At 60.4% G+C, this 54,842-nt stretch carries 61 protein-coding genes and 1 pseudogene (1 of these 62 running past the window's edge); 37 read left to right on the plus strand and 25 right to left on the minus strand.

The window, feature by feature from the left end:
• The 7 genes and pseudogenes from PIB16_RS23685 to PIB16_RS23715 all read left to right on the plus strand — a co-directional run.
• Positions 1–369 (plus strand): annotated as a pseudogene (locus tag PIB16_RS23685) (type VI secretion system tip protein VgrG); the annotation flags it as partial.
• A gap of 8 nt (positions 370–377) precedes the next feature.
• A complete protein-coding gene (locus PIB16_RS23690) occupies positions 378–974 on the plus strand; it encodes a DUF4123 domain-containing protein (RefSeq protein ID WP_078053317.1) in 597 nt (198 codons plus the stop codon).
• Complete coding sequence (locus PIB16_RS23695) at positions 971–1,450, plus strand: hypothetical protein (protein ID WP_078053316.1); 480 nt, start codon at positions 971–973, stop codon at positions 1,448–1,450. The genes PIB16_RS23690 and PIB16_RS23695 overlap by 4 nt, the downstream gene beginning before the upstream one ends.
• On the plus strand, positions 1,447–2,373 hold the full coding sequence (locus PIB16_RS23700; protein WP_078053315.1) for an HNH endonuclease: 927 nt from the start codon (positions 1,447–1,449) through the stop codon (positions 2,371–2,373). The genes PIB16_RS23695 and PIB16_RS23700 overlap by 4 nt, the downstream gene beginning before the upstream one ends.
• A 15-nt stretch (positions 2,374–2,388) precedes the next feature.
• Positions 2,389–2,907: an SMI1/KNR4 family protein gene (locus PIB16_RS23705; RefSeq protein ID WP_142845958.1), complete on the plus strand. Its 519-nt coding sequence runs from the start codon at positions 2,389–2,391 to the stop codon at positions 2,905–2,907.
• Between the two features lie 12 nt (positions 2,908–2,919).
• Positions 2,920–3,708, plus strand: a complete 789-nt coding sequence (locus PIB16_RS23710) for a hypothetical protein (RefSeq protein WP_142845959.1) — start codon at positions 2,920–2,922, stop codon at positions 3,706–3,708.
• Between the two features lie 22 nt (positions 3,709–3,730).
• Positions 3,731–4,033, plus strand: coding sequence for a PAAR domain-containing protein (locus PIB16_RS23715; RefSeq protein WP_078053313.1), 303 nt, complete (start codon positions 3,731–3,733; stop codon positions 4,031–4,033).
• A gap of 49 nt (positions 4,034–4,082) precedes the next feature.
• Here PIB16_RS23715 and PIB16_RS23720 read toward each other — a convergent pair whose 3' ends face one another.
• Positions 4,083–6,056 (minus strand): putative bifunctional diguanylate cyclase/phosphodiesterase, encoded by a 1,974-nt coding sequence (locus PIB16_RS23720; RefSeq protein WP_271046442.1) that lies wholly within the window; start codon positions 6,054–6,056, stop codon positions 4,083–4,085.
• Positions 6,057–6,398: 342 nt separating this feature from the next.
• On the opposite strand from PIB16_RS23720, the gene PIB16_RS23725 reads away from it, so the two are divergent.
• From PIB16_RS23725 to PIB16_RS23735, 3 genes are read left to right on the plus strand one after another with little or no spacing between them, the layout of a single operon-like run.
• A complete protein-coding gene (locus tag PIB16_RS23725; protein WP_271046443.1) occupies positions 6,399–7,238 on the plus strand; it encodes an inositol monophosphatase family protein in 840 nt (279 codons plus the stop codon).
• 60 nt (positions 7,239–7,298) lie between these two features.
• Positions 7,299–7,907: a dual specificity protein phosphatase family protein gene (locus PIB16_RS23730; RefSeq protein ID WP_271046444.1), complete on the plus strand. Its 609-nt coding sequence runs from the start codon at positions 7,299–7,301 to the stop codon at positions 7,905–7,907.
• Positions 7,901–9,586, plus strand: coding sequence for a metallophosphoesterase family protein (locus PIB16_RS23735; RefSeq protein ID WP_271046445.1), 1,686 nt, complete (start codon positions 7,901–7,903; stop codon positions 9,584–9,586). Before PIB16_RS23730 ends, PIB16_RS23735 begins: the two co-directional genes overlap by 7 nt.
• A gap of 32 nt (positions 9,587–9,618) precedes the next feature.
• Here the strand turns inward: PIB16_RS23735 and PIB16_RS23740 are convergent, their stop codons facing one another.
• The 8 genes from PIB16_RS23740 to PIB16_RS23775 form a co-directional block, all read right to left on the minus strand.
• On the minus strand, positions 9,619–10,605 hold the full coding sequence (locus PIB16_RS23740) for a LacI family DNA-binding transcriptional regulator (RefSeq protein ID WP_142845962.1): 987 nt from the start codon (positions 10,603–10,605) through the stop codon (positions 9,619–9,621).
• Positions 10,606–10,697: 92 nt separating this feature from the next.
• Positions 10,698–10,913, minus strand: a complete 216-nt coding sequence (locus tag PIB16_RS23745; protein ID WP_271046446.1) for a hypothetical protein — start codon at positions 10,911–10,913, stop codon at positions 10,698–10,700.
• 60 nt (positions 10,914–10,973) lie between these two features.
• A complete protein-coding gene (locus PIB16_RS23750) occupies positions 10,974–12,059 on the minus strand; it encodes an ABC transporter ATP-binding protein (protein WP_142845964.1) in 1,086 nt (361 codons plus the stop codon).
• Positions 12,056–12,883 carry a carbohydrate ABC transporter permease gene (locus PIB16_RS23755; RefSeq protein ID WP_271046447.1) on the minus strand — a complete coding sequence of 276 codons (828 nt, stop codon included), beginning with the start codon at positions 12,881–12,883 and terminating at the stop codon, positions 12,056–12,058. Before PIB16_RS23755 ends, PIB16_RS23750 begins: the two co-directional genes overlap by 4 nt.
• Entirely contained in the window at positions 12,880–13,782 is a 903-nt protein-coding gene (locus PIB16_RS23760; RefSeq protein WP_078053306.1) for a carbohydrate ABC transporter permease, read from the minus strand. The genes PIB16_RS23755 and PIB16_RS23760 overlap by 4 nt, the downstream gene beginning before the upstream one ends.
• 110 nt (positions 13,783–13,892) lie before the next feature.
• Positions 13,893–15,125, minus strand: a complete 1,233-nt coding sequence (locus PIB16_RS23765; RefSeq protein ID WP_271046448.1) for an ABC transporter substrate-binding protein — start codon at positions 15,123–15,125, stop codon at positions 13,893–13,895.
• Positions 15,126–15,187: 62 nt separating this feature from the next.
• Entirely contained in the window at positions 15,188–16,090 is a 903-nt protein-coding gene (locus tag PIB16_RS23770; protein ID WP_078053304.1) for a sugar phosphate isomerase/epimerase family protein, read from the minus strand.
• A 12-nt stretch (positions 16,091–16,102) separates the two neighbouring features.
• Positions 16,103–17,137: a Gfo/Idh/MocA family protein gene (locus PIB16_RS23775; RefSeq protein ID WP_065655231.1), complete on the minus strand. Its 1,035-nt coding sequence runs from the start codon at positions 17,135–17,137 to the stop codon at positions 16,103–16,105.
• A gap of 139 nt (positions 17,138–17,276) precedes the next feature.
• Between PIB16_RS23775 and PIB16_RS23780 the strand changes: the two genes are divergently transcribed.
• Entirely contained in the window at positions 17,277–18,305 is a 1,029-nt protein-coding gene (locus tag PIB16_RS23780) for a LacI family DNA-binding transcriptional regulator (RefSeq protein ID WP_031234048.1), read from the plus strand.
• A 15-nt stretch (positions 18,306–18,320) separates the two neighbouring features.
• Here PIB16_RS23780 and PIB16_RS23785 read toward each other — a convergent pair whose 3' ends face one another.
• Positions 18,321–19,199 (minus strand): hypothetical protein, encoded by an 879-nt coding sequence (locus PIB16_RS23785; RefSeq protein ID WP_065655232.1) that lies wholly within the window; start codon positions 19,197–19,199, stop codon positions 18,321–18,323.
• A 187-nt stretch (positions 19,200–19,386) separates the two neighbouring features.
• Entirely contained in the window at positions 19,387–19,782 is a 396-nt protein-coding gene (locus tag PIB16_RS23790; RefSeq protein ID WP_065655233.1) for a (R)-mandelonitrile lyase, read from the minus strand.
• A gap of 304 nt (positions 19,783–20,086) precedes the next feature.
• Here PIB16_RS23790 and PIB16_RS23795 point away from each other — a divergent pair, with 304 nt between their 5' ends.
• The 11 genes from PIB16_RS23795 to PIB16_RS23845 all read left to right on the plus strand — a co-directional run bounded on the left by PIB16_RS23795 (position 20,087) and on the right by PIB16_RS23845 (position 31,752).
• Positions 20,087–21,109: a substrate-binding domain-containing protein gene (locus PIB16_RS23795; RefSeq protein ID WP_065655234.1), complete on the plus strand. Its 1,023-nt coding sequence runs from the start codon at positions 20,087–20,089 to the stop codon at positions 21,107–21,109.
• A gap of 103 nt (positions 21,110–21,212) precedes the next feature.
• Positions 21,213–22,706, plus strand: coding sequence for a sugar ABC transporter ATP-binding protein (locus tag PIB16_RS23800; protein ID WP_065655235.1), 1,494 nt, complete (start codon positions 21,213–21,215; stop codon positions 22,704–22,706).
• Entirely contained in the window at positions 22,703–23,647 is a 945-nt protein-coding gene (locus tag PIB16_RS23805) for an ABC transporter permease (protein ID WP_065655236.1), read from the plus strand. The genes PIB16_RS23800 and PIB16_RS23805 overlap by 4 nt, the downstream gene beginning before the upstream one ends.
• A 1-nt stretch (position 23,648) precedes the next feature.
• On the plus strand, positions 23,649–24,617 hold the full coding sequence (locus PIB16_RS23810; RefSeq protein WP_065117786.1) for an ABC transporter permease: 969 nt from the start codon (positions 23,649–23,651) through the stop codon (positions 24,615–24,617).
• Positions 24,618–24,620: 3 nt separating this feature from the next.
• Complete coding sequence (locus tag PIB16_RS23815; RefSeq protein WP_065655237.1) at positions 24,621–25,643, plus strand: LacI family DNA-binding transcriptional regulator; 1,023 nt, start codon at positions 24,621–24,623, stop codon at positions 25,641–25,643.
• Between the two features lie 33 nt (positions 25,644–25,676).
• Entirely contained in the window at positions 25,677–26,726 is a 1,050-nt protein-coding gene (locus PIB16_RS23820) for a sugar phosphate isomerase/epimerase family protein (protein ID WP_065655238.1), read from the plus strand.
• Between the two features lie 11 nt (positions 26,727–26,737).
• On the plus strand, positions 26,738–27,907 hold the full coding sequence (locus PIB16_RS23825) for a Gfo/Idh/MocA family protein (RefSeq protein WP_065655239.1): 1,170 nt from the start codon (positions 26,738–26,740) through the stop codon (positions 27,905–27,907).
• Between the two features lie 129 nt (positions 27,908–28,036).
• Complete coding sequence (locus tag PIB16_RS23830; RefSeq protein WP_065655240.1) at positions 28,037–28,891, plus strand: sugar phosphate isomerase/epimerase family protein; 855 nt, start codon at positions 28,037–28,039, stop codon at positions 28,889–28,891.
• 150 nt (positions 28,892–29,041) lie between these two features.
• The gene (locus PIB16_RS23835) at positions 29,042–30,727 is read left to right on the plus strand and encodes a GMC oxidoreductase (protein ID WP_065655241.1); all 1,686 of its coding nucleotides are present in this window, start codon (positions 29,042–29,044) and stop codon (positions 30,725–30,727) included.
• Complete coding sequence (locus PIB16_RS23840) at positions 30,727–31,287, plus strand: gluconate 2-dehydrogenase subunit 3 family protein (RefSeq protein ID WP_065655242.1); 561 nt, start codon at positions 30,727–30,729, stop codon at positions 31,285–31,287. Before PIB16_RS23835 ends, PIB16_RS23840 begins: the two co-directional genes overlap by 1 nt.
• Positions 31,288–31,356: 69 nt before the next feature.
• The gene (locus tag PIB16_RS23845) at positions 31,357–31,752 is read left to right on the plus strand and encodes a c-type cytochrome (RefSeq protein WP_065655243.1); all 396 of its coding nucleotides are present in this window, start codon (positions 31,357–31,359) and stop codon (positions 31,750–31,752) included.
• 58 nt (positions 31,753–31,810) lie between these two features.
• On the opposite strand, the gene PIB16_RS23850 is transcribed toward PIB16_RS23845, so the two are convergent.
• The 3 genes from PIB16_RS23850 to nirK form a co-directional block, all read right to left on the minus strand.
• Positions 31,811–32,512: a Crp/Fnr family transcriptional regulator gene (locus tag PIB16_RS23850; protein ID WP_065655244.1), complete on the minus strand. Its 702-nt coding sequence runs from the start codon at positions 32,510–32,512 to the stop codon at positions 31,811–31,813.
• Positions 32,513–32,662: 150 nt separating this feature from the next.
• Positions 32,663–33,580, minus strand: coding sequence for an SUMF1/EgtB/PvdO family nonheme iron enzyme (locus tag PIB16_RS23855; protein WP_065655245.1), 918 nt, complete (start codon positions 33,578–33,580; stop codon positions 32,663–32,665).
• A gap of 106 nt (positions 33,581–33,686) precedes the next feature.
• The gene (gene nirK, locus PIB16_RS23860) at positions 33,687–34,829 is read right to left on the minus strand and encodes a copper-containing nitrite reductase (RefSeq protein ID WP_065655301.1); all 1,143 of its coding nucleotides are present in this window, start codon (positions 34,827–34,829) and stop codon (positions 33,687–33,689) included.
• 236 nt (positions 34,830–35,065) lie between these two features.
• Here nirK and PIB16_RS23865 point away from each other — a divergent pair, with 236 nt between their 5' ends.
• Entirely contained in the window at positions 35,066–36,298 is a 1,233-nt protein-coding gene (locus PIB16_RS23865) for an NnrS family protein (RefSeq protein ID WP_104679867.1), read from the plus strand.
• A gap of 84 nt (positions 36,299–36,382) precedes the next feature.
• Here PIB16_RS23865 and PIB16_RS23870 read toward each other — a convergent pair whose 3' ends face one another.
• The 8 genes from PIB16_RS23870 to PIB16_RS23905 all read right to left on the minus strand — a co-directional run bounded on the left by PIB16_RS23870 (position 36,383) and on the right by PIB16_RS23905 (position 43,111).
• Complete coding sequence (locus PIB16_RS23870) at positions 36,383–36,916, minus strand: DUF2249 domain-containing protein (protein ID WP_104679868.1); 534 nt, start codon at positions 36,914–36,916, stop codon at positions 36,383–36,385.
• A gap of 78 nt (positions 36,917–36,994) precedes the next feature.
• Positions 36,995–37,300 (minus strand): DUF2249 domain-containing protein, encoded by a 306-nt coding sequence (locus tag PIB16_RS23875; RefSeq protein ID WP_035257647.1) that lies wholly within the window; start codon positions 37,298–37,300, stop codon positions 36,995–36,997.
• 143 nt (positions 37,301–37,443) lie between these two features.
• On the minus strand, positions 37,444–39,342 hold the full coding sequence (locus tag PIB16_RS23880) for a nitric oxide reductase activation protein NorD (protein WP_271046449.1): 1,899 nt from the start codon (positions 39,340–39,342) through the stop codon (positions 37,444–37,446).
• 72 nt (positions 39,343–39,414) lie between these two features.
• Positions 39,415–40,227, minus strand: a complete 813-nt coding sequence (locus PIB16_RS23885) for a CbbQ/NirQ/NorQ/GpvN family protein (RefSeq protein ID WP_080858202.1) — start codon at positions 40,225–40,227, stop codon at positions 39,415–39,417.
• A 64-nt stretch (positions 40,228–40,291) separates the two neighbouring features.
• Positions 40,292–41,638: a nitric-oxide reductase large subunit gene (locus PIB16_RS23890; protein ID WP_020811069.1), complete on the minus strand. Its 1,347-nt coding sequence runs from the start codon at positions 41,636–41,638 to the stop codon at positions 40,292–40,294.
• Between the two features lie 24 nt (positions 41,639–41,662).
• Complete coding sequence (locus PIB16_RS23895; protein WP_003520968.1) at positions 41,663–42,115, minus strand: c-type cytochrome; 453 nt, start codon at positions 42,113–42,115, stop codon at positions 41,663–41,665.
• 166 nt (positions 42,116–42,281) lie between these two features.
• The gene (locus tag PIB16_RS23900; protein WP_104679871.1) at positions 42,282–42,572 is read right to left on the minus strand and encodes a hypothetical protein; all 291 of its coding nucleotides are present in this window, start codon (positions 42,570–42,572) and stop codon (positions 42,282–42,284) included.
• A 5-nt stretch (positions 42,573–42,577) separates the two neighbouring features.
• A complete protein-coding gene (locus PIB16_RS23905) occupies positions 42,578–43,111 on the minus strand; it encodes a cytochrome c oxidase subunit 3 (RefSeq protein WP_271046450.1) in 534 nt (177 codons plus the stop codon).
• Between the two features lie 137 nt (positions 43,112–43,248).
• On the opposite strand from PIB16_RS23905, the gene PIB16_RS23910 reads away from it, so the two are divergent.
• Entirely contained in the window at positions 43,249–43,404 is a 156-nt protein-coding gene (locus PIB16_RS23910; RefSeq protein ID WP_003520964.1) for a hypothetical protein, read from the plus strand.
• Positions 43,405–43,416: 12 nt separating this feature from the next.
• Entirely contained in the window at positions 43,417–44,094 is a 678-nt protein-coding gene (locus PIB16_RS23915; protein WP_065655252.1) for an NnrU family protein, read from the plus strand.
• 4 nt (positions 44,095–44,098) lie between these two features.
• Here the strand turns inward: PIB16_RS23915 and PIB16_RS23920 are convergent, their stop codons facing one another.
• Genes PIB16_RS23920 through PIB16_RS23930 form a run of 3 tightly spaced genes read right to left on the minus strand, consistent with a single transcriptional unit; the run spans position 44,099 to position 46,606 of the window.
• The gene (locus PIB16_RS23920) at positions 44,099–44,689 is read right to left on the minus strand and encodes a UbiX family flavin prenyltransferase (protein ID WP_065655253.1); all 591 of its coding nucleotides are present in this window, start codon (positions 44,687–44,689) and stop codon (positions 44,099–44,101) included.
• The gene (locus PIB16_RS23925) at positions 44,686–46,200 is read right to left on the minus strand and encodes a UbiD family decarboxylase (protein WP_065655254.1); all 1,515 of its coding nucleotides are present in this window, start codon (positions 46,198–46,200) and stop codon (positions 44,686–44,688) included. The genes PIB16_RS23920 and PIB16_RS23925 overlap by 4 nt, the downstream gene beginning before the upstream one ends.
• Before the next feature lie 55 nt (positions 46,201–46,255).
• On the minus strand, positions 46,256–46,606 hold the full coding sequence (locus tag PIB16_RS23930; protein ID WP_003520958.1) for a DUF488 domain-containing protein: 351 nt from the start codon (positions 46,604–46,606) through the stop codon (positions 46,256–46,258).
• A 149-nt stretch (positions 46,607–46,755) separates the two neighbouring features.
• Between PIB16_RS23930 and ubiT the strand changes: the two genes are divergently transcribed.
• The 12 genes from ubiT to napA all read left to right on the plus strand — a co-directional run.
• Positions 46,756–47,271 (plus strand): ubiquinone anaerobic biosynthesis accessory factor UbiT, encoded by a 516-nt coding sequence (gene ubiT / locus PIB16_RS23935; RefSeq protein ID WP_065655255.1) that lies wholly within the window; start codon positions 46,756–46,758, stop codon positions 47,269–47,271.
• Entirely contained in the window at positions 47,262–48,239 is a 978-nt protein-coding gene (gene ubiU / locus PIB16_RS23940) for a ubiquinone anaerobic biosynthesis protein UbiU (RefSeq protein ID WP_065655256.1), read from the plus strand. The genes ubiT and ubiU overlap by 10 nt, the downstream gene beginning before the upstream one ends.
• A gap of 5 nt (positions 48,240–48,244) precedes the next feature.
• Positions 48,245–49,183 (plus strand): ubiquinone anaerobic biosynthesis protein UbiV, encoded by a 939-nt coding sequence (gene ubiV / locus PIB16_RS23945; protein ID WP_065655303.1) that lies wholly within the window; start codon positions 48,245–48,247, stop codon positions 49,181–49,183.
• Positions 49,180–49,563: a hypothetical protein gene (locus PIB16_RS23950; RefSeq protein ID WP_065655257.1), complete on the plus strand. Its 384-nt coding sequence runs from the start codon at positions 49,180–49,182 to the stop codon at positions 49,561–49,563. Before ubiV ends, PIB16_RS23950 begins: the two co-directional genes overlap by 4 nt.
• Positions 49,564–49,710: 147 nt before the next feature.
• Positions 49,711–50,694, plus strand: a complete 984-nt coding sequence (locus tag PIB16_RS23955; RefSeq protein WP_271046451.1) for an ABC transporter substrate-binding protein — start codon at positions 49,711–49,713, stop codon at positions 50,692–50,694.
• Positions 50,695–50,699: 5 nt separating this feature from the next.
• Positions 50,700–51,509, plus strand: a complete 810-nt coding sequence (locus PIB16_RS23960) for an ABC transporter permease (RefSeq protein WP_080857850.1) — start codon at positions 50,700–50,702, stop codon at positions 51,507–51,509.
• Positions 51,506–52,258 carry an ATP-binding cassette domain-containing protein gene (locus PIB16_RS23965; protein WP_080857851.1) on the plus strand — a complete coding sequence of 251 codons (753 nt, stop codon included), beginning with the start codon at positions 51,506–51,508 and terminating at the stop codon, positions 52,256–52,258. The genes PIB16_RS23960 and PIB16_RS23965 overlap by 4 nt, the downstream gene beginning before the upstream one ends.
• Complete coding sequence (locus tag PIB16_RS23970) at positions 52,255–53,442, plus strand: NnrS family protein (RefSeq protein ID WP_271046452.1); 1,188 nt, start codon at positions 52,255–52,257, stop codon at positions 53,440–53,442. The genes PIB16_RS23965 and PIB16_RS23970 overlap by 4 nt, the downstream gene beginning before the upstream one ends.
• Before the next feature lie 201 nt (positions 53,443–53,643).
• Complete coding sequence (gene napE / locus PIB16_RS23975) at positions 53,644–53,829, plus strand: periplasmic nitrate reductase, NapE protein (protein WP_271046453.1); 186 nt, start codon at positions 53,644–53,646, stop codon at positions 53,827–53,829.
• Positions 53,830–53,836: 7 nt separating this feature from the next.
• Complete coding sequence (locus tag PIB16_RS23980; RefSeq protein WP_080857853.1) at positions 53,837–54,337, plus strand: ferredoxin-type protein NapF; 501 nt, start codon at positions 53,837–53,839, stop codon at positions 54,335–54,337.
• Positions 54,330–54,617, plus strand: coding sequence for a chaperone NapD (locus PIB16_RS23985; RefSeq protein ID WP_080857854.1), 288 nt, complete (start codon positions 54,330–54,332; stop codon positions 54,615–54,617). Before PIB16_RS23980 ends, PIB16_RS23985 begins: the two co-directional genes overlap by 8 nt.
• Positions 54,592–54,842 carry the beginning of a periplasmic nitrate reductase subunit alpha gene (gene napA, locus PIB16_RS23990; protein WP_220318242.1) on the plus strand. Its footprint extends 2,254 nt past the window's final position, so only the first 251 of its 2,505 coding nucleotides appear in the window; its start codon is at positions 54,592–54,594; its stop codon lies beyond the right edge, outside the window. Before PIB16_RS23985 ends, napA begins: the two co-directional genes overlap by 26 nt.

Raw genomic sequence — 54,842 nt, forward strand, 5'->3', positions numbered from 1 at the left:
ACGATCGTCAGCACGTTCAAATCCGACAGCGTCGGGGTGGCGCGGGCAGAACAGATCGGGGTGAGCAAGGTTACGAATGTCGGCCAGACGTCGCTGGAAAGCGTCGGAAAGACAAAGAAGACAACCGTTGGAGAGCGTTACGAAATAAACGTTGGCAAAGCCATTTTCACGCAAACTGAAAATCACACGGTGATCGTCAGCGACAAGATAGTGCTTGCGGCACCGGGCGGCGTTATCGAGATCAACAAAAATGGGGTGTTTATCAAGGCAACCAAGTTCGAGGTCAAAGCAAACGCTGTGAACTTCAAGCGTGGCAGTGCCGGCAAAAGTACGAACAAGCCTTTTGCTGAAGACTGCTCGAAGAAGTAGGGGTTGGCGTGGAACTCAATAGCGAGAAGAGGCAGGAAGTTCTTTCCAAACTGCGCGAGGAGCAGGGGGCTGGCGGAGCCGCGCGTCTTTATGCCGTGGTCGATGCGTCCCGGGCGCCGATGATTATTCCACCGGCGCTTCAAGCCATGACGGACAAGGTAGCATGTCTTTACAGAGGCAATGCGCTTGAGGAGTTCGGGGACGATACGGCTTGGGTCGCAGAAATGACATCTGACGAAAGCGTGTTGCAATGGCTTATCGACAATGGCTTTGGCAAACGCTGGTCGATTTTTCTGCGAACGTCGCATGCATTGGAAGATGTCGTCCGGCATTTGAGGAAATTTACGATGGTCAAAGATAGTGAGGGGACCATTCACTTCTTTCGTTATTACGACCCACGAACGCTGCGCCAATATCTGCCAGTCCTAACATCGGAGCAGGCCGCTGTTTTTTTCAACGGAATTGAGTGTTTTTATTGTGAAAACGACCTGAAGGCGGGAGAATTCCTCAAGTTCCGCTTTGGAAATGGCATTGTACATCGTGAGATCGTTTTGCCTTCCGGAGGCACAGGTCAGGCAAAGGCAGTTGAGAGGGCATTATCATGATCATTGAATTCGATCCGCGTCAGATGAATGCGATGCTGCACGATGACGACGATTTTACGAATTATTTCACCAGAGAAGTGATGCCAAAGCATCTACCCAGTTTCGCTGATATGGCGGGGTCGCCCCAGGCTACCGAAATGACACGCTGGGGCAGACGCTATGCTGAGCATTTCGGCTTTTCCGACCCGATTTATCAGATTCACTTCGTTGTTCTGATGTGGCGGATCGGGCCGGATTTCTTTATGTTCGAACCTTATAAATCCATCCTTGCCGATCAAAACCAGACTGAGGAACAGCGCATCGAGCGTTGTAACCTTGAACCGACCATGAGCCAGGAAGGGAACGCGATCGCGCGGAGCGATAATGCCTTCTGGTTCCCGCAATATATGAAGAACAACATTCTCGGCGTCCCTTATGACGACATCGAGGAGGAGTTCGAGCGTGAGCGTGCTGCCAGGGCGAGAGACGTTCAATGAGCCAGCATCTTGATGATCTCGTCAATGTTCCTGACACGCGCGAGCTTGAACTGGCCCGTCGTGATCTGGACATGCTGAACCAGCGCTATACAGAAATCGCGAAAGAAGCGGGTTGGCTGGCTGCTTCGTCCGTTCCCGTAGTGGGTGGTGTCGTGGATGTTGCGAGCGCCATTGGAAACGCCTGGACTGGCAACTGGGCAGATGCCGGTCTGGATCTCGTCGGTCTCGTTCCCGTCTGGGGTGATGGGGCCAAGGCCGCTGCCAAAGGCACCAAGATTGCGCGGTATGCCGAAAAACTGATGAGCCAGGTTGCCGCCGCGCAGCGCAAGGTCAAGGCGCTCGAGGAGCATGTACGAAAGTCGGCGGCGGCATCGAAATATTGGGCTTCCAAGCGCGGCGAAGCCTACCGCAAGCTTCAGGAAGATTTGAGAAAATGCAATACGAAGGCATGCCGTCAGAAAAAAATCGACGAGTATAAGAATGGCGGCAAATACAAGAACATTCCACGAGAAGGGAAGTGGTCTGGAGAGCCGGGCAACAGCAAGTGGTCCCCCGAGCCCGGATCGAATGCCGATAAAGCGCTGAAAGAATACGGTCAGGATGGGATTTCTTACAAAAACGGAAAACCCGATTTTTCACCATTCATGAAAAAAGGACCGGATGGGCAGCCGATTCAGACCCGCATATCCAATATGAAGGGCGACCTGGCAAGAGGGCCGGACGGCGACGTGGGCCAGGCCGTTGGTCCGCTCAAGGAAAGGTATGGCAGCTGGAGCAAGACTGCCGATGAAAATGGCTTTACGTGGCATCACAATGAAGACACATCCACGATGCAGCTGGTCGACTCGCGTATACATAATACCGGCCAAGGCGGCGGTGCCCACAGCGGCGGCGCTTCTGCAGTCAACGATCCTTCCTATTAGAACGGAGTTGTTCCAATGGTTGTCTTAAAAGATGCGGTTCAATTCCTGGAGGAGAACAGCGATTTTCAACGAGTTCCGGATACGACGTGGACTGACCGCGATTTCGGTCGCTTTACGGAACTTACCGGGCTGATCGTTCCGAAGCAGCTGCAAGAGGTTCTGAGGCAATACGGTCACTGTGGAACCGAATACAACGATTCATTTCTGGTGGAATACGATGACGGCAGTCGGTCGGTACATGATGTGCAGGTGCTTGTTTCGAATTTCGATACCATCGTTTCGTGGCACGACACCTTTATTGCCAATTCCAGTTGGGAAAAACAGTTCACGCTCCCAATGATATTCTTTGGATCGGCGGATTCCGGACATGCCTATTTGTTGATGGATGGCAAAAATCCTGAAAATGGGGCTGTTTACTTCTGGGAAAGGGCGACAGACCCCTTTGGTACAGGAAACAACGCAAAAGGGATCGTCAAGCTGGCGGACAGTCTGCCGGAATTCCTGATCAATCTCTCCGCACCAGAAAACCTTTGATGTGTAACGAATATGCTTGGTCTACACGAAAAATGGCGAGCAACCTTTATTGAATCCTGGCCGGACGAAGTGTGCGAGCTAGGGTTACCCTTTGAGCAGTTGCTTATTTCGGAGCAGGATCGTGTCGCCATAGGGAGCAGGACCGCGGCTTTCCGGGACCTGTTCAGTGTAGATGAACTCCCTCAACTGTCAGAGGAATTCCGCGTAGCCATTGACGCAAAAACCGCGGTTTTCAAAGAGGGCGCCCATTTTCGCTTCGGTGGATGCAGTTTCAAACAGCCCGGACAATACCAAAAGGGGCCGATCTTCAACAGCGCCCAACTCATGTCTCATATATTGCGGGATAATCCCCGTGTGGCGGGACTTCTTGCCAGTTCACTTCAAGATAAATTTGACGTTTGCATGTTCATACGGCCTTGGAAAGACATTCCGAAATGGTCTGAGTTCAGGCTCTTCATGAAAAACCGGGAATTCCTCGGCGCTTCCCAGTATTTTCATACGGCTTTTTTTCCTGAGATAGAGGCAAATGCCAAATCCATCGCGGCAGCTCTGGTGGATTTTGCGGACCGTTTCAGGGAGGTCGCTCATATTGATGATGCTATCGTCGACATTTACCTGAAACCTGGCGATGTCGCCGGATTTGAAGCTGTGCTTCTGGATATTAACCCGCTCATCGTGCGGTCCGACCCGTGCCTTTTTCAATGGAGGAACGGGGGGGATTTTGACAGGGGGCTACGCTTCCGGGGCGGGAATAATCGAGTGCTCGCCATAGCACCGTTGCCTTTTGCTCGTGCGGCTTGATTTAGTTGAGAAGGAGGAGCCAATGACCGCCAGCCCAGTCTCCCTTAAAGGCCACATGCATGTCTGCCCCAAGGTCGATCCCGGCCCAAGACCGCATGTTGGTGGTCCCGTCATCTCCACCCAACAGAGTTTTGTTACGGTTGAAGGAACGCCGGTCGCAACTGTCGGTGATACCTGTTTGTGCACGGGAGTTCCGACGACCGATACAATTACTGCCGGCTCGTCCTTTGCCGCTATTGATGGAAAGAAGATAGTGCGGCAGGGTGATGCATGCGCGCATGGTGGAAGATTGGTGCAGGGAACCTCCTGGATCACGTTCGAGTAATCTGAAATTTGGGTGCCGTGACGACAATCTGCCTCATGCAATGGTTTGACTAGCGGAGCCTGTTTCTGCGTTTGCCAGCGGAAGTTCCGCTTCTAGTCGCCTGGCCCGAAAGAAACGCACCGACATCCTCTTCCCGAAGCGGCGGTGCATAGATGTAGCCCTGCACCAGCGTGGCGCCGAGGCCTTCTAGTGCGGTTAGCTCTGATGGTGTTTCCACCCCTTCCACCACGCATTCCAGTCCCATGTCGCGGCTGAGGGTGAGAAGGGATTTTACGATTTTGTAGCTGGCCGGTTTTTCGTGCAGGTCCGTGACGAAGCTGCGGTCGATCTTGATCTTGGTCAGCGGCAATGCATGCAGTCGCGTCAGGCTGGAATAGCCGGTGCCGAAATCGTCCAGCGATATGCCGCAGCCGAGGCGGCGCAGCATTTCGACCGATTGCCTCACCTGCTCGAAATCATGGGCAAAAGCCGTCTCGGTAATTTCAAGGTCCAGCCGTCGTGCATCGAAGCTGCTGTTTTCGATGATGCCGAGCAGGGAAAGCACGCCCTCCTGGGAATTGAGGTCCTGTGCCGAAAGGTTGAACGACAGGCGCAGGGAAGGCTCCCATGTGGCGGCGGAGGCGAGCGCCATCTTGAGAAGCGGCCGCGTCAGCGAACCGACGATGCCGGCCCGTTCCGCGATGGGGAAGAACTGGCAAGGCGGCACATGCCCTAGAACCGGGCTGTGCCAACGCGCCAGCGCTTCAAACCCCGCCGTCCTTCCGTCGCGTATATCGACGATCGGCTGGAACACGACCGAAAGCTCGTTTTCCATATCCCGCTGTTTGAGCAGGTGCTCGACGCGGGCTTCGATATTGATCTGCTTTTCGTGCTCCGCATCGAACAGAACGGCATCGCCACGCCGGGTTTTCTTGGCGTGGTAAAGGGCATAATCCGCCCTGTCGAAAAGCTGTTCGAGCGTTGAGGCGAGGTTTGGGAACACGGCAATTCCCATGGAAGCGGAAACATGCACGGTGCCTTCCGGCATATGATAAGGCGCCCTCAACTGCTCGGAGATCGCATTGGCATTTGTGACGAGTTGCGCGTCATCCGGTATGATCGGAGCGACGATGGCGAATTCGTCACCGCCCAGCCGAAAGGCCCTGCTGGCTTTCAGATTGGCGGTGAGGCGTTTGCTGACATTGACAAGCAACCTGTCTCCCACGGAGTGTCCGTAAAGATCGTTGACGGGCTTGAACCCGTCCAGATCGATCACACCCAGCGCCAGCCGGGTTCCGTTGGCCCTGGCTTTTTCGAGCTCGGCTTCAAGGTGAGCGAAAAAGGCGCGGCGGTTGGGCAGTTCCGTCAGGCTGTCGATATTGGCAAGCAGCAGGTTTTCGTTGCTGAGCGCTTCCGTGCGCTGTTGTGAAATGACCATGCGCTCGAAATTGCGGTAGTTGGTCAGCAGAATGGACATCATGCCGGTGCAGACCAGCAGCACGTTGATGGCGATGGCAACAAAGGTCGGTTGCTGCGACGCCAGAAAAAAGGCGATGAAGGCGCCATTGACGATGAGCGTCACCGTGAAGGCAGCCGAGCGCACATACATCAGACAGAAAATGCAGGAAATGACGGTAATCGCCATATAGAAGGCGACGTGGGATTGCGTATAGGCATCCCCATAGGGCACCAGCAGGAAAGACCAGAGCGTGAATGCCACGGCGATGCCGGCAGCGAGGCGATTTGTGCGCCGAAGGGCTGCATGCGCCACCCGCGGTTCGGGATCCATGCCGCGCGTCCTCCACCAGAAGGCGACCCTGAGCGTGCAGCCGAGTGTGAATAGGGCGGGAACTCCAATGGTGAGCCAAGGCGGCGCCAATTGCATATGCGTCACGGCAAGCGCCCATGTGCTTGAAAGCAGGATGAAATACATCATCGGCATCTGTCTGGTGAAAGCGCGGTACTGTGCTTTCAGCAAATCAGGATTGTCGGACCGGACGGACATGAAGTCCTGCAGTTTTTGTGTGGCGGTCAGTATTTTCATTCATGGCTCTTCAAATACAGAGCGGCATTCGTAACATAATTCCCGTTACATCATTGGAAATACACAGGGTTAACCGACAGACAACTGCATCAACCGCAAGATGTAGGTGTTGTGTTTCGCAACATTCCAATGTTTTCAGTATTAAATGTTTCCTGCGGGGATATTCCTGATGGGGGAGGAAGCCCTTTGCTTCATGCCATGAGTTGCGCCGACTCCATCGAATTGGCATGATCGGCCCGCCCGCTTCCAATGTCCGTTAGCTCCCTTTCAACGCCCCTTGAAAAGTTTGAACGCGCGTGCAATATGAACGCGTGTTCAAACTTTGAAAAATGGTTCTTGCGCATGGATTCGATCCACTATCCCGATACATTGGCGGCGCGTGCCGAATTGTGCCGCAGCGTTATTCTTTCCGCCGGCGAACTGGTGCTGAAGGGTTTTCAGGGCGAGGCGACGCGCAGCTTTTCGATGAAGGGGCCGCAGGATTTTCTAACGGTGACGGATGCTGCCTCGGAAGCGCATATTCGCGGCGCGATCACGGCCGCTTTCCCGGAAGACAGTTTTTTCGGGGAAGAGGGCGGCGGCGAGATCGGTGAGCGCGTCTGGGTCGTGGATCCCATCGACGGAACCGCCAATTTTGCCCGTGGTATTCCGCATTTCTGCATCTCCCTCGCCTATGTCGAAAACGGCCAGACCGAAATCGGGGCGATCTATAATCCCGCCCTTGGCGAGCTTTATTTCGCCCGCCGCGGCGAGGGAGCGACGCGCAACGGGCAACCGATCAGGACGGCGGAAACGGAGCGCTTCGATGCGGCTTCGATCGAGATGGGGTGGTCCACCCGTATCGCGAATGCGACCTATCTCGATGTCGTCAGGAACCTGCTCGACATGGGCGCCAATGTCCGCCGCGCCGGCTCCGGCGCGCTGGCGCTTGCCTATGTGGCTGATGGCCGTTCCGATGGCTATCTCGAATTGCATATGAATTCATGGGATTGTCTTGCGGGGCTGCTACTCGTCAGCGAAGCTGGCGGTGATGTGTGCCCTTTTCTGGAGATCGGCAGTCTCAGGGAGGGCGGGCCCGTGCTGGCCGCAGCCGCCGGTGTTGCCAAGGGCGTCAGCCAGGCATCGAATATAGCACTCGCCGCGCGGCAGCTGTCGGATCGTCCGCGGGCGGCATCGGCGTGATTCATGGCGGAGGCCCTTTTGCAGAGGGGGCCTCGTGCTTCATGCATGTGGAGGAATGAAATGGATGGACCCGTTTATGCCCGGCCTGCAATCAGCCTGATTGCGGAAGGGCTCGGCCCGCACAATGCCGCGCTTTACATTGGCGGCAGCGATGGTGCGAGCGATCTCGGGCTCCTGCGCCGGCATGGCATCACCACCGTTGTCAATTGCGCCGTCAATCTGGATATCAATCTCGTGCAGGCGGTGGCGGAAGAGGGCGACAGGCGCGCCGTGGGTTATGGCGATATCCGTTATTACAAGCTCGGCCTTATCGATGGCGAGGGCAGCCCCGACACCATGATGCTGGGCGCCTATTACATTCTCGACGGCGCGCTTCGCCAGACTATGCCGAAGCGGGAAACCTATCCCTTTGCCGATGGCGGCAATGTGCTCGTCAATTGCCGCAGCGGCCGCAGCCGTTCCGTCTCACTGGTGGCGCTTTTCCTGCACAAGCAGCAGCCGGATCTCTATCCGACCCTCGACGATGCGCTGGCCGTGGTCCGCACGAAACGGGAATTGCGGCCTGACGAATGGTTCGAGACGCCGAAACCGATGCTTTACGCCGCCGCCCGCCGTGCCTCCGACTGGATCGACATGGTCGAGGGCAGAAAGACCGCTCAACCATGCTGACACGCACACTTCCCTCCGTTGCCGTCATCGCCGACGCGCATTTTCATGACACGGCAGCCGATTTCGGATTTCCCGGCATCGAAATCGATGGTCAGCGTATCACCATGCGCAGCTGGTCGGATACGCGTGAATCCACCCGGGTTTTCAATGAAAGCGCCGATGCATTGCATGCGGCGCTGGAAGAGGTGCGGCAGCGCGGCATTCGCCATGTGGTTCTGCTTGGCGACTATACCGATGATGGCCAACGGGTGACGACCGAAACGCTGAAGAACATCCTGCAACGCCACAGCGACGCCCACGGCACGGCCTTCTACGCATTGCCTGGAAACCACGATATTTTCGGACCGCGCGGCCGGCATCATACCAAGGAGTTTCTGACGGAGAACGGCAAATGCCTTTCCGTTTCAAGCGATGCGCGGCGGGTCGGTGAGCGCGTTGTCGTGAGCGACGGGATGTATTGCGAAGGCTATCCTGCAGGCCTTGGCCCTATGGCGGCTTTCGGTTATTTCCGCCAGCCGGATTATCTGCATTGGGAAACCCCTTTCGGTGTTTCCGATGCGCCGGAGGACCGGCTGTACGCGGTGCGGTCGCCCGATGGGTGCAATGTTTACCGCCTGATGGACGCCTCCTATCTGGTCGAACCGGAGCCGGGCCTGTGGCTGCTGATGATCGACGCCAATATTTTCGAGCCGCTCGATGGTGAGTTCGAAGCGGGCGAGGAGGCGGCTTTCATCGACAGCACCTCCGGTGGCTGGAATGCGCTTTTGCGCTGCAAGCCCTTCCTCATCGACTGGATCGCTGATGTGCGCCGCAGGGCGGAGCTGCATGGCAAGACATTGCTCGGCTTTTCGCACTATCCGGCGCTCGACCCTTTCGATGGCGCAAGTGGTGCGGAAGGCGCCCTGTTCGGTGAAACCAATGTCGTGCGGCGTACGCCGCGCAAGGCGGTGGAGGATGCGCTGTTACAGGCCGGGCTTGCCGTCCATTTCAGCGGGCACCTGCACGTGGAAGGCGTAACCCGGCGCGGGGAAGGCGAAAACTCGCTCACCAATATCGCCGTGCCGTCGCTCGTCGCCTTTCCGCCCGCCTTCAAGGTCGTCCACCCGTCGCGGCAGGCAATCCTTGTCGAGACGGTGGAGATGGCCGCGCTGCCGGCCAATGGCCGCATTTGCGATGGCTATGCACAGGAAACCGCACTGACGGGCGAGGCAAACGACGTAGCTTTTGCCGCCGGCAATTACGGTGAATTTCTGCTGGGCCACAAGCGGGCGCTGATCAGGCACCGTTATTTCCCCAAGGAATGGCCGGTCGAGGTCGTCACGGCAATCGCCGACAAAAGCGTTCGGGAGGTTCTCGGCCTGCTCGGAGGGGAAGGCCTCTTTTCGTCTGACGCTGCTGTCCTCTCCTTGGACCTGCCGATGTTCGAGCTGATTGCCGACTGGTATTGCCTGCGCCAGGGCGCAGGCTTGGCACTGCCGCATATCGCGCCGCAGCGGCTTTCCCTTTATCGAACGCTGGCGGAGCGCTTCGGCCGCGAGCCGGATCGTCACGATGGTTCGGTCGAAAGCTTTCTTGAAATCTTCTTCGGAGCCCTCGGCCTGTTTCTCGAGCGTGCCGAAAGCAGCCCGCGCGATCTGGAGCTTGGGCTTGTACCGCAGCGTGAACGGGTTGCGGTTTGATCTGAAGATTTTTGCCCGGAAGGACATTTGGTCTAGCGTGCGGTGATGCGCTCGACCATGGAAACGGGCACAACATGAAGCCGGGTTTCCGGCTCATCGCTATCGAGCGCGGTCAAAACCTTCTCGGTCAGCGCGTCGAAAGACTGGGCAACGGTCGTCAGCTGGTAGCTTTTCCAGCTGGCCTGCGGAATATCGTCGAAACCGACAATCGAGATATCTTCCGGCACCCGGCGGCCCATTTCCAGCCGGGCGGCGTCCATGAAACCAAGTGCCAGCAGATCAGTGACACAGAAGGCGCCGTCGATGGTCCTGTCCGCGAGCAATTCTCGGCCGGCCTGATAGCCACTGTCATAGCTGGTGGGGCCGCCGCACCATGGAATTACCTGGATACCCTCCATGGTCATGCACTCGGTGAAAGCGTTGACGCGGCGCAACTGCGCGGGCGTCTGGCTGCCGCTGGAGACAACCGCAACCTTTCTGCACCTGGCAGCTACAAGCCGCATGGCGGCCAGGTTGGCGCCGTGAGAATCGTCGCTCAGCACCATATTCGTATCGGTGCGGTCCAGATGCTGGTTGATGAGGATGAGGCGCACGCCATTGGCGATGCATTCGTCGATAATAGAGGCCGGAGGTTCACCGGAAAGAACGATGATGGCCTGCGCGCGGAATTCGAAGAGACGCTCGATGAGCGGCGCGATGTCCTTGCGCGCATCTGCCGCATTCAGCAGCAGGCATTGCAGGCCACGGCGCAGGAGACCGATGCTGAGGAAATCGAGCTGTTTCGAAATGAAGGGAGAACTGAGATTTGCTCCGACAACACCAACGAGGTTGGAGCGGTCGTTATTGAGGCCCTGCGCCAGACGGTTGACGCGATAGCCAAGTTCCTGCGCAGCTTTCAACACCCTGCGTCGGACGGCCTTGGATACGCTGCCGCCGGGAGTGAAGGTGCGTGAAACGGCGGAACGTGAGACACCCGCCTTTTTTGCTACTTCTTCGGCCGTTACGAACCCTTTCGCCATTCAGTCCCCCGTTGCGAATCCACCTGTCTGATAGCACAGGTCAGATTGCAGCGACTATTCCAATCGAAATATTTCGGGTGCTGTGGTCGCGGTCAGTCTTGCGGTTCCAGCGCGCCTGCCGCGGCCTCGGCACGCGCGGCGGCCTCTTTTGCTTCCCGCTCGGCGCGAGAGGCCGCTTCCGGGTTGCTCGAACCGTCATAACCTCCCATGGCGCGTTCCCCGATGGCGATGTGGACATCCTTGAGCTGGATGACGACAAGACCGATGAGGATGGCTGCGCCGATAAGGAATACTGTTTTCCCGTTCATGGTCATTCGACTCCACGCTTCGTGTTTGCCGACGGAGGAAACAGCCGGCAAAACTGCCGCTTAGCGGGTCAGGAGGCCGACGCCTGTTTCCGCATCGAACAAATGCATATCGGACGGGTCGATGTCGAGGCCGATCGTTTCACCGGCCTTGACTGCGCTGCGTCCCTGCACCGCGATGACCAGTTCGGTGGCGGTTCCCGTGGTGAGGAAAGTGGCCGAGCCGGTCGTCTCCACCGCGGAAACCGGCAGCGTCAATGCCGCCCCGGCTGCTGCGGCCGGCCGGATATGTTCCGGCCTGATGCCGACGATCACATCCTTGCCGGGCGGCAGGGAGGCCGGATTCCTGATCGATTGCTGCGGTTCGCCTTCGCCGAAGCTGAGCTGAAGGGATGCGCCATCCGGGCTGACGGTCGCCGGAATGAAATTCATGGCCGGCGAGCCGATGAAGCCGGCCACGAAACGATTGACCGGGCGGTCGTATAGTTCCAGTGGCGTGCCCTGCTGCTCGATCACGCCGTCACGCATGACGACGACATGATCGGCCATGGTCATCGCTTCGATCTGGTCATGGGTGACATAGACCGAAGTGGCATGCAGGCGATCGTGCAGCGCGCGGATTTCCTTGCGCATGTGGACGCGTAGCGCCGCATCGAGATTGGAAAGCGGCTCATCGAACAGGAAAGCCTGCGGGTTGCGGATGATCGCACGGCTCATGGCCACGCGCTGGCGCTGGCCGCCGGAGAGTTCGCGCGGATAACGCTTCATCAGCTTGGAAAGACCCGTCGTGGCGGCGACTTCTTCCGCCGCCTTGCGGGCCTCGGCCTTGGCGACGCCGCGCATACGCAGCGAATAGGTGAGATTTTCCTCCACGGTCATATGCGGGTAGAGGGCATAGGACTGGAACACCATGGCCACATCGCGCTTGCGCGGCGGCACGCCGTTCATGAGCGTGCCGGCAATGCGCATGTCGCCGGCCGATATGGTTTCCAGCCCGGCGAGCGAGCGCAGAAGGGTGGATTTGCCGCAGCCCGACGGGCCGACAAGTGCGACGAAAGTGCCCTTCTTGATGGAAAGGTTGATGTTCTTCAGCGCATGGAAGGCGCCGTAATATTTGTTGACGCCGGAAAGTTCGATCTGAAGGGTCATTTGAGCGCTCCTGAGGTCAGGCCGGAAACGATGCGGCGCTGCAAGAGAATGAAGAGGGCGAGAATGGGCGTCACATACATGGTCGCATAGGCCATGATGTTGTTCCATTCGCTGGTATTGGGGCCCATGAAGGAATTGAGGCCGACGCTCGCCGGCTGCAATTCGGCCGCCTGGATCATCGATTTCGAATAGACGAACTCGCCGAAGGCCTGCATGAAGATGAGGATGGCGCTGACGAGAATGCCGTTTCTGGCAAGCGGCAGCACGATGTTGAAAAACGCGCCGACCCGGGAATTGCCATCCACAAGTGCGGCCTCTTCCAGTTCCTGCGGCACGGCCATGAAGGTGGCGCGCACAAGCACCACAAAAAAGGGCATGCTTTTCGCCGCAATGGCGAGGATGACCGACAGGCGCGGATAATCGAGAAGCCCGAATTGCGAGAAGCCGACGAAGATCGGCGTGATCATCAGCGATGCCGGCAGAACCTGCAGCATGAGGATGAGGAACAGGCCGATATCCACCCAGACATTGCGATAGCGCGCCAGCACATAGGCGCAACCGACTCCGAGAACGGTAATCAGCAGCACCGCGCTCGAAGCGATCAGTACCGAGTTCCACAGGTATCGGCCCATGTTGCGGCTGTTCCAGACATAGGCATAGGTCTGCCATTGCGGATCCGTGGGCCAGAAGGCGGGCGGATTGGCAAACATTTCCGAGCCGCTTTTGAGCGAGGTCAGATACATCCAGTAAAGCGGGAAAAGGTAGATGATGGCGAGCAGGATGGCGATGGCCAGCATCAGACGGTTGCGGGTCGTGATGCTCATCCGCGCACCTCATGCCGTGTGGAGCGCACATAAACGATGGAGGCCAGCATGACGAAAACGATCATGATGACGGAGATCGTGGCGCCCTTGCCGAAATCATATTGCCGGAAGGACAGGTCCCACGCCCAGTATTGCGCCACGTTGGAGCTGTTGTTCGGTCCGCCATCGGTAATGGCGGCGAAAAGATCGAATTGCTGCAGCGTAAAGATCAGCCCGAGCGAGACGATTGCACCGATGGTGGAGCGCATCATCGGCAGGGTGATGGTGTGGAAGCGCTGCCAGGCATTGGCGCCGTCCAGCTCCGCGGCTTCATAGAGATCGCCGGGGATGGAGGCGAGGCCGACGGAAAGCAGGATCATGTTGAAGGACGTGCCGAGCCAGATATTGGCGATGACGACGGCCCAGAGCGAAAAATTCGCATCGGAGCGCCAGAAGATATTGCCCGATATCAGGCCGCTTTCCCGCAGGAAGAAATTCAACACGCCGAAATCGCCCGAGAGGATCCAGTTCCAGATAGCGCCCACCACGAGGCCGGGCATGACCCAGGACACGAGAAAAAGGCCGCGCAGCCAGGTGGCGCCGGGAAAATTGACCCAGAAGAACAGCGCCAGGCCGAAGCCGATAGCGAATTGCCCGGCAATCGAGGCCACGACGAAGGTGACGGTGTTGAAAAGGATCGGCAGTGTTTCCGGCTGCCGGAACAGATCGATGTAGTTCTTGAAGCCGACGAAGGGGCGCACGAAGGTGCCCAGGCTGAACATGTCGACTTCCTGAAAGCTCATGACGATGTTGTAGATGAGCGGCAGCCCCGCCATGACGAACAGGAAGCCCAAAGGAAAGGCGACAAGGACGATATCGAAACCGCGACCGTCACTGACGCTGGAAAACAGTTTTTTCATGAAACATCCTCGCAAGCTCCAGTCGGGGCCGCCGCCGCTTGTCGCGGCAGGCAGCCCCACCGGGAGGAACTCCTTGGGTGGAGGCCGGAGAACCCGGCCGCCCGCCCGGATCAACCTTCGACCAGCTTTATCTTTTCAGCGGCCTGGTCGAGCGCGGCTTTCGGCGTCATCTGACCCGAAAGCGCACCTTGGATGGCATCCTGAATCGCTTTGGAAATCTTCGGCCATTCGGGAGAGGGGCCGCGCGGCTGCGCATATTTCAGCTGTTCCACGAAGGTCTTCAGCGCCTCATCCTTCAACGCATTGCCTGTGGGCGGAACCGGAATATCCGAGCGCGCCGGCAACTGGCCGAAATTCTTGAACATGTCCTTGTCCTTTGAGGCGAAGAACTCGATTGCCTTGAAGGCCTCTTCCGGATGTTTCGTCTTGGAGAAGATCGCCCAGTTATAGTCGCCCATGGCCGAAGACCGGGGGGAGTCGGGCGTGGGCACCGGCAGCAAAGCGACACCCCAGTCAAACTTGGCGTCCTTCAGCATGCGGTCGATTTCCCATGGGCCGGAAATGACCATGGCGGCGTTGCCGGCGTTGAAGGTGGCGGTGGAGTCCCACTGGCTGCGCGTCAGCGTATCCGGCGATGCCAGCTTTTCATCCAGCATCAGCTTCCACGTTTCGAGCGCTTTGACGGCACCCTCGGTATTGATGTTCTTGTAGGTCGCGCCGGCCATCTGCGCCCAGGGCAGGAACTGGAAGGTGCCTTCTTCATTCGCCTTGGCGCTGAAGCTGATGCCGTAAATATTCTTCGAGGGGTCGGTCAGCTTGCGCGCCGCTTCCACCAGCTCATCCCAGGTCTGCGGCGGTTTTGCCGCATCGAGCCCTGCGGCCTTGAACAGGTCCTTGTTGTAATAAAGCGCAATCGTGTTCGTGGCCTTCGGCACGCCGAAATATTTGCCGTCCCACATCACCGATTTCAGCGGTCCCGGAAAATAATTCTCCGTCTTGATGATATCCGACTTGGCGATCATGTCGGTCACATCGAGAAAGGCGCCGCGTGCGGCGAACATGGCGTGGTTGGGGTTGTCTATGGCGATGATGTCGGGCGCATTACCGGTGGAATAGGCGCGCATGGATTCGCTCACCACATCATCGAACTGCAATTGCCGGTATTCGATCTTGATCCCGTTATTGAGCGCGTTGAACTCCTTGATGAGGTTCGGCGCCGGCTGGATATCGCGATCCAGCGACCAGAGGGTCAACGTCACATCTTCTGCCTGCGCCGCAATAGCGCCGGCGGATACGCCCGCCAGCATAAACGCGCCGGCCATCATGCATTTCGCGATACCCATAATCTCCTCCTCTTGGTTATCGTCTCTGCAATTTTCGAAAACCTTCTCCCAAAAGGCTTCCGTTATGTCGGATCGACGACGAAATCGCCGCCGCGGCATTTTTTCAGATAGTTCAGGCCATGCACCTGGCCCGTCATTTCCAGCGCATCGCGATAGACGGGGTCATGCCAGCCCTCGATATCAATGGAGCCGGACCAGCCGGCGAGGCGCAGTTCGGAAATAATGTCCGTCCAGTTGCTGTCGCCGAAGCCCGGCGTGCGCATGAAGACGAATTTTTCCTTGCCGAAAATGCCGTGCTCGCGAATGACGTCCCAGCGGATGGTCGCGTCCTTGCCGTGCACGTGGAAAATCTTGTCCGCCCATTTGCGGATCTGCGGCAGCGGATCGATCAGATAGACCATCTGGTGGCAGGGTTCCCACTCGATGCCGATATGCTCGTCCGGCGTTTCGTTGAAGATCAGTTCCCATGCGTCGGGATTGTGCGCGATGTTCCAGTCGCCGGTCTGCCAGTTGCCATCCATGGCGCAGTTTTCAAAGGCGATCTTCACGCCCTTGTCGGCGGCGCGTTTTGCAAGCTCGCTCCAGATTTGCCTGTATCGGGGAAGGCTTTCCGGCAGCGGCCTGCCACGAAGCCGGCCCGTGAAACCGGCAACGCAGGTCGCGCCGAAATGGTGGGCATTGTCGATGCAGTCTTTCCAGCCCTGCAATGTCTCAAGGTCGATGTCTGTCTCCTCCAGCGGATTGCCGAACATGCCGAGCGTGCTGATGGTGATGTCGCGCTCGCCGATCGCCTCGCGGCAGCGCTTGCCGAGTTCGGCAAGGTCCTGGCCGTTGGTCGTTTGCCAGAAGAACGGCTCGAAGCTTTCAAAGCCGAGATCGGCGATCTGGCCGATGCGTTCGGCCGCCTGTCCCTTGGTGGCGCTGACCATGGTGCCGATGCGGATGGATGTTGCCGGATTACTCACGTCTTTCAGTCCTTATGCTGCAATGGAGACACGCTGGCCGAGGCGGGCGCTTTCGATCGCGCCGATCACCATGGCAAGGCTGTTGATGTTGTCGAAGGAGGCCGTTTCCGGCATCTCGCCCGTGCGGATGGACTCAAGAAACGAGAGAATGACGCTGGCATGGCCGCGCGTATCCTTCTCGGAAACCTCTTCGGAAACGTTTACGGTCTTAAATCCACGCAGAAGCCCCTGGTCGTCACCGGCCACGGAGGCGGAGAAATTGTCTTCGCCGTCCCAGACGATCATGCCCTTGGAGCCGATCAGTCGCCAGCGCGCTTCCCAGCTGGTCCGCTCGCCTTCGGCGCACCAGGAGCCGCGATAGGTGAAGACGACATCATTCGAGAACTCGAAAATGGCGTTGGCGCTTGCGCCATGGGCATACCATGAGCCGGCCGGGTTCTTCTCCACGCAGAAGACGGAGAGGGGTTTTTCATTGGCGACGAAACGGGCCGCGTCGAACGTGTGGATCGCCATGTCGAGAAGCAGGACGTTTTTCATCTCCTCGCGGAAGCCGCCGAAATGCGGCCCAAGGAAGAAATCGCAATGGATGGCCGTCAAATCGCCGATGACGCCGTCTTCCAGCGCGCGGCGCAGCCGCCGGATTCCCGCCACAAACCGCCGATTTTGCACCACGGCATGAATTTTACCGGCCTTTTTCGCCAGTTCGACCAGCGTGGCGGCTTCCTCCATCGAGGCGGCAAGCGGCTTTTCGCTGAGCACATGGCACCCGGCCTCAAGACCGGCCTCAACCACGGCGAAGCGTGCCTGTGGGATGACGATATCAAAAAGGATGTCGGCTTTCGTTTCAGCGAGAACCTCGCGCAGATCCGTGCCGATGACCGCGTCGGTAAGGGCGAATTCCTCGGCAAGCGCGCGTGCCGTGTTCTCGTTCAGGTCGACCACCCCGGCGATCCGGATCGCGCCGGCGATTTCCGGCGTGGATTGAATGGCGCGCAGCCAGCCTTTGGCCATGGCTCCGCACCCGCATAAAACGGCATTGAATGTCATCTCATCTCCCCGGACTCTTTCGCAAACTCCTCTTTGCGCAGAGTGTCGTAAACGTTTACGAGACTATGCCGATGATGTTAGATATGTCAAGACCGTTAAGGGGCGCGTCGATTGCGCGCCGGGCCTGGGAGGGGAGTGCATGAAAGGAATTCGTCAGCTTGCCGATTATCTGGAGATATCGATAGGCACTGTTTCCCGTGCCCTGAACGGTAAGCCGGATGTGAACGAAGAAACGCGGCGGCGTGTTCTGGAAGCGGCGGAAAAGCTGGGTTATGTCGCCAACCAGTCCGGCCGTAGCCTCAGGCAGGGAACCACCAATGTCATCGGCCTGATGACCGGCAGCGACGCGCAGACCGTGGAGAACTCCGACAACTTTTTCCTCGGTGTGACGGACGGTCTGCAAAGCGTGTTTTCCGGACATAATCTCGATCTCATCGTTCTGCCCTGTCCGGGGGAAGAGGATCCGGATGAATATCTGAAGCGCATGGTGGCGCGCCGCATGGTGGATGCGATGATCATTTCCGCGACGCGGCGGATAGACAAACGTGTGGATTTCCTGAAGCAGACCCGGCTGCCTTTCGTGGCGCTCGGACGGACCGCTTCCAGCGACACTCACGCCTGGATCGACCTCGATTTCGAGGGCGTCGCGAAAAATGCGGTCGACCGCCTTGCCGCCGCCGGGCATCGTTCGATTGCTGTGGCGGTGCCAGACAGCGATATCAATCTCGGTTACGTTTTTCTCGAAGGATACAGGCGCGCGCTGGAAGACAATGGCATCGCCTATGATTCCTCGCTGGTCATCCGCGCGAAATCGAGCGAGCAGGGTGGTTATCACGCCGCCAGCGAGTGGCTGCAGATGCGGCCCCGGCCAACGGCGATCGTGCTGATCTACGAATTGATGGCGGTCGGGCTTTATCGCCGGCTTGCGGAAGTGGGGCTGAAACCGGGGCGCGATCTCGCCGTCATCGGCTTCCGCGATGGCCCGCGCGGCCAGTTTCTGGAACCTCGGCTGACCAGTTTCCGCATGTCCCTGCATGATCTCGGCGTGACGGTGGCCCAGACGTTGTTATCGACCATGCCGGCCTACGCGCCCTTTTACCCCGATCAGGCCCGCCATTGCGTGTGGCCCATGCTTCTGGTGGCCGGCGAGAGCGATCCTGCCCCATAAGGCCGCAGGCGGGCGTTAAAGCTTGAGGCCATCAACGCTCACGACGCCGAAAGGATTGAATTTATATTCGTCCTCCTCATACCGTGTGTCGTCGGCGAGGGAGGCGCCACGGCCCTTCAGAGTGGCTTCAACGCCTTCACGCGCCATTTGCTCGGCGATATCGTCTATCAAGGCGGCTATCTTCAGTTGTTGGGCGTTCGTCGATGGCTGGTCTTGGTCTTTTTTGGTGAAGCGTATCTGCACATCGGGCAGGCCGATCAGGTGAAACCCAACGCTCGTCATGCCTTCGGCATCGTCTCCTATGGGGCGGCGTGCGAAAGCCAGACGACAGGTTCTGGCAAGCGCCATCCCGTCATCGGCCGCCGCCTCGCCACGCGACTGCTCGTAAAGCTGCTTCCAGCGCCTCGCGCCATGGGCGACGCCCGCACTTTCACCCTTCACGGCGACAGCGCCGTGATCGAGCATGTGCTGTACGAATCTGAGGGCGTTTGCGGATGTCTTCACGGCTGTTTCGGCATCCATGGATGGGCTGAGCACATAAAGAACCGAGCCGTGCGTGGCGACGGCTGCCTCATCCTCCGGCTGGTAGGCATCGGGGTCGACGCGATCCCAGCAGACATTGAACGAGCGTTCCATCCGGTCGTCCGGCTCATCCTGTGAATAATCCTCGTCGAGACTGAAATCGGGCGCAAAATCATCGATGGCGGCGCGGGCGCTCTTCTGCAGCGCCGCCAGCCCATTTTTCGTGCCAAGAAAGCAGAGGATATGCCGGGGTTTGTATTCGGAACGGGATTCGGCAAAGGCTGCAGGCTTGCCCGCTGCTGCGCCGAGAGACGGCCTTGCCAGCACAAGGCCGCCCAGAAATGCGAGAACGCCACGACGCCCGGAATTCATTCAATACCCCCAAGGTTTCCATCGACAGGACGAGGGGGTTTTACACCGGCATATGTCATTCCGGCCATATCGCCGTTGATGTTTTTTAGCGTTTCAGCAGTCGCGGTGCAGTGCAGAGGCATACTCACGGTCCGCAGGATCAGCCTTCGGGCTGACGCCGGAGGGATGTCAGGCCGGCGCGGCCGCGTCAGCCGCCATATTGGTCATCCGTCACGTGTTCCATCCAGTCCACCACCTTGCCATCCTTGACCTCCTGGAGTGCAATATGGGTCATGGCGACATCGGGTGCTGCCCCGTGCCAGTGCCTTTCTCCCGGTGCGAACCAGACTGTATCGCCGGGACGGATTTCCTCCACCGGGCCGCCTTCGCGCTGCGCCCGGCCAAAGCCGGAGACAACAATCAGGGTCTGGCCGAGAGGATGGGTGTGCCAGGCGGTGCGGGCGCCGGGTTCGAAGGTGACCTGAGCGCCCTGAACCCGCTCGGCATCAAAGGGGTTGAAGAGGGGATCGATGCGGACCTGACCCGTGAACCATGCCTGGGGGCCTTTCGCCGATGCCCGTGTTCCTGCGCGCAATATTTCCATTAGTCGTTCTCCTGATGACTGATGCGAGGCGATTTGAAGCGGGAATCCTCCCATTGTCCACAGTGAAATGAAAACCGGCGTGATCTGTCGGCCAAGGGCGTTTTCCGAAGCTCCGTGCCGCGTTGGTTTTGGCCCATGTCGCGATTTTTCAAGCCTTTTCCGTAGGTAGGAACTGCTCATCCGCCACCGTTCCACACCCTGCGATAAAAATTATTCTCGGGATTGACTCGTTTATGAAAACGGTTACATTTGCCGATGTAAACGGTTTCATTAGTTAAAAACCGTGCTTGGAGGAGCAAATTTCATGTTTAGACATTTGATGGCTGCTGCCGCGATGGTGCTGGCGGCGGGCACGTCGGCGCATGCCCAGGAGCAGAGCTTCAAGATCGGTCTTTCCAATTCTTTCGTCGGCAGCGAATGGCGCACGCAGATGATCGAAGAGGCTCAGGCTGCCGCCAAAGCCTGGGGCGAAAAGGGCGTCAAGGTTGAGGTTGTCGTTCAGAGCGGCAATGTCGATGTGCAGGGGCAAATCGGCCATATCCGCAATTTCATGAACCAGGGCGTCGATGCTATCCTGATCAATCCCGGCAGCCCGACGGCCTTCGATCCGATCTTCGCGCAGGCCAAGGCGCGCAACATTCTCGTCATCGCAACCGACGCCGAAGTGTCCTCGAAGGATGCGATCTATGTCGGCATCGACCAGAAGGCATGGGCGGCGCAATCCGCGCAATGGCTTGCGGATGCGCTGAAGGGCAAGGGAAGCGTCGTCGCCATCAACGGCATCGCCGGCAACCCCGCCAACGAAGCCCGCGTTGCCGGTTATCGCGAAGTGTTCAAGAAATACCCTGACATCAAGGTGCTGAACGAAGCCAATGCGAGCTGGGATCAGGCGCAGGGCCAGCAGGCCATGCAGAACCTTCTCGCCACCTATCCCGATATCAGCGGTGTGTGGGTGCAGGACGGCATGGCGGACGGCGCATGGCGCGCCATCGAAGTCGCCGGCAAGACCAAGGACATTGCCGCGACCGGTGAAATCCGCAAGGACTTCATGACCCGCTGGGAAAAGGAAAAGTTCAATTCCGGCGCTTCGGTCAATCCTCCGGGTGTCATGGCCAGCGCGCTCAACGTCGCTGTCCTGAAGCTGCAGGGCAAGGAATTCAAGGACGGTATTTTCGGCGGCACCTATGGTAACGCCATCTATATTCCGATCCCCTTCGTCAGCAATGACAACCTTGCCGACAACATCAAGGCTGCCGATGGCAAGCCGGGCTACTGGTCCGTCACGGCAACCGTGACGCCGGAGCAGGCTGGCGAGTTCTTCAAGTAAGACCGCTCTCGGGCTGGCGGCGAACGCCGGCCCGAACCACAATTTCGAGTGCGGACCGCGCCTTGGCCATCCGCCTGTGACAAGCATTATTCGGGGACATGCGATGGCGAACGCTTTGGAAGCGGCCGGCATAACGAAGAATTTTGGCGCGGTACGCGCGCTTTCCGACGGCAGGCTGACGGTTGGTCGCGGTGAAATTCACGCGCTTCTGGGCGCCAATGGCTGCGGCAAGAGCACGCTCTGCAAGATCGTCGCGGGCGCGGTCGCGCCGACCAGCGGCACGATCAGGTTCAATGGCGAAGACGTGCGCTTCAAAAGCCCGCGGGACGCCGAAAATGCCGGTATTGCGCTGTTTTATCAGGAACTCAGCCTCGTTCCACAGCTTTCGGTCGCCAATAATATCTTTCTCGGCCGCGAGCCGAAACGCGGCATCTTTGTCGACGGCAAGGCGCTGAAGGCCGAAGCGGCGAGGCTGATCGCGCTGTTCGATGGCGTGGCTGGCGAAGGCCTGGAGCCGGATGCAATCGTCGGCAATCTGCCGCCAGATCAGCGCCAGCTCGTCGAAATCCTCAAGGTCTTCGCGCAGAATGCAAGCCTGATGATCATGGACGAGGCGACGGCGGCGCTCGATGGCCGCCAGTCCCAGCGTTTTTTCGAGATACTCCGGGCCAAGAAGGCGGACGGTGTCTCCACCATTATGATTTCCCACCGTCTCGATGAGGTTTTCGCCGTCTGCGACCGCATCACCGTGATGCGCAACGGCGCGACGATTTCCGAACTCGATACGGCAGCCACCACCCGTGAGGCCGTCGTCCATGACATGGTCGGCGATGTTCGGGCCGCTCCTGCCCGTCAAAACGGGCGTTCGGCTGCTGCGCCGAGCCTGAAGCTTACGGATGTTGCGGGTGAGGGCGTTCGCGGTGTCACTCTCGAAGCCTATCCGGGCGAAATCGTCGGTCTGGCCGGTCTGCAAGGTCAGGGCCAGTCGGCCTTGCTGAAGGGTCTTTTCGGTGCCAACCCATTTGCTGCCGGCCAAATCCGGTTTGAGGGTCGTGAAATCACCATCGGCAAACCTTCGCAGGCGGTTCATAGTGGTTTTGCCTATGTTTCCGGTGACCGTGGCCGTGACGCTTCCCTTCAGGGCCGGTCGATCTTCGAAAATCTCGTCGCGGCGCTGATGGTGCGCGAGAAGATGCGGCTGGTCCGTCCCGCGACGCTGAAACCGCGCGTGCAGAAGGTCGCGGATGACATGAAGACGAAGTTCGCCGGCCTCGATATGCCGATCGGCACGCTTTCGGGCGGCAACCAGCAGAAAATCTTTATCTCCCGCTGGCTCGCCACCGCACCGAAACTGCTGCTGCTCGACGATCCGACCAAGGGCATCGATCTCGGCGCGAAGGCCGATCTCTTCGCCCTGATGCGGCAACAGGCCGATGCTGGCGCGACCATCCTTCTTTATTCCTCGGAGGATGCGGAAATCCTCGAATATGCCGACCGCATTCTTGTGTTCAACGGTGGACGCATTTCCGCGGAACTGACCGGAGCCGACATGACATCCGTAAACATGACCCGCGCCGCCTATGGAGATGCCGCATGAGCGCCTCCGGTTTTCTGCGCAGGCAGCCATGGGTCATCACCCTCGTCGTACTGGCGCTTCTCGTCGCCGTGAACACGTTTCTGCAGCCTTCCTTCGTTCAGCCCTCCGTGCTGCAATCGAACCTGACGACGTTTCTGCCGCTGATCCTGGTCGCCATTGGCCAGACCTATGTCATTCTTGCGGGCGATATCGATCTGTCGGTTGGTAGTATCGTGGCGCTTGCCAATGTCGTCACCGTCAGCGTCATCGCAGCACTCGGCGGCACGACGGGCGCCGTCTTCGCCGGCATGGCGGCGGGTGCGGCTGTCGGGTTGCTTTGTGGGCTGGTCAATGGCCTCTTCATATCCGGCCTGCGCTTCCAGCCAATCGTCACCACCTTCGCAACCGGCATCATCTTCGCCGGGCTGGCGATCTGGGTGCTGCCACAGGCGGGCCTTCCGGTGCCGGAAGCCTATTGGCAGACCTATTCCGGCAGCTTCATCGGCTTGCCCTTCGTGCTGTGGGTGCTGATTGGGGGCATTGCCTTCACCCTCATCGTGTCGCGCATTCCGTTTCATACGCACCTGTTGGCCGTCGGCGGCAATCGCACCGGTGCCTTCCAGACGGGTCTGCGCCTCTCGGGTATCCGCATCGGCGCATATATGATCTCCGGTCTGTTCTCGGCGCTGGCGGCGCTGTGTCTCACCGGTGAGACCGCTTCCGGCGACCCTCTGCTGGGCGCAAGTCTGGCGCTCTCCTCCATCTCTGCCGTGGTTCTGGGCGGCACCGCACTTTCGGGCGGTTTCGGCAGCTCGACAGGGTCGATTGCCGGCGCGCTGGTGCTCGGCATGATCGGTAATGTGATTTTCTTTGCGGGCCTGCCCTTCGAGTACCAGACACTGGTGCAGGGTTTGATCGTGCTGACGGCGCTGGCCGGCGGCGTTCTGGTGACGAGGCGTTGATATGACCAATCCCGGCTTGCAAATCAAAACCCTCCTCACAGATCCCTTGACCATCGCGATTGGCGCATCGGTCTTCCTGCTATTGGTCGGCGAATTGCTGTCGCCGGGCTTCGCTCAGGGCTCGCAGATCGTGCGGCTGCTGACGATTGCCGCCATTCTCGGCATTGTCGCGGCGGGCCAGAACCTTGTCATCCTCGGCGGGCGTGAAGGCATCGACCTTTCCGTCGGCGCGATGATCTCGCTGGGCGCCGTCCTTGCCGGCAATATGATGAACGGCCAGAATGCGGGCATTCCGCTTGCCATTCTCGTTGCAGGCGGCATCCCCTTCCTGATCGGCCTCATCAACGGCCTCGGCATCACCTTCGTGCGCATTCCGCCGTTGGTCATGACGCTTGGCATGACGGCGGTTATTCAGGGCGGGCTGGTTGTCTATTCGCAGGGCGTTCCCTCTGGCGCGGCTGCCCCCCTGCTGGCGGGTTTCATCAACCGGCCGCTCATCTTCGGCATTCCCGGCGTGCTTTTCGTCTGGCTGGGCATCGCCGCGATCATGCTGTTCGTGCTGCGCCGCACGGCCTTCGGTTTCGCCATTTATGCCATCGGCTCGAACGAGCGGGCGGCGACGCTCACCGGTTTGCCCGTTTCGCTCATCCGCACGCTGCTTTATGGCCTTTCCGGCCTGTTTGCCGGGCTGACCGGGGTGTGCGTCATCGGTTACACCGGCACGTCCTTCATCTCCGTCGGTGACCAATATGTGCTTCCGTCGATCATCGCGGTCGTCATCGGCGGCACTTCGCTTGCCGGCGGTGCGGGCGGATATGTCGGAACCATGGCCGGGGCTGTTGCGCTCACCATTCTGCAAAGCGTACTGATAACGCTCAACCTCGATGTATGGGCACGGCAGATCATATTCGGTGTCACGTTGCTAGCGCTGATGCTGCTTTATGGCCGCCAAAAGCAGTTGCGTGTGTGACAGATGAGCAAAGACCAAGGTTCGAATATCAGGGAAGTGGCAGCTCTAGCGGGCGTTTCCATCGCGACCGTATCGCGGGCGCTGCAGCAACCCGACAAGGTTCGCCCGGAAACCCGCAAGAAGGTTTTCGACGCCGTCCGGCAAGCGAACTTCGTTCCCAATGCGCAGGCGGCGAGCTTCCGGCGTCAGTCCAACAACACCGTCATCCTTCTCGTTCGCGATATCGGTAACCCGTTTTATCTCGAAATCTACAAGGGCGTTGAGGAAGCGGCGGGCGAAGCGGGCTACAAGGTGCTGATGGGCGACGCCCGCAACGATGAGAACCGCGTGGCGACCCATATCGACATGGTGCGCCAGAAACATGCCGACGGCCTGATCCTGATGACCGGCCAGTTTCCCGCCGAGCTTCTCGAACAGGGCGATGCGCTGCCGCCGATCGTGATCGCGTCGGAAACGGTGCCCGGCCTCGCTCTGCCGACCGTCAAGGTGGACAACCGCGCCGCCTCCAAAAACGCCATGTGCCACCTCATCGACGCTGGACATCAAAGGATCGTGCATCTGGCCGGTCCGGTTCCGGAAAGTCTGGCGCAGGAGCGTTTCGATGGTTATCGCGCGGCACTTGCCGAAGCCGGCATCGCTTATGACGACGAACTTGTCGTGACGGGCGATTACAGCATCGAGGCCGGCCGTCAGGCGATTGCGTCTCTTCTCGAAGGTCGCATCGCCTTCACCGCGATTTTCGCATCGAGCGACCAGATGGCGATTGGCGCGATCAGCGAATTGCGTGCGCGCGGCGTTTCGGTTCCGGCCGATGTCTCCGTCATCGGCTTCGATGACATCATTTTCGCCAATGCGTTTGAGCCGCCGCTGACGACGGTGCGCCAGCCTCGCCAGGAGATGGGCCGCAAGGCCATGGCGCTGATGGTGGACCGGCTGAACGGAAAGCGGACGGCCGAGACCATCGTGCTGGATACGGAACTGGTGGTGCGCGGCTCGGTCGCGCCCTGCCGCCCGCCGCATCGGTAGCGGCCAGACTGTGAATGCAAGGAGTGTAAGGACATGAAGACGATCAAAGGCCCGGCGATTTTCCTCGCGCAATTTGCCGGAGACGAGGCCCCTTTCGACACGCTCGACAATCTCGGCCAATGGGCGGCTTCCCTCGGTTACAAGGGCATTCAGGTGCCGACCGATCCCAGACTCTTCGATCTTGAGAAAGCCGCTGCATCCAAGACCTATTGCGACGATATCAAGGGCCGGCTGGCGCAAATGGGTATCGAGATCACCGAGCTTTCGACCCATATTCAGGGCCAGCTCGTGGCCGTTCACCCGGCCTATGACGAAATGTTCGACGGTTTTGCGCCCGCTGAACTGCGCGGCAAACCGCAGGCGCGGCAGGAATGGGCGGTGAACCAGCTGAAATACGCGGCGAAAGCCTCGCAGCATCTCGGCCTCAAAAGCCACGCCAGTTTCTCCGGCGCACTCGCCTGGCCCTTCGTTTACCCCTGGCCGCAGCGTCCGGCTGGTCTTGTCGAAATGGCCTTTGCCGAACTGGGCAAGCGCTGGACACCCATTCTCGATGTCTTCGAGGAGAATGGCATCGATCTCTGCTACGAACTGCATCCCGGTGAGGATTTGCACGACGGCATTACCTTCGAGCGCTTTCTTGCAGCCACCGGCAATCACCCGCGCGCCAACATCCTCTACGATCCCTCCCACTTCGTCCTTCAGGCGATGGATTATCTGGATTTCATCGACATCTACCATGAGCGTATCCAAGCCTTCCACGTCAAGGATGCCGAGTTCAATCCGACCGGCCGTTCCGGCGTTTATGGCGGTTATCAAGGCTGGGTCGACCGGCCGGGACGTTTCCGTTCGCTGGGCGATGGGCATGTCGATTTCGGCGCGGTGTTTTCCAAGCTCACCCAATATGATTTCGACGGCTGGGCGGTGCTGGAGTGGGAATGTGCGCTGAAGCATCCGGAAGACGGCGCGCGCGAAGGTGCCGGCTTCATTGAAAACCATATCATCCGCGTGACCGAACGGGCTTTCGACGATTTCGCCAAGAGTGGCATCGATGATGCCGCCAATCGCCGCCTTCTCGGACTTTGAAAGGGATAGCCATGTCCTCCGCTACAAAGAAATTCGATAGCCGCCGTATCCGTCTCGGAATGGTGGGTGGTGGTCAGGGCGCCTTTATCGGTGCGGTGCACCGTATTGCGGCCCGGCTGGATGACCGTTACGAGCTGGTGGCCGGCGCGCTCTCCTCCGATCCCGCGCGTGCAGCCGCTTCGGCGACCCTGCTCGGCATTGCACCGGAGCGGTCCTATGCTTCGTTTGAGGACATGGCGGCGGCCGAGGCTGGACGAGAGGACGGTATCGAGGCGGTCGCTATCGTCACCCCGAACCATCTGCATTTCGCCCCGTCCAAGGCCTTTCTCGACGCCGGTATCCACGTCATCTGCGACAAGCCGGTTACCGCGACGCTGGAGGAAGCGAAGGCACTGGCCGAGATCGTCAGGGCATCCGACAGCCTGTTCATCCTGACGCATAATTACACCGGCTACGCGATGCTGCGGCAGATGCGGGAAATGGTGGCGCGTGGCGACATCGGCAAGCTGCGCCATGTCCAGGCTGAATATGCGCAGGACTGGCTGACCGAAGCCGTTGAAAAGACAGGCGCAAAGGGAGCGGAATGGCGCACGGACCCCAGCCGTTCCGGCGCTGGCGGGGCAATCGGCGATATCGGCACGCACGCTTTCAACGCCGCCGCCTTTGTGACGGGTGAAATCCCGACAAGCCTTTATGCCGATCTGACGTCGTTCGTTCCGGGCCGGCAGCTGGATGACAGCGCCAATATTCTGCTTCGTTATGCAAGCGGCGCAAAAGGCATGCTCTGGGCGAGCCAGATCGCGGTTGGCAACGAAAACGCCCTGTCGCTCAGGGTCTATGGCGACAAGGGCGGGCTTGAATGGCACCACCGGGTGCCGGATGAGTTGTGGTTCACGCCTTATGGCGAGCCGAAGCGGCTGATCACCCGCAATGGCGCGGGTGCAGGCGATGCCGCCAACCGCGTCAGCCGTGTGCCATCGGGGCACCCGGAAGGATATCTCGAGGGTTTTGCGACGATCTACCGCGAAGCCGCAGATGCAATCATCGCAAAGAGGGAGGGAAAAACGGCCGCCGGGGATGTGATTTATCCCGGCATAGAGGACGGCCTTGCGGGTCTCGCATTCATCGATGCGGCCGTCCGGTCCAGTCGGACCTCGTCCTGGGTCGGGATCGACATCTAGTTCACCCAATATCGGGCACGGACGACGCAGGGCACAGGAGGCGGTGCCCGACATGACCCGGCCAGACGGCCGGGAAAGGCGAGGGCACGCGTGTCGTCACATTGATCAAACGGAAAGGGAGTTACGCGTTTGAAAACGTTCAAGTCAAAATTCGCTGGCATGGCATTCGTGGTTGGACTGGCGGCCGGTTTCGCAAATCCGGTTTTTGCCGATGACAGCAAGGTGCTGCCGATTGCGGCGCAGATGTACACGCTGCGCAATTCCGGAACGCTGGAAGAACAGCTTGCCATTCTCAACCGCGCTGGCGTCTACGCCGTTGAAACGGTGGACATGCAGAAGGTCAGCGCCGGCGAACTGAACACGCTGCTGGAAAAGCACAAGATCAAGGTCATTTCCTCGCATGTGCCGATCGACAAGCTGCGCGGCAATCTCGATGAGGTCATCACCGAGCAGAAGGCTGTCGGCAACGCGGTCGTTACCGTGCCGTTCCTGAAGCCGGAAGACCGCCCGAAGGACGCCGCCGGCTGGACCGCCTTCGGCAAGGAGCTTGGCGGTTACGCGGACAAGCTTTCCGCAGCAGGCCTCTCCATGGCCTATCACAACCACGACTTCGAGATGGTCAAATTCGACGGCAAGACGGCGCTCGAACTGCTGCTCGACGCGGCAGGCCCGAAGCTGCAGGCCGAAGTCGATGTCGCCTGGGTGGCGCGCAGTGGCAATGATCCGGCTGAATTCCTCGGCACCTTGAAGGGCAAGGTTTTCGCCATCCACGCCAAGGACAATGCACCGGCCGGCACGGCGGAAAACGAGCGCGGCTTCGCCACACTCGGCACCGGCGTTCTCGACTGGAAAACGATCCTGCCGGCGGCCAAACATGCCGGCGCAAAATGGTTCATCCTTGAACACGATCTTCCGCTCGATGCTGAAGCCGTCGTGACCAAGGGCAACGCGTTCCTCAATGAACGCCTTCCGACCATTCAGTAAACACTGCCAGTAAAAACCAGAACCGCTCCCCGGCGGCCGGTTTCGGCGGGGAGCATGAGGTTCGACAGACGCATGACCATTTTCCGCCGCGCCGCGACGGGAAGCGCTTTGTCCTGTCGTTTTTTCCAAGCTCACATCGGAGGAGTTATCATGGCAAACAATCATTATGATGCGATTGTTGTCGGCTCGGGCATCAGTGGAGGCTGGGCCGCAAAGGAACTCACGCAAAAGGGCCTGAAGGTCCTGATGCTGGAGCGCGGCCGTAATATCGAGCACATAACCGACTATCAGAATGCCGACAAGGAAGCCTGGGATTACCCCCATCGCAACCGCGCCACGCAGGAGATGAAGGCGAAATACCCCGTTCTCAGCCGCGATTACCTGCTGGAAGAGGCGACGCTCGGCATGTGGGCCGACGAGCAGGAAACGCCCTATGTCGAGGAAAAGCGCTTCGACTGGTTCCGTGGTTACCATGTCGGCGGCCGCTCGCTGCTCTGGGGCCGCCAGACCTATCGCTGGTCGCAGACCGATTTCGAGGCCAATGCGAAAGAAGGCATCGCCGTCGATTGGCCAATCCGCTATGAAGACGTTTCTCCCTGGTATGACTATGTCGAGCGCTTCGCAGGCATTTCCGGCAGCCGCGAGGGGCTGGATATTCTCCCTGATGGCGATTTCCTGCCGCCCATTCCGCTCAATTTCGTGGAGCAGGATGTGGCCAGCCGGCTGAAGAAGGCGTTCAAGGGCACGCGCCACCTCATCAATTCACGCTGCGCCAACATTACCCAGGAACTTCCCGATCAGGAGCGCACGCGCTGTCAGTTCCGCAACAAGTGTCGGTTGGGCTGTCCCTTCGGCGGCTATTTCAGCACGCAGGCATCCACCCTGCCTGCGGCGGTCGCCACCGGCAATCTGACGCTCAGGCCTTTCTCCATCGTCAAGGAAATCCTTTACGACAAGGACAAGAAGAAGGCGCGCGGCGTCGAGATCATCGATGCCGAAACCAACCTGACCTACGAATACACCGCCGACATCATCTTCCTGAACGCCTCGACGCTGAACTCGACATGGGTGCTGATGAATTCGGCCACCGATGTCTGGGAGGGCGGTCTCGGCAGCAGCTCCGGCGAGCTCGGCCATAACGTGATGGACCACCATTTCCGCATGGGCGCCACCGGCCAGGTGGAAGGCTTCGAGGACTTCTATTTCAAGGGCCGCCGTCCGGCGGGCTTCTACATTCCGCGTTTCCGCAATACCGGTGACGACAAGCGTAAATATCTGCGCGGTTTCGGGTATCAGGGCTCCGCCAGCCGCTCGCGCTGGGAACGGGAGATCGCCGAACTCAATATCGGCGCCGACTACAAGGAGGCACTGACCGATCCGGGCGGCTGGACCATCGGCATGACCGCCTTCGGTGAAATGCTTCCCTATCACGACAACCGCGTGAAGCTCGATCATGACAAGAAGGACAAGTGGGGCCTTCCGGTCCTCTCCATGAATGTCGAGATGAAGCAGAACGAACTCGACATGCGCGAAGACATGGTCAATGACGCCGTCGAAATGTTCGAGGCGGTCGGCATCAAGAACGTCAAGCCCTCGCGGGGCAGCTATGCGCCGGGCATGGGCATTCACGAAATGGGAACGGCCCGCATGGGGCGCGACCCGAAAACCTCCGTCCTCAACGGCAACAACCAGGTCTGGGATGCACAGAACGTCTTTGTCACCGACGGCGCCTGCATGACTTCGGCCTCCTGCGTCAACCCGTCTCTGACCTATATGGCGCTGACGGCGCGTGCCGCCGATTTTGCCGTTTCCGAACGCAAGAAGGGGAACCTGTGATGAACAGACGCGAACTGCTGAAACTGATAGCCATTGCCACCGGCCTTCCGCTGATCGGCGCGGATGTCCTCACGGCTGCCGAAAACGCCGCCAAGCCCGCCGGCGCTACCCACGTCTTCACCCCGGAGGAAATCCGCTTTCTGGACGAGGTGGCGGAAACCATCATTCCCCGCACCTCCACGCCGGGCGCCAAGGATGCTGAAGTGGGAGCATTCATGGCCGTCTATGCGGCCGATTGTTATACCGACGAACAGCGGACACTTTTCCTTTCGGCGATTTCCGACATCGAAAAGCGTAGTCAGGCCGAACACAAGAAGGGCTTTCTGGAGCTGACGCCGGAACAGCGGCAGGCGCTGCTTGCCGCGCTGGACAAGCAGGCCAAGGCGGAACAGACGCCTGCAAAGCCGCACGCCTTCACGCTGGTCAAGCAACTGACGCTGCTCGGCTTCTTCACCTCGAAGATCGGGGCCACGGAAGTTCTCGTCTACGACGAAATTCCCGGCGGTTTCGAAGATCGCGTTCCCTACAAGAAGGGCACGCCCGCCTGGGGCACGACCTGAAGAGAGAACCGTTGGCCCGTCCGCATTTGCAGACGGGCCACACTCAAGCGGCAAGACAAGGATGACACGATGCGCAAGACAGTAATCATCGCGGCGGCTATGCTGACCGCAAGCACCGTTCCCGCTCTTTCTGAGGGCGATGTTGCCAAGGGGGAGGCCGTGTTCAAGCGCTGTTCCGCCTGCCACGCCATCGGCGAGGGCGCGAAAAACAGGGTCGGCCCGCAGCTTAACGGTATCATTAGCCGTGCAGCGGGCGGCGTGCCTGACTATACTTATTCGGCTGCGATGAAAAAAGCGGGCGAGGACGGCCTTGTCTGGACACCGGATGAATTGCGGGATTTCCTGAGCGCGCCGAAAAAGAAAATACCCGGCAACAAGATGGCGCTGGCCGGCATCAGCAAGCCGGAAGATCTGGACAATCTCATCGCCTATATCGAAAGCGCCGCTTCGAAGCCTGCTGAGTGAGAGCAGCACGGCTGCCCGGTGGAAGTAAAACTCCTGGCGAAGATCAGGCGCCTGCGCGCTACACCTGGCTCACTTCGCCCTCCGCCAGCTGCGCGAGGCCCGGCAGATTGCAGACCAGAAGCTTCTGCCGTCCGCCCTGCACCAGCCCCTTACTCTCCCAACTGCTGAGGATGCGGGAAACGGTGTGCAGTGTCGTGCCGGTCATTTCGGCTATATCCTGTCGCGAGATTGGAAAGTCGATGCGGATACCGTCCAACTCCTTGCGCCCCGCCTGCTGGGAAAGGCGCAGCACGGCGTGGGCCACCCGGCGCTCCACTTCCTGCGTCGACATTTCGCGGATACGTGTATGGGCTTCCTCGAGACGCTGGCCGATGGTCTGCATGGCGGAGACGGCGAGGTGCGGGTTCTGTTCGACGAATTGCGGCCATAGATCGGTTTGCCAGGAGAGTATCACGCTTTCGGCAGCCGTCGTGGCGGTGCCGGGATAATCCAACCTTTGCAGCGCCCGGGCAAAACCGAAGAGATCGCCGGGATGCACCACGCGCACGATGATCTGCTGGCCGTCATGGGTCACCTGCGTCACCTTCAGGCGGCCGTGAATGAGCAGGAAAAAATGCGTGGCCGGCTGGCCCTGCTCGAAAATGGCTTCGCCCGGCGGCACCAGCCGGGATGTGGCGTGGGTCAGCAGTCCGTCCAGCTCATCGTCGGCCATCTTGGCAAACAAGGCCAGCGACCGGATGACGCTTCGGTCAATCTTCACTTGCACCCTCTCCGGTGATTGGCCGCCGCCCTGGTTCCCGCAATGGGCACCCCGGGTGTCGGCCTCTTCTGTATCCTCACAATACAGCACTATCACGGGCTGAAGAAGATCAAATGATATGAATCAACCGATTGTTTTTATTGACGATTATCAAGAAAACAGAGCGGCTGCGCCAAGCTTTTCGAGAAGCGGCGCATACCAGCGCGTATCCTTCACCAGCCGGAAACCCAGATTATCCGGCGGCACGCCGACGGCGCAGCCGCCGCTCTTCGGGTTCTTGACGAAGGCGCTCATCGCCGCCCGGTGTTTTCCCGAGGCGACGGGAATGCCGCAGGAGGCGACGGTATCGACTACCTCGCCATCCTTGCCGAGTGTCACGCGGCGGCTGCAACTCGAGGTCCATTCCCAGACATTGCCGCCGAAATCAGCAAGGCCATATTCGTTTTCGCCGAAGCTGCCATAGGATTGCGGAACGGGATTGCCCGAGGCCTTGCGGCTGGTCTGCCGCTCGTAATCCGCCAGCCAGCGCAAAGCGGGGTTTTCAGTGTCCGCAGCCACACCGAGCGTCTCATCCGGGAAAAGCGACCCGGCGGCGAAGGCCAGTTCAGCGTCGCTCGGCAGGCGCCAGACCTCGCCTGTCCGCTCGCTCAGCCACTTTGCATAGGCGCGGGCGTCGTCCTGGCTGATGCCGGTTGCCGGTATCTCGCCGCCGACGGGGGCGGCAAAGCCGGGTTCCGGCTGCTGACAACCGCCTTCCTCCACGCAGCGTGCATAGTCCGCGCTCGATACCTGATATTTCATGATCGTCAGATTTCGCCGCATCGTTACGTCAACCATCGGCCCATCGACAGCATACCCATTGCGGAAATATTCGCCCTCCGCCCGGTAGGTGAAATGTCCGGCGGGCACTGTAACGACCTGTGGTGCCGTCATGGCGGCGCGTGGATCGGCGCCGCTGCGGATGATCCCGGACTGGAAACCGATGGCCGTTGCCAGCAGCGTGGCAAGCGAGAGCGGGAGAAGAAGCGAGACGGCATTTGGGAAATGGCTGTTGCCGGGAATGCCCATGGGAACCTGCCTGCGTCGAGAAGACGCCAGAGTTCGGGCCTGCTTTCAGGCCGCAAAGCAGAAGGGGGAGCGCGCCGCACCTGCTCGCGGCGCGCTCCGGTTTGCGTCAGATGCTCGACGGGGCGAGCACCGCCTGCATCAAGTTGTTGTTCCACTCACCCGTCACCTTGAAGTGGGCGGCCGCGCCCAGTTCGAAGGCTTCGATGAGGTTGTGGTTGACATAGGCGTAGATGCCGGGCTGCTCAAAGGTATAGAAGGCCGCGCCCGCCGTGCCGCCGGGAATGAACCAGGTTTCCTGGTCGAGATCCGGTGGGTTGCGGAACTTGCCCGTCGCCCAGACATAATCGCCGTGACCGCCGATCAGGTGCGGGCGGGTATCACGGTTTGCCTGCGAATGGACGATCAGCACCTTCTCGCCAACGGCGGCCTGAAGGGCGTGTTCCCCGGTCAGGGCGCCGACTGCGCCGTTGAAGACGATGTGGCTCGGCGTCAGCTTGCGCATCACCTCCAGCGTGTCGGCCATGGCGTCGCCGGCGCTTTCATATTTCTTGAAATTGCCGTTCTCGTCGCGCGGGATGTAGAAGTCCTGCTCGCCGACATAATAAACCTTGTCATAAACAAGTTCCTTGCCGTGGCCGTCCGTCAGGCCCTCTCGCGGCAACACCATGATCGCGCCATTCATGCCCGAGGTGACGTGCCAGGGCACCATGCCGGGAGGTGCGCAGTGATAGACAAAGACGCCGGCCTTGGTGGCCTTGAAGCGCAGGATCGCTTTTTCACCGGGGTTGACGATGGTGAGCCCGCCGCCGCCGAGCGCGCCGGTGGCCGAGTGGAAATCGATATTGTGCTGCAGCTCGTTGCTATCGGGATTGATGAGGGTCAGTTCGACATAGTCGTCCTGATGCACCACCATCAGAGGCCCGGGAACCGAACCGTTGAAGGTCATGGCGTGGACCTCGGTGCCCTTGTCGTCGAGGATCATCTTCTGCTCTTTGATCGTGAGCGTGAACTCGACGATCTTCGGTCCACCTTCGGCTTTCTGCGTGTGGGCGTGCACGAAGGGCGGTTTGACGAGATCAACCTTTACGCGAGGTAGCGCTGCAATCTCCGCGCTCGTCAATGGCTTGGCTGCGGCCTTCTTTTCCTCTGCCGCGCTCGCTGCCGATGGCATGATGACGGGAGCTATAGCCCCTGCAAATGCTGCGCCTGCGAGAATATTACGCCGTGTGATGTGGAAGGTTTCCGTCATCATTTTTCTCCTATCCCTCTTGGGGCAGAGCATGTTTCGCTCTGTCACAGCATTTGTAGCGGAAGGGCGGAAATACAATTTGAGATGGAGCAAACTTCGCTTTCGGCACCCTGCGACATTTTGGCAGGCGGCCGAAGGCTGGTGTGGAAGCGTCGCACCGCCTCTTTGCCTGTTCGCAAAGAAGCCGGACGGGCTTGGGTCTAGACATATGTCAAGACCAAGCAAGGAGCATTATAATGAGTGGCAGCCAAACTGTTCTCACCGAAGGGCGCAGCCGGCCAAAGGGCGGCATTCCAAGAGGGCTGGCGCGCACCGGCCCGGTTATCTTTTCTTATGGCTTCCGGCCGTTTTTCCTCGGCGGCGCCCTCTGGGCCATCGTGGCGATGGTGTTGTGGATCGCAGCCCTTTCGGGCTTCATCGACCTCGGCGGGGATTATGGCGCACCGAACTGGCATGCCCATGAGATGCTGTTCGGTTTCGCTTCGGCGGTGCTGGCCGGTTTTCTTCTGACGGCCGTGCCGAACTGGACGGGGCGACTGCCGGTGTCGGGCAAACCGCTGGTGTGGCTGTTTGCGCTCTGGTGCGCCGGCCGGCTTTTCTTGCTTGTGCCGGATAAGGTGGGCGTGGTCACCGCCGCAGCCGTCGACGGGCTGTTCCTGCCGGCACTTCTCACGATCTGCGCGCGCGAGGTCATTGCCGGGCGCAAATGGAAGGACCTGAAGGTGCTGGGCGGGCTGCTGGCGCTTTCCGTCGCCAACATCGTATTCCACGTTGCAGCGATTGGGGGCGATCATAGCCAGATCGCGACCCGCCTTGCGGTCTCTGCCTATACCGTGCTTGTCATCATCGTCGGCGGCCGCATCGTGCCGAGTTTTACCCGCAACTGGCTGAACCGTTTCGGCCGCACGGATTTTCCAGTCCCCTATAACGGTTTCGACACCGCAGCCATCCTCACCGGTATCGCGGCGCTGGCCGTCTGGACAATAGAGCCAGGGAGCATCGTGGCCGTACCAACGGCGCTTCTGGCGGCTTTCATGCACGCCGTGCGTCTGATCCGCTGGCGCGGCTGGACGACATGGCCAGAGCAGGTGCTGGTGGTGCTGCATGTCGCCTATGCCTTCATTCCCGCCGGTTTCATCACCATAGCGCTGGCCGCGATTGACGTGATGGATACGCGCTCGGTCCTGCATGTCTTCACCGTAGGCGTTATCGGCTGCATGATGCTTGCGGTGATGACAAGAGCGAGCCTTGGCCATACCGGGCGCAAGCTCGCGGCCAGCAGGGTCACCATCGCCGCTTATGTGGCGCTGACCGCCTGCGCGCTGCTGAGACCGGCAGCCGAGTTCTTCCCCGGTGCGATGATGCATCTTTATGTCTGCTCGGCGCTTTTCTGGATCGTGGGCTTCGGTCTCTTCTGCTTCGAATATGGCCCGATCCTGATGCGCGAGCGCAAACCGCTCAAAGCATAGGCGGCTTTGTTGCGATGAGGCCAAAACGAAACGCCCCGGAAGCATTTCCGGGGCGTTTCGTTTTCGAGGGATTCGATATCTGGCTTAATGCGCGCCCGCACCGGCGCGGATGAAGATGCGAAACGCCGTGCGCGCCTCGTCGAAATTGCCGGCCCATTGATGGCCCCGGGCCAGAAGCTCGGGGTAAAGGAAAGTCGGCTCCTGCGGCATCAGCACGAAAATTACCGCGCCCAGCGGAAGGCGGTCGAGTGCTGTAAGCGTGCGGCTCGCCTGGCCTTCGGCCGTTTCGTCGCTTAGATCGAGATAAATGACCGGATCGGGCCATATCTGCGGCTCCTCAGCATTGCCCGCAAGCGCCGGCGACACGGAAATCTGCTCCACTTCAGTGGATTGCGGCGTAAACAGCACTTCCCAGTCGCCGCCGCCGATTTCCCTCACCTGATGGTCGAAACCGCGCTCGGCCATCACCTTGAACAGCGGGACGGGCCGGAAGGTGGCGTATAATCGCAGCGCCTCACCCGGCGCAAGTCCGGCCACGGCTTCCATGATGGCCGGAAAGGGCTCGCCGCCGCTCAGCAAAAGCGGCCGGACATCGAGTTCCCTGATAATTTCCGTCATTGCATCACCTCATCTGTCGGCTGGCGGCGGCAAGGGCCGGCCGCCAGAGGTCTTTTCACCACAGGGCCGGGGCAGGGGTCAATGTTCGGATCCGCAGCAGCATTCGCAGCCGGACATATCGTCTTCGGAACCTTCGGCCTGTTCTTCCAGGCGGCCGATATCGAGGCGCCAGACTTCCGGGCCCTGTTCGAGATATTCCCAGCCGAACTGGCCGGGAAAATTGGTGGCCAGCTGGTAAAGCAGCGGACGGGGGTCGTGATCGCTGGTGATCTGCAGCGATTGCCCCTCGGTCAACGCGCCGAGCGCACCGAAAATGCGCGGATGACGTTCGCGATGCGGAATGATGCGCACATCGATATTGGTTGCGGTTTGGGCTTCGGACATAGGCTGGCTCCACGGCCGCGGATGGAATGATGTCCGGCGGTGCGGCCGGCCGGCGGACTGGAAAAACCTATCCGCCAGGCGGTCTGGAGACATTGTCGCCGCGCAAACAAACCTGAGATTCGTCAGGTCCGTCTGCGCGACAATCAGCCGGCAAGGCTGCGATAGATTGCCGGCAGCGCCGATGGCAGCTTGGCGATCCTGTTGACGATGGCATAACCGTTCTGGCCGAACATGGCCGGAATATAGGACTGCGCCTTGCTGTCGACAGTCACGCCGAAGACGCTGACGCCAGAGCGTCGCGCTTCGGAGACCGCGCGGCGGCTGTCCTCGATGGCGAAGCGGCCCTCATAATGATCGACATCGTTCGGCTTGCCATCCGTCAGCAGCAGAAGCAGCTTGCGGCGCTCCGGCCTCTCATGCAGCTTGGCGCTGGCGTGGCGGATGGCGGGGCCGATGCGGGTGTAGAAACCGGGTTTCAGCGCCGCGATGCGCCGCTCGACAGCGTGGCCCATCGGCTCATCGAAATCCTTCACCGTTTCCACCCGAACCCAGGAACGGCGGCGGGAGGTGAAGGTCAGGATGGAGTGACTGTCACCACAGGCGGAAAGCCCGTGCGCAAGCACCAGCAGGGCTTCCTTTTCCACATCGAGAACCCGGCGATTGTCGAACCAGGCATCGGTCGAAAGCGATACGTCAACGAGGATCGTTACGGCGAGATCATGCGCCTGCGGGCGACTAGCCATATGGATGCGGTCGCTGCCCTGTCCTCCGGCGGCGATATCGCTTCTGGCGCGCACCACGGCGTCAAGATCGAGATCGTTGCCGTCAAGCTGGGCGCGCAGCATCTCGTGGCGTGGCCGCAGCACCTCGAATTGCCGCCTGACCCGGCGGATGAGGCTTTTGGTGTCCGGGTCGGGTTCCGGTGCCGTTTCGGCACCCTTCGCCGGGGAGGCGATGACCCGGCAATGATCGGCGAGATAGGTACCGCTGCGATAATCCCATTCGGGATAGGTGAGCTCTGCCGTCAGCGCGGTATGGTTCAGTGCTTCGGGCGGCAGGTCCAGATCGAAGCGGAAGCGGGCGGAAGGCCGCCCTTTCCTTTCTCCCAGCGTCATGTCGTCCAGCTCGTCCGCCGCACTGCCGTCGGCATCGTCGCTGTCGTCCCCGGGACGGTCGACATTGACCATCTCCGCCATGGCTAGGATTTTTTCGAAACGGTTGAGGATGAAGGGGCTGCGTTCGGTCTGGCGGTTCTCTGTCTTTTCGCGCACGGCGATATGGCGGGCCGCTTCCGCGCCCTGCGGTGCTGCATTGGAGGCCGGCTGGTCCTCGCCCTGCCGGGCCTCGGATGTTTCTCGCAGCAGTGTATCCGGCCACAGCGGCACCGGCAGCATCGGCAGGTAGCGCGGCGGCGCCTTGGCCGAGAAACCGACGGGCGGCGGATAGCCTTCGATCCCTGCCGCATCGGCCAGCATGGAAAGCACCCGCTGTTCCACCTGCTGTTCCGCCTGTGGCAGCGGCCGCTTCTGCCGCACCGCGAGCATGGCGGCGCAAAGCCGGCGATAGCGGGTCTTCATGCCGGGAAAAGTACGGGTTACGGTCTCGGCCAGTTCCGCGGCGCGGTTGAGCCGGGCAAGATCGTTGCGCAACGGGTCGGCAGCCATGACTGGTTCAAGCGGCATCAACGCCATGGCGGCGGCGAGCCAGAGATAAAGATCGCGATTGAGGCGGCGGTCGGGAAACAGATCGAGCACCGGGGGCAGCATCAGCGTGGCATGATCGCGGCCGGGCTGGGCAAGCTTTTCTTCGCCGAGACCCATGCGCTGGCGAAGCCTCAGCCGGTGTCTGGAGGTGCGGGCGCGCGCCGGGGCGATCTGCACCGCGTGTTCACCGCCAAAACCGCGGAAACATATGGCCAGCACGGTCTGCATGTCTTCCAGCCTGACGGCGTGATCGGGAAAGCGCAGCCATGTGCCGGTTTCGCCGATCAGCCTGTGCCAGGCGCGGCCGACGGTTTCTTCCAGTTCCAGAAAATCCAGCATGGTTTATCCTCATGGCATCGAGCCGGAATGCGCGGGTAATACCGCGCATTCAGATATGGATATAAATGTGCCTTATCGGATGACCGCATCCGCGACTTCATGCAGCGCGGCCTTCACATCCGGCTCGTCGGTCAGCGGCTCGATCATCGCCGCGCGCACGGCCTGACGGGCGGGAAGGCCGGTATCGATGAGGCTGGCGCAATAGACGAGCAGGCGGGTGGAGACGCCTTCCTCAAGGTCATGGCCCTTCAGGCCGCGCAGCCGGTGGGCGAGATCGACAAGCGGCTCGACATCGCGCGCATCCAGCCCGCTTTCATGCGAAACGACGGCAATCTCCTGCTCCTTGGGCAGAAAATCGAATTCAATGGCGACGAAACGCTGGCGGGTGCTGGGTTTCAGGCTTTTCAGCAGGTTCTGATAGCCGGGGTTATAGGACACGACGAGCATGAAGCCGGAGGGTGCTTCAAGCACCTCACCGGTGCGCTCCAGTGGCAGGATACGGCGGTCGTCGGTGAGCGGATGCAGCACAACGGCCACATCCTTGCGCGCCTCGACGATCTCATCGAGGTAACATATGCCGCCCTGGCGCACCGACCTCGTCAGCGGGCCGTCCATCCACACGGTTTCACCGCCTTTCAGCAGGTAACGGCCGGTCAGATCAGCGGCGGCAAGATCGTCGTGGCATGAAACGGTGGAAAGCGGCAGGCCGAGTTTCGCTGCCATATGGCTGACGAAACGGGTCTTGCCGCAACCGGTCGGGCCTTTCAGCAGCAGCGGCAATTGCCGCACCCAGGCGCTTTCGAACAGTGTGCATTCATTGCCGAGCGGTGTGTAGAACGGCGCGTCCGGCAAAGGGTGCGGCGCGGGGCGGAAAATCGTATTCATGGTCATCTCCATGGTTGATGGTAAGGACTGGCTCTCCGGGGGAAAAGGAGAGCCGGTCCGTTTCTCATTCGGCGGGCTGCACGAGGCGGGCGACGTCGCCCTGTTTCTGCTTGCCCGGCACCAGAACTGCCCAGATGAACATGATTGCCGAAATGAGAACCGCGAAACCGGAGCCGAGGCGGATCCAGTAGAAGATCGCCAGCTGGTCCTGCACATCCATAAAGCTTTCGCCCATGACGCGCTGAAGCTGGATCTGCACCACGCCGGCGAATGTTAGCGCGAAGGTCATGACCGACATGGCCGTGCACATGACCCAGAAGCTCGTCATCGAAAGCCACTGATTATACGGCGCGCGTTTCTTCATTTCCGGCACGGCATAGGCCATCATGGCAAGGTTCAGCATCACATAGGCGCCGAAGAAGGCGAGGTGGCCGTGGGCGGCGGTGAGCTGCGTGCCATGGCTGTAATAGTTCACCGAAGACAGCGTGTGCAGGAAACCCCAGACGCCGGCGCCGAAGAAGGCCATGACCGAGCAGCCGATCGACCACAGAAGCGCTGCGCGGTTCTCATGCTTGCGGCCGGCCTTCCAGGTCATGACGAAGGTGAAGATGACCATGGTGAAGAAGGGGGCCACTTCCAGCGTCGAGAACAGCGAACCGATCCACTGCCAGTAACCCGGTGCGCCGATCCAGTAATAATGGTGGCCGGTGCCGAGAATGCCCGAGAAGAGGGCAAGGCCGACGATGACATAGAGCCATTTTTCCACCACTTCGCGGTCGATGCCGTTGAGCTTGATCATCAGGAAGGCGAGGATCGAGGCCATGATCAGTTCCCACACGCCTTCCACCCACAGATGGATGACGTACCACCAGTACATCTTGTCGAGCGCCAGGTTCATGGGGTTGTAGAAGGCGAAGAGGAAGAAGATCGCCAGACCCCAGAGGCCGAAGAGCAGGATGTTGATAACGGTGGTCTTGCGGCCCTTCAGCGCCGTCATGGTGATGTTGAACAGGAACATCAGTACGACAAGCACGATGCCGACCTTGATCGCAAAGGGCTGTTCGAGGAATTCGCGGCCTTCGTGGATGCGGAACATATATCCGACCACGGCAACCGCGGCGGCCACCAGGAAGATCCAGAACTGCGCGATGGCGAGTTTGGGGCTGTAAAGCTCGGTTTCCGTTTCTTCCGGCAGAAGATAGAAGGTCGAGCCCATGAAACCCATCAACAGCCACACGACAAGTGCATTGGTATGGATCATGCGCACGATGTTGAAGGGCAGAAGCTCGGAAAGCGTATTGGGCAGCACGTAGATCGTGGCGGCGACGACGCCGAACAGGATCTGCGCCACGAACAGCCCGATTGCGCCGTAAAAATACAGCATGGCGACTTTTTGCGTCTGGTATTTCATCTCGTCATCTCCTTGCCGTCAGCCTCAACCCGCATCGTTCGGCGGCCAGTTCTGCGTCTTGATCCGGCTCGTCCATTCGAGGAAGTCGACGAGATCATCGAGTTCCTGTTCGGTGAGATTGAACTGCGGCATCTGGCGGCGGCCCTCGATGCCGGTGGGCTGGGCGGCCATCCAGGCCTTGATGGAATCGCGCGCCGCTTCCTTGTCTTCCACGCCGCCATAGCGCTTCCAGACATTGCCGAGTTCGGGCGCGAAATAGGCGCCTTCGCCGAGCAGCGTGTGACAGTTGATGCAGGAGTTTTTCTCCCACACATGTTTGCCGCGCGCGACGCTTTCGGTCAGCGTGCTTTCATCCGTCGAGGTGGTGCGCATGTAATAATGGCTATGGGCGGTCAGCCCGACGAATATGGCGAAGAAGAAGATGGAGCCGCCGTAAAAGACGTTTCGCGCTCCTGTTTTGGTCAGGCGTTCTGCCATGCCAATGGTCCTTTCCATCCGGAAGACCGCTTATGCGGACTGGCTTGATCGAACCCTCGCGCCGGAATTTGCCGGCAGGCTTAGGGTCTCGCCCCTTTCTAGCCGCTGGCCGCCGGCGTTCTTTGCCTTTTGGCAAACAAGTGGAGAGGTGGTGTGGTCCGCCTTTTCAGAGCGACAAAATGCCCTGCAGGAACGCCCGCAACAGGGCCGCGGCGGCAAAGATGGCCGGCCATGCCAGAAGTGCTGTGCGCAGCAGGCCTCGCTCTTCGCCAAAACCCAGAAAATCGTCGATGACGCGTCTGGATTTCAGGAGCGCGAAAAGCAGCATCAGGCAGGCGGCGGCGACCGGCGGCAGAAGCGCCGCTTTCCAAGATGTCACGACGGCCGTACCGGCAAGAACGAGAATGGCGAGTGCTGCAAAACTTCTTGCAAGCTGGCGGGAGGTGCGGTGGATCATGATTGTCAAACCAGATAGACGATGGGAAAAATGACGATCCAGACCAGATCGATCACATGCCACAGCGTCGTCACCAGCGTGACGTTCTCGTTTTTCGGGAAGACTGCGACGAGAAACAGCAGCACGGCCACGAAGACGACATGCAGCAGGTGGAAGCCGGTGAGCAGAAAATAGAGCTCGAAGAAAGCGCCATAGACGGGATCGGAGGCGAAGGCGATTTCGGTGGAATATTCATGGAGTTTTACACCGACGAAAGCGAAGCCCAGCAGGCCGGCAAGCACAAGTGCCCGTCTTTTGCCCGCCAGCGCGGTGTAGCGGCTGGCCGCGACGGCCGCCTGCCAGCCGCTCGCCAGCAAAATCAGCGTATTGAGACCGGCAAGCTGCGGCTGCAGATGTTGGCGCGCGGCGGCGAAGGCCTCGGGATTGAGGGCGAAGGCGATAATGAAGGCGCCGGTCAGCGCGCCGAAAGCGGCAAGTTCGCTCCAGACCAGAATCCACAAAAGCAGGTTTCCGCTTTCCTCTTCCGTATTTATCGCCATGGTCTTGTCCGTAATTGTAAAACAGCAAGCCACGCTTAGGCGTCCTCAAACCCCGCTTCTTTGCGGTCGGTCAAAGAAGGGAGCGTGCAAAGCCCTATTGTCATGACAAAGCGCAACTCTGGAAAATGGAGCTTCCCATGAACGACGCGCAGGTCGGGCTGATTGTCGCAACCCCTATTATCATTGGCTTTGCGGTGCTGTTGTACCGTATGGGTGTGTTGCAGCGCATGGGCGCGGTCTCCGCCGTGCTTGCCTCCGTGGCCATTGCTTCGGTGCTGTTCCTGAACCAGTGAGAAGGCAGTCGCATGCTTGAACTTGTCGCCGCTCTTTCGCTTTTCGTGGCGCTGCATTCCATTCCCGCCGTCCCTGCCGTGCGCGGCCGGCTGATCGCGGCCATCGGCAGGCCCGCCTATTTCGGGAGTTATTCCGTCGTCTCGCTTCTGACGCTGGGCTGGGTATTTTATGCCGCGCTGTCGGTCGAGTATATTCCGCTCTGGGACGTCGCGCCCTGGCAGGCGCATGTCACCTTTCTGGCAGCGCCGATTGGCCTGTTTTTCGTGCTGGCCGGCCTCCTCAGCGTCAATCCGCTTTCCATTTCCGTGCGGCAGGGAGATAGACCGGGGGCAATCGTGCGCATCACGCGGCACCCGGTACTCGTCGGCTTTCTGTTCTGGTCGTTGGGGCATGTCGTGCCGAATGGCGACCTGCGTTCCGTCATCCTGTTCGGCGGCTTTGCACTGTTTTCGCTCGGCGGAATGGCGATGACCGAGAAACGCGCGCGTAAAAGACTGGGTAATGCATGGAACTTGGCGGCTGCCGGAAGCGCTGTGGTTACCTTCGCGGCGATCCTTTCCGGCAAAACCCGCATAGCCGTGGATGGGCCGATGCTGCTTGCGGCGGCGCTGACGGGGTTGACGGTGTGGTGGCTGCTGGCTGGCGGCCATGCCGCGCTCTTTGGCGCGGACCCCATGGCCTATTTTTGATGGCTCACGACGTCTTCACCATATGCGGCTGCCATATCGGCGCCTGCGGCGCGGAAGCGATGCCGAGCTGGTCGATGGCGCGGGCGGCGAGCTGGTCGACAATATCGTTGACGCTTTGCGGCCTGTTATAAAAGGCCGGCACCGGCGGCATGACGATCGCACCTGCCTCCGTCACCGTGCACATGTTGCGCAGATGGATGAGATGCAGCGGCGTCTCGCGCGTCATCAGCACAAGTTTCCGACGTTCTTTCAAATGCACATCGGCGGCGCGGGTAAGGAGATTGTCCGAAAGCCCGGTTGCAATGGACGCAAGTGTGCGCATGGAGCAGGGGGCGACGATCATGCCGGCCGTCGGGAAAGAGCCGCTGGCAATCGCAGCGCCGATATCGTCGACGGCATGATTGACGCTGGCGAGCGAAAACATCCGCCCCATGGCTTGCGCCCCTTCCTCGTGCAACACGGTGCGTCTGGCGGATTGCGACAGGACGAGATGGATTTCGACGCTTTTCATCCCGGCAAGGCGCTCGACGATGCGCAACGCAATGCCGGCACCCGAGGCGCCGGTGACGCCGACCACGACGCGGCACGGGATCATGGCCGTTCTCCAAGGCCGAGATCACGCCACATCAGATCCACCTTTGCGATCACGTCAGGCGTCATGGATAGCACGCGGCCCCATTCGCGCTCCGTTTCCGGCGGCAGCTTGCGGGTGGCGTCCAGCCCCATCTTGCCGCCGAGGCCGGCTTTAGGAGAGGCGAAGTCGAGATAGTCGATTGGCGTATCGTCGATGATCGTCGTATCGCGCGAAGCATCGAAGCGGGTGGAAAGCGCCCAGATGACATCCGCCCAGCTGCGGACATTGATGTCGGGATCGACCAGAATGATGAGCTTCACATAACTGAACTGCGGCAGCATCGACCAAAGGCCCATCATCACCCGCTTTGCCTGTCCCGGGTAACGCTTGTCGATGGATGCGACCATGACGCGGTAGGAACAGGCCTCCGGCGGCATCCACAGATCGACGATTTCCGCAAACTGCTTTTTCACGAGCGGCAGGAAAATCTCGAGCATGGCTTCACCGAGAACCGAAGGCTCATCCGGCGGCCGGCCGGTATAGGTGGAAAGATAGATCGGATCGCGGCGCATGGTGATTGCCGAGAGTGTCATGACCGGGAAGGATTCGACTGAATTATAATAGCCGGTATGGTCGCCATAGGGGCCTTCGAGTGCCGTTTCCGTTGCCGAAACGGTGCCCTCCAGCACGATCTCGGCATTGGCCGGCACCGGCATCGGCACGGTTAAAGCTTTTGCGATGCGGCTTTTCGAGCCGCGCAGCAGGCCGGAGAAGCCAAGCTCGCTGATATGGTCGGGAAGCGGCATCACGGCGGCGAGAATGGTGGCAGGATCGGCCCCAATGGCGACGCTAACGGGCATATCCAGCCCGCGCGCACGCCACAACCGGTGGTGATGCGCGCCGCCGCGATGCGCCAGCCAGCGCATGATCACCCTGTCCGGCCCCAATAGCTGCATGCGGTAGATGCCGACATTGATATCGTCGGGATCGTCAGGCGAACGGGTGATGACAAGCGGCCAGGTGATGAGCGGGGCCGGCTCGCCCGGCCAGCACCATTGCACCGGCAGGCAGGCAAGATCGACCGCATCACCCGTCAGTACCTTTTCCTGCACCGGCGTGCGCGAGACGTTGCGTGGCCGCATGGAAAGTGCGGCTTTCAGCAAAGGCAGCTTACCCCATGCCTCGGCTATGGATTTCGGCGGCCGCGGCTCGCGCAATTCGGCGAGCTTTTGTGCAAGCGCGGGCAGGCCGCCCGTTTCCAGCCCCAGACCCCATTCGATGCGTTGCCGCGTGCCGAACAGATTGGCAAGCAGCGGCATGTCCCGCACCTTGCCTTCATGGTCGACAGGTCGCTCGAACAGCAGTGCCGGCCCGCCATCGGCGAGCACGCGGCGGTGGATTTCAGTGATTTCGTGCACCAGCGATACCGGCTGGCGAATTCGCCGCAGCTGCCCACGTTCTTCCAGCAGCCGGATGAAACCGCGCAGATCGGCGGTGCGGATGGGTCTCGTTTCTGTTTCTTCGTCTCTCATGCCGCCTGTTTGCAGGCGGCAGTGCGGCATGTCCTTGCGCTGCCGCAAATGCCGCTCAGTGCGAACGAAGATAGTCGGCGAGAACCAGGGCGTGGTTGTGTTCGGTATCGTGGGCGGCATAAAGCAGCGTGACGCGGCCCTTCGCCATCAGCTCCTTCATGTGCGCTACGGCATCGGGATTGGCCGAAAGCTCCTCATGATAATGCCGGGTGAATTCCTCAAAGCGGGACGGCATATGGGAGAAGTTCTTGCGCAATTCGTTGCTGGGCGCGATTTCCTTCATCCACAGGGAAAGCTTTGCGTTTTCCTTGCTCATGCCGCGCGGCCAGAGCCGGTCTACCAGAATGCGCGCGCCGTCATCGTCGCTGGCGGGTTCGTAAATCCGTTTGACCCTTAAATCGGACACGGGCGGCCTCCTTCGCTTGGCAAGTGAATGATTTATAGCGGCTTTTGTGAAGGCGCACCCGAAAATTTCCCTGTCTTTGCGTTCGCTCAAACCGCCACCCGTGCGCTGCGGTTAGGTTGCCGCCCGCAACTGAGCCGACAGGACCTTTCATGAGACCTTTTCCCGCCGCCATCGCCCGCCCCATGAATTTTCTGCCCATTGCCGTGGTGCAGCGAGCGACGGCGGCGATGCTGGCGCAGATCATGAAGCGGCATCCGGATATGTTCGTCCGGCTCGGCGAACATCGTGGCAAGCGCTACGCCTTTCTGCCTGTCGATCTCCCCTTCGCCTTCGTGGTCGAGCCGGCAGGTCCCGCCATCACCGTCAGCCGCAAGGCCCACTTGCCGAAGGTGGATGCGGCGGTGGAGGGGCCGCTTTTCATGCTGCTTGCGCTGATGGAGGGGCGGCAGGATGCCGATGCGCTGTTCTTCTCGCGCGATCTCGGCGTCACCGGCGATATGGAGGCGATGCTGGCGCTGCGCAATGCGCTCGATGATAGCGGCATCGATCTGCCGCGCGATCTCGGTGCATTTGCCGGACCTTTCGCGCCAATGGTAACGGGCCTTGCGAACCGCCTGCGCGGCCATGTTCTATCCGAAACACGGGGAGGTGAGGCATGGAACTGATCTGTCCTGCAGGAACGCCCGCCGCCTTTCGCGAGGCCGTGGATGCCGGGGCGGATGCGGTCTATTGCGGGTTTCGGGATGAAACCAATGCCCGCAACTTCCCCGGCCTTAATTTTTCCCGCGAGGAACTCGCTGAGGCCATCGTTTACGCGAAAAAGCGCGGTGTCCAGACCTTCGTGGCGCTCAACACCTTCATGCGCGCCGGGCATGAGGATATCTGGTATCGCGGCGCGGCCGATGCCGTGAAGGCGGGGGCGGACGCGCTTATCCTTGCCGATTTCGGCCTGATGGCGCATGTGGCGGAACATCATCCGCAGCAGCGTATCCACGTCTCCGTGCAGGCCTCCGCCTCCAATGCGGATGCGGTGAATTTCCTCGTCGATGCCTTCGGCGCGAAACGCGTGGTGCTGCCGCGCACCCTGACTATCCCCGACATCGCCCGGCTGGCGCGGCAAATCCGCTGTGAGATCGAAATCTTCGTGTTCGGCGGTCTCTGCGTCATGGCGGAGGGACGCTGCTCGCTCTCGTCTTACGCCACAGGCAAGTCACCCAACATGAACGGCGTCTGCTCGCCGGCAAGCCACGTCCGCTACCGGCAGGACGGGCAGGCGCTGGTGTCGGAACTTGGCGATTACACCATTAACCGTTTTCCGGCCGGCGAGGCGGCGGGTTACCCCACGCTGTGCAAGGGCCGTTTCGAGATTGCCGACGACAGGTCCTATGCCTTCGAGGATCCGGTGTCGCTTGATGTGATGGACCAGATCGATGCCTTGCGCGAGGCGGGCGTCAGCGCACTGAAGATCGAGGGCCGCCAGCGCGGCAAGGCCTATGTGGCGGAAGTGGTTTCCACCCTGCACCGGGCGCTTGCCGCCGGTGCTGAGGAGCGCGGCAGACTGCTTTCCCGCCTGCGGCTCCTGAGCGAAGGCCAGCGCACCACCGTCGGCGCTTATGAGAAACGCTGGAGATGACGGCGATGGCAAAACCCGCAAAAGCCACATTGGCGCTCGGCCCGGTCCTCTATCTCTGGCAGGGGGAGAAATGGCGCGATTTCTATTTCCGCATCGCCGATGAAGCGCCCGTCAGCCATGTCTATCTCGGTGAAACCGTCTGCTCCAAACGGTTTCATTTCACCGAGCCGCATCTGGCAGAGGTGATCGAGCGGCTGGAGAGTGCGGGAAAACAGGTGATCCTGTCGACGCTTTCGCTGGTGACGCTGGAGCGGGAAAGCCGCCACCTGCGAGGCCTGATCGCAGATAGTCCCTATCCGGTCGAGGCGAACGATCTTTCCGCGCTCGGCATGCTGCACGGCACCCCGCATGTCGTCGGGCCGATGGTGAATGTCTATAATGCCGCGACCGCGCGGTTGCTGTCGTCTCACGGCGCGAGCGCCATATGCCTGCCGCCGGAACTGCCGATGACCTCGGTGGAGCGCATCGTGGCGCAGACGCCCGATGTGGATTTCGAAATCTTCGCCTTCGGCCGCCTGCCGCTCGCCATTTCGGCGCGCTGTGCCCACGCCCGCGCCAAGGGCAATATCAAGGATAATTGCCAGTTCGTCTGCGGTGATGATCCGGATGGATTGCCGGTCCGCACGCTTGATCGGCAGTCGTTTTTGGCGCTGAACGGCGTGCAGACGGTGTCGCATACCTGCCAGTCGCTGCTTGGCGAGTTGCAGGATCTGGCGGCCGCCGGCATTGCCCGCTTCCGGCTGTCACCACAGGATTGCGACATGGTGGCGGTGGCGCAGATCCATGACGATGTTCTGGCTGGCAGGCGGGATGCGGCAGATGGTCTTGCACGCCTCGGGCAAATCTATCCGGACGTGCCTTTTTCCAATGGTTTCCACCACGGGCAGGAAGGGGCGGCCTGGGTCGCCCGTGCCCGCAATACGGCGCATGGGGTGAATGCATGACGATGAACAGGCAAGAGCCGCAATCGCTGTCTGTGGCAGCGCCGGGCGGGGCGGATATTGCTGCTGCGATCCATCTGGTGCGCAACGTGGTTTTGCAGAGCGCACTCGATTGCGGCTGCCGCGACAAGGTCCATGAGGCACTGCGCGAGCTCGAGGATTTCGAGCGCCAGCGCAATATCGTCAAGCTTCTGGCCGCCGCCCGCGAGGAGCGTCGCAAGATCGCGCTCCTGACCGAGATGCTCTGCGATTTTGCCGAAGACGACACGGTGGATGAAGGTGTGGTTGAAACCGCAAGCCTGATGTTTCTCGATATCGCCGCCGCCGCTCAGGAGGGCTCGCGGCTCCTGCGGGACGCGCTCTCACTCAAGAAGGGTGAATAATCCCTGTTTTTGGCCCTGTTTGATCCTGCGCAAAGAGCGGGCGCTTGCAAAATGTCATTTCCGGGGTGGTGACGCGCCGGGACCGGAAAACGGTCTGAGCGGGCGTCACGCGCATCAGGGCGCTTCCGGCGCGAAAGGATCAGGACCATGGCCCATCTCACCCGTCGTCAGGCTCTTTCGGCCTTTTCCGGGCTCGCGGTCGCGACACTTGCCGCACCGCATGTTGCGAAGGCGGAAGCGCCGCTCACCTTTTATGGCCCTCCGGCCGCGCCGTCGGCCGTGCTGGCCCATGCGGTAAAGGGCGGGTTCCTGAAGGATGTCGCACCCGGAGCGGTTTTCAAAGCCTGGAAAACGCCGGATGAAATGCGCGCCGCCGTCGCCTCCGGCTCCATGGGGGCGGTGGTGATGCCGAGCTACGGCGTCGCCAATCTCCATAATCGCGGTCTCGGCCTTGGGCTGTTGAACGTGCTGACCACGGGCCTGCTCTATATCGTTTCGAAAGACGAGACGCTGAACTCCCTGCAAAGCCTTTCCGGCAAGACCCTCGCTTTGCCGTTCAAGAACGACATGCCCGATTTTGTGCTGCGCCGCCTTGTTGCCGAAAACGGCCTGAAGCCCGGTGACATCAGGCTGGAATATGCCGCCTCGCCGCCGGAAGCCGTGCAATTGCTGCTGACGGGACGGGTGGATGCCGCCCTGCTGAGCGAGCCGGCCGCGACCGCCGTGCTCATCAAGGCGAAGTCTTTTTTCATGACCGTCCATCGCACCATCGATATCCAGCGGGAATGGGCGAAGGTGGCCGGCAAGGCTGAAATTCCGCAGGCTGGCCTCGCCTTGACATCGCCGGTCCAGCAAAAACTCGGCAGGGCCGGCATCGAGGCTTTGCAGGACGCCATGGAGACGGCGCTCGCCAGCGCCGTAGCCGATCCGAAGGCGGCGGCCGATGCGGCCGCCGATGTCTTGGGTTTCCCGCCGGAAATCATCGCCGCCTCCTTTCCGACAAGTCATCTGTGCGCCCTGAAGGCGAGCGCTGCGCGCGCCGATCTCGAGGCGTTCTACGATGAGCTTGCCAGGACCGACCCGGCAATCATCGGCGGCCGGCGGCCGGATGACGGATTTTATCTGGTGTAGCAGGCATGAACCGCATTCTCGAAAGTCTTGGCTGGATGGGCCGCTATCTGTGGGCGGGCTGGGCCGGGCTTTCAGGCATTTTCTGTTTTCTCGCCGCCTGGCAGGCCGGGCATGAGATTTATGGCTCCTTCATCCTGCCTTCGCCGGGGGAGACCTTCGCGGCAATGGGGCTTTTGGCGGCGCGGCCGGATTTCTTCGCCATCCTGTCGCAGAGCGCCGTCAGGGCCCTGACCGGCTTTGCCATCGCGGCCGGCATCGGCACGGTGGCGGGCGTGCTGGCGGGCTATTCCTTCGCGTCCATGCGGTTGATGAAGCCTGTCGTCACCGTTCTGCTCGGCGTGCCGCCCATCGGCTGGATCGTGCTGGCGCTCATCTGGTTCGGCTCGTCCGGCGGCACGGCTGTCATGACCGTCATCATCGCCTCGGCCCCCGTGTCCTTTGCCGGTGCGCTGGAAGGTGTCGCCAAGCGGGACCGTCAGCTGGAGGTGATGGCGCAGGCTTTCGGCGCTCCGTGGTTTTACCGGCTGCGCACCGTCACCATGCCGCATGTGCTCTCCTACCTCTTCCCGGCCTGGACGACGACGGCGGGAAGCGCGTGGAAAGTAACCGTCATGGCCGAGCTCCTTTCGAATTCCGGCGGGATTGGCGGCGAACTGGCCACCGCACGTGCGCTGTTCGACATCGCGCAGGTCAGCGCCTGGCTCGCCATCACCGTCGCGCTGGCGCTGCTCACCGATTACGGCCTGCTGCATCTGCTGCGCGAGGCGCTGGAACGCTGGCGCGCCGCCGGGTTGCCATGGGGTGTCAAGCGATGAGCGACCGTTCCATCCTGCGTTTCGAACATGTCGGCCACGCCTTTCTCGGCCGCAGCCTGTTCGAGAATTTCGATCTCGGCATAGCGCCGGGGGAAACCGTGGCGCTGCTCGGCCCCTCCGGCAGCGGCAAGACAACGATTTTACAGATCGCAGCCGGTATCATCGATCCTGTTCGCGGCCGCGTGCACCGCCATTATCGCCGGCAGGGTCTGGTGTTTCAGGAGCCGAGGCTGCTGCCGTGGATGACATTGATCGACAATATCGCCTACGGCCTTGCGGCGGCCGGCATGCCGAAACGGGAGCGGCGCGAAAGGGCGGGCCTTTTTGCGCTGGAGGTCGGTCTGGAGGTGGCTGATTTCGGCAAATATCCGGTGGAACTCTCCGGCGGCATGCGCCAGCGCGCGGGCGTTGCGCGGGCGCTCGCCGTGGAGCCGGACATGCTGTTTCTGGATGAGCCCTTCAGCGCCGTCGATGTCGGCCTGCGCCGTCATTTGCAGGAGCTTCTGGTGGGCGCCGCCCGTCGGCGCGGTTTTTCCACGCTTCTCGTCACCCATGATCTTCATGAGGCGTTGCTTGTTGCCGACAGGCTGATCGTGCTCTCCGGCGTCGATGGCCGAGTCGTTGCCGCGCATAAGCCCGCGGGTGCGCCGGGCCGGCGCATGGCGCGTGCGGTTTTCGACGAAGCGGAGCGCCTGTCCGAGAGCCCGGCCTTCGCCGAATTATTTTCAGCAAAGGAGCGTGTGCGATGAGGCAGCCCCCCATCCTTTCTGAAGCCCTGCGGCTGTTTTTCCCTCTGGCCGCCCTGCACGGCGCGGGCTGGCCCTTCCTGTGGGTCGTCATCGGTGGTTATGCCCTGCCTTTCGCCGATGCGGTGCCTGCATCGCAATGGCACGCCCATGAAATGATCTTCGGCACCTATGGCATGGCGCTTGCCGGTTTTCTTGGCTCAGCGGTGCCGGAATGGACGGATACGAAGCCCGCGCAGGGACGAACGCTGCTTCATCTCGCCGGTCTCTGGCTGCCGGACCGCCTTATCGGCCTTCTCGGGATGGAGGCATGGAGCCTGTTTGCAGGTTTTTTCGATCTCGCCTTTCTGCTCGCGCTCTCTGTTCTCATCGGCAGGGCGATGCTGGCGCGGCGCACGATGAAACACCCGGCATTCCTTATCTGGCTTCTTCTGTTTACGGCGGCTGAAGCGGGTGTGCGTTATGCCTGGTGGAGCGGCGATCTCGAACTTGCATCCCGCTTGCTGGAGGCGGCGCTGTGCATTTTCACCGTGCTGTTTTCGCTTTCCGCCGCGCGTATCAATGTGGTTGTCATCAATCTGGCGCTCGATCCGAGCGGCGAGACCACGCCTTACCGGCCTCATCCCGGCCGCCAGCATATGGCGGGCGCCATGGTGACGCTTTACATGGCGGCGAAACTTTTCTTTCCGCAGAGCGATGTCTGCGCCTGGCTTTCGCTTGCGGCCGGCGCCGCCTTTTTCGACCGGCTGGCCGAATGGTTCATCGGGCGTGCCGTCTTTAAGACCGAGGTGCTGTTGCTTGGCCTCGGCAACGCCTTTGCGGGCGCGGGTTTTCTGGCGCTCGGCGCGACACGGCTCGGTTTTTCCGTCACGCCCGCCGCGGGGCTGCATCTGCTGTCGGTCGGGGCGCTGGGATGCGCCATCATGGCCGTCTTCATCATTGCCGGGCTGCGGCATACGGGCCGCAATCTGACGCATCTGCCATGGCAGGCGCATGTGGCCGCCCTTCTGATGGCGACGGCCGGGCTGGTGCGCATCCTGCCGGAATTCGATTTTGCCGCAACATTATCGCCCTATCACCATGGCCTCAGCGCCGCTTTGTGGGCGGCTAGCTTCTGGGTCTGGTTGCAGGGCTTCCTGCCTTTCATGCGCGCGCCAGGCGTCGATGAGGCGGGCGCATGCGGATGAGACAGACCTTGCCCCGCTGCGTCGACATCACTGTTCCGACGAGTTTGTTTATTTTTTCGGCAAAAGCACAATGTGAAATCAGTGGCTTAGAGGAGGGATATTGATGAATGTTAGTTTTAATAAATAATCAATAAAATCAAGTGGTTGAACATACTTTCTTTTTGGTCGATTATAACTCCAACCAAATAGGGAAACGCGAATATGCCTAAAATAGTCGCGCCTCAGCACGCAGATGAAAAGCCAAGCCGGACGATGGAACTTGTGACCTTCGCCGTTCTGGCCTTCGGAATCTGGCCCATTCTGGCGGTCGGATTTGTCGGAGCCTATGGTTTTATTGTCTGGATGTTCCAGATCATTTACGGCCCACCGGGGCCGCCCGGACATTGAGGGCGAGATGATGATGGAAGTCTCTCTCAGCCGGCGCGATTTCCTGCGCGGCGGGCAAAAAAATAGACCACGCATCTGTCCCCCCGGGGTCGCGTTGAGCGACCTCGCCGCGTGCAGCGGTTGTGCAAAATGCGTGGAGGCCTGTCCCACCGGCATCATTGCCATGGCGGACGGTTTGCCTTGCGTGGATTTCTCCGCCGGGGAATGCACCTTCTGCGGCAAATGCGCGGAGGCCTGTCCCGAACCGGTCTTTGCCGCCCCCGCGGCGCAGCGCTTCGATCATGTCATGGCGATCGGTGAGGGGTGTCTTGCCTTCGGCAATATCGATTGTCAGGCCTGCCGCGATGCCTGCCCGACTGAGGCCATCCGGTTTCGGCCCCGGCGCGGCGGCCCCTTCGTTCCGGAACTGCTGGAAAATGCCTGCACCGGTTGCGGGGCCTGCGTGTCCGTCTGCCCCGCCAGTGTGATCGAGATCAAAGAGAGAGCCACGGAGATGCAATATGCCTGAAAATACAGGCCGGTATCATGTTTCAAGCGCCGTGGTGGCGGTGATGCCGCAGATGCGGGACGCCGTACTGGCAACGCTTTCAGCACTCGACAATGTCGAGGTTCATGGCGAGGGCAACGGCAAGGTCGTCATCGTCATAGACGGCACGAGCACCGGCATGCTGGGCGATACGCTCACTTATATTTCGACACTCGACGGTGTGATTGCCGCCAACATGGTTTTCGAACACGTCGACACAGAGGAGACAAGCGGCGATGAGCAGCGAACTGACGCGGCGTGATCTATTGAAGGCCCATGCCGCCGGCATTGCGGCGGCAACGGCGGGCATTGCGCTGCCGGCCGCCGCCCAGCCGGTGCCGGGCGGGGTTTCCGCATTGCAGATCAAGTGGTCCAAGGCGCCCTGTCGTTTCTGCGGCACGGGCTGCGGCGTCATGGTCGGCGTCAAGGAAGGCAAGGTCGTCGCCACCCATGGCGACATGCAGGCGGAGGTCAATCGCGGTCTCAA

Source organism: Agrobacterium sp. ST15.13.015 (genome assembly GCF_027871645.1).
In the GTDB taxonomy this organism is placed as follows: domain Bacteria; phylum Pseudomonadota; class Alphaproteobacteria; order Rhizobiales; family Rhizobiaceae; genus Agrobacterium; species Agrobacterium leguminum.

What these genes read in the sequence shown, in the direction of transcription:
- PIB16_RS23895 (WP_003520968.1), bottom strand. Translation starts at nt 42,115, where the DNA reads ATGGCAGAACGCCTGACCAAAACAGGAGCGCGAAACGTCTTTTACGGC.
- PIB16_RS23880 (WP_271046449.1), bottom strand. Translation starts at nt 39,342, where the DNA reads ATGCTGGATTTTCTGGAACTGGAAGAAACCGTCGGCCGCGCCTGGCAC.
- PIB16_RS23760 (WP_078053306.1), bottom strand. Translation starts at nt 13,782, where the DNA reads ATGAAAAAACTGTTTTCCAGCGTCAGTGACGGTCGCGGTTTCGATATC.
- PIB16_RS23875 (WP_035257647.1), bottom strand. Translation starts at nt 37,300, where the DNA reads ATGTCCGAAGCCCAAACCGCAACCAATATCGATGTGCGCATCATTCCG.
- PIB16_RS23900 (WP_104679871.1), bottom strand. Translation starts at nt 42,572, where the DNA reads ATGATCCACCGCACCTCCCGCCAGCTTGCAAGAAGTTTTGCAGCACTC.
- PIB16_RS23855 (WP_065655245.1), bottom strand. Translation starts at nt 33,580, where the DNA reads ATGGGCATTCCCGGCAACAGCCATTTCCCAAATGCCGTCTCGCTTCTT.
- PIB16_RS23950 (WP_065655257.1), top strand. Translation starts at nt 49,180, where the DNA reads ATGACGATGAACAGGCAAGAGCCGCAATCGCTGTCTGTGGCAGCGCCG.
- PIB16_RS23865 (WP_104679867.1), top strand. Translation starts at nt 35,066, where the DNA reads ATGAGTGGCAGCCAAACTGTTCTCACCGAAGGGCGCAGCCGGCCAAAG.
- PIB16_RS23705 (WP_142845958.1), top strand. Translation starts at nt 2,389, where the DNA reads ATGGTTGTCTTAAAAGATGCGGTTCAATTCCTGGAGGAGAACAGCGAT.
- PIB16_RS23710 (WP_142845959.1), top strand. Translation starts at nt 2,920, where the DNA reads ATGCTTGGTCTACACGAAAAATGGCGAGCAACCTTTATTGAATCCTGG.
- PIB16_RS23965 (WP_080857851.1), top strand. Translation starts at nt 51,506, where the DNA reads ATGAGCGACCGTTCCATCCTGCGTTTCGAACATGTCGGCCACGCCTTT.
- PIB16_RS23985 (WP_080857854.1), top strand. Translation starts at nt 54,330, where the DNA reads ATGCCTGAAAATACAGGCCGGTATCATGTTTCAAGCGCCGTGGTGGCG.
- PIB16_RS23715 (WP_078053313.1), top strand. Translation starts at nt 3,731, where the DNA reads ATGACCGCCAGCCCAGTCTCCCTTAAAGGCCACATGCATGTCTGCCCC.
- PIB16_RS23845 (WP_065655243.1), top strand. Translation starts at nt 31,357, where the DNA reads ATGCGCAAGACAGTAATCATCGCGGCGGCTATGCTGACCGCAAGCACC.
- PIB16_RS23905 (WP_271046450.1), bottom strand. Translation starts at nt 43,111, where the DNA reads ATGGCGATAAATACGGAAGAGGAAAGCGGAAACCTGCTTTTGTGGATT.
- PIB16_RS23745 (WP_271046446.1), bottom strand. Translation starts at nt 10,913, where the DNA reads ATGAACGGGAAAACAGTATTCCTTATCGGCGCAGCCATCCTCATCGGT.
- PIB16_RS23920 (WP_065655253.1), bottom strand. Translation starts at nt 44,689, where the DNA reads ATGATCCCGTGCCGCGTCGTGGTCGGCGTCACCGGCGCCTCGGGTGCC.
- PIB16_RS23735 (WP_271046445.1), top strand. Translation starts at nt 7,901, where the DNA reads ATGCTGACACGCACACTTCCCTCCGTTGCCGTCATCGCCGACGCGCAT.
- PIB16_RS23775 (WP_065655231.1), bottom strand. Translation starts at nt 17,137, where the DNA reads ATGACATTCAATGCCGTTTTATGCGGGTGCGGAGCCATGGCCAAAGGC.
- PIB16_RS23730 (WP_271046444.1), top strand. Translation starts at nt 7,299, where the DNA reads ATGGATGGACCCGTTTATGCCCGGCCTGCAATCAGCCTGATTGCGGAA.
- PIB16_RS23815 (WP_065655237.1), top strand. Translation starts at nt 24,621, where the DNA reads ATGAGCAAAGACCAAGGTTCGAATATCAGGGAAGTGGCAGCTCTAGCG.
- PIB16_RS23765 (WP_271046448.1), bottom strand. Translation starts at nt 15,125, where the DNA reads ATGGGTATCGCGAAATGCATGATGGCCGGCGCGTTTATGCTGGCGGGC.
- PIB16_RS23795 (WP_065655234.1), top strand. Translation starts at nt 20,087, where the DNA reads ATGTTTAGACATTTGATGGCTGCTGCCGCGATGGTGCTGGCGGCGGGC.
- PIB16_RS23755 (WP_271046447.1), bottom strand. Translation starts at nt 12,883, where the DNA reads ATGAGCATCACGACCCGCAACCGTCTGATGCTGGCCATCGCCATCCTG.
- PIB16_RS23805 (WP_065655236.1), top strand. Translation starts at nt 22,703, where the DNA reads ATGAGCGCCTCCGGTTTTCTGCGCAGGCAGCCATGGGTCATCACCCTC.
- PIB16_RS23800 (WP_065655235.1), top strand. Translation starts at nt 21,213, where the DNA reads ATGGCGAACGCTTTGGAAGCGGCCGGCATAACGAAGAATTTTGGCGCG.
- PIB16_RS23910 (WP_003520964.1), top strand. Translation starts at nt 43,249, where the DNA reads ATGAACGACGCGCAGGTCGGGCTGATTGTCGCAACCCCTATTATCATT.
- PIB16_RS23915 (WP_065655252.1), top strand. Translation starts at nt 43,417, where the DNA reads ATGCTTGAACTTGTCGCCGCTCTTTCGCTTTTCGTGGCGCTGCATTCC.
- PIB16_RS23780 (WP_031234048.1), top strand. Translation starts at nt 17,277, where the DNA reads ATGAAAGGAATTCGTCAGCTTGCCGATTATCTGGAGATATCGATAGGC.
- PIB16_RS23970 (WP_271046452.1), top strand. Translation starts at nt 52,255, where the DNA reads ATGAGGCAGCCCCCCATCCTTTCTGAAGCCCTGCGGCTGTTTTTCCCT.
- PIB16_RS23960 (WP_080857850.1), top strand. Translation starts at nt 50,700, where the DNA reads ATGAACCGCATTCTCGAAAGTCTTGGCTGGATGGGCCGCTATCTGTGG.
- nirK (WP_065655301.1), bottom strand. Translation starts at nt 34,829, where the DNA reads ATGACGGAAACCTTCCACATCACACGGCGTAATATTCTCGCAGGCGCA.
- PIB16_RS23810 (WP_065117786.1), top strand. Translation starts at nt 23,649, where the DNA reads ATGACCAATCCCGGCTTGCAAATCAAAACCCTCCTCACAGATCCCTTG.
- PIB16_RS23885 (WP_080858202.1), bottom strand. Translation starts at nt 40,227, where the DNA reads ATGAATACGATTTTCCGCCCCGCGCCGCACCCTTTGCCGGACGCGCCG.
- PIB16_RS23825 (WP_065655239.1), top strand. Translation starts at nt 26,738, where the DNA reads ATGTCCTCCGCTACAAAGAAATTCGATAGCCGCCGTATCCGTCTCGGA.
- ubiV (WP_065655303.1), top strand. Translation starts at nt 48,245, where the DNA reads ATGGCAAAACCCGCAAAAGCCACATTGGCGCTCGGCCCGGTCCTCTAT.
- PIB16_RS23750 (WP_142845964.1), bottom strand. Translation starts at nt 12,059, where the DNA reads ATGACCCTTCAGATCGAACTTTCCGGCGTCAACAAATATTACGGCGCC.
- PIB16_RS23695 (WP_078053316.1), top strand. Translation starts at nt 971, where the DNA reads ATGATCATTGAATTCGATCCGCGTCAGATGAATGCGATGCTGCACGAT.
- PIB16_RS23700 (WP_078053315.1), top strand. Translation starts at nt 1,447, where the DNA reads ATGAGCCAGCATCTTGATGATCTCGTCAATGTTCCTGACACGCGCGAG.
- PIB16_RS23955 (WP_271046451.1), top strand. Translation starts at nt 49,711, where the DNA reads ATGGCCCATCTCACCCGTCGTCAGGCTCTTTCGGCCTTTTCCGGGCTC.
- PIB16_RS23980 (WP_080857853.1), top strand. Translation starts at nt 53,837, where the DNA reads ATGATGATGGAAGTCTCTCTCAGCCGGCGCGATTTCCTGCGCGGCGGG.
- PIB16_RS23820 (WP_065655238.1), top strand. Translation starts at nt 25,677, where the DNA reads ATGAAGACGATCAAAGGCCCGGCGATTTTCCTCGCGCAATTTGCCGGA.
- PIB16_RS23720 (WP_271046442.1), bottom strand. Translation starts at nt 6,056, where the DNA reads ATGAAAATACTGACCGCCACACAAAAACTGCAGGACTTCATGTCCGTC.
- PIB16_RS23790 (WP_065655233.1), bottom strand. Translation starts at nt 19,782, where the DNA reads ATGGAAATATTGCGCGCAGGAACACGGGCATCGGCGAAAGGCCCCCAG.
- PIB16_RS23835 (WP_065655241.1), top strand. Translation starts at nt 29,042, where the DNA reads ATGGCAAACAATCATTATGATGCGATTGTTGTCGGCTCGGGCATCAGT.
- ubiT (WP_065655255.1), top strand. Translation starts at nt 46,756, where the DNA reads ATGAGACCTTTTCCCGCCGCCATCGCCCGCCCCATGAATTTTCTGCCC.
- PIB16_RS23925 (WP_065655254.1), bottom strand. Translation starts at nt 46,200, where the DNA reads ATGAGAGACGAAGAAACAGAAACGAGACCCATCCGCACCGCCGATCTG.
- PIB16_RS23840 (WP_065655242.1), top strand. Translation starts at nt 30,727, where the DNA reads ATGAACAGACGCGAACTGCTGAAACTGATAGCCATTGCCACCGGCCTT.
- PIB16_RS23890 (WP_020811069.1), bottom strand. Translation starts at nt 41,638, where the DNA reads ATGAAATACCAGACGCAAAAAGTCGCCATGCTGTATTTTTACGGCGCA.
- PIB16_RS23785 (WP_065655232.1), bottom strand. Translation starts at nt 19,199, where the DNA reads ATGAATTCCGGGCGTCGTGGCGTTCTCGCATTTCTGGGCGGCCTTGTG.
- PIB16_RS23740 (WP_142845962.1), bottom strand. Translation starts at nt 10,605, where the DNA reads ATGGCGAAAGGGTTCGTAACGGCCGAAGAAGTAGCAAAAAAGGCGGGT.
- PIB16_RS23870 (WP_104679868.1), bottom strand. Translation starts at nt 36,916, where the DNA reads ATGACGGAAATTATCAGGGAACTCGATGTCCGGCCGCTTTTGCTGAGC.
- PIB16_RS23725 (WP_271046443.1), top strand. Translation starts at nt 6,399, where the DNA reads ATGGATTCGATCCACTATCCCGATACATTGGCGGCGCGTGCCGAATTG.
- ubiU (WP_065655256.1), top strand. Translation starts at nt 47,262, where the DNA reads ATGGAACTGATCTGTCCTGCAGGAACGCCCGCCGCCTTTCGCGAGGCC.
- napE (WP_271046453.1), top strand. Translation starts at nt 53,644, where the DNA reads ATGCCTAAAATAGTCGCGCCTCAGCACGCAGATGAAAAGCCAAGCCGG.